We start from the raw sequence: 57,671 nt of genomic DNA, 5'->3' as shown, positions 1-57,671 counted from the left end.
AAGGCTCTGGTGCTTATGGTACATTTACTGTTACCCATGATATTACGCAATATACTAAGGCGAAAATATTTTCTGAAATAGGCAAGAAAACAGATCTGTTCGCGCGTTTTACTACCGTAGCAGGTGAGCGCGGCGCTGCCGATGCAGAGCGTGATATTAGAGGTTTTGCCTTAAAGTTTTACACTGAAGAAGGCAACTGGGATTTAGTGGGTAACAACACACCAGTATTCTTTTTACGTGATCCTCTGAAATTTCCTGACTTAAATCATGCGGTAAAGCGTGATCCTCGCACTAATATGCGAAGCGCTAAAAATAACTGGGATTTCTGGACTTCATTACCCGAAGCGTTACACCAAGTTACTATTGTTATGAGCGATCGGGGCATACCAGCTACTTATCGTCATATGCACGGCTTTGGCAGCCATACTTTTAGTTTTATCAATGATAATAACGAGCGCTACTGGGTTAAGTTTCATTTCAAATCACAGCAAGGAATTAAGAACTTATCTGATGCAGAAGCAGGACAAGTGATAGGCAATGACCGTGAAAGCCACCAACGTGATTTACTTGAAAGTATTAATAATAAAGACTTTCCTAAATGGACGTTAAAGGTACAAATTATGCCTGAAGCGGATGCGGCAACGGTTCCATATAACCCTTTTGATTTAACTAAAATATGGCCGCACAAAGATTACCCATTAATTGAAGTCGGAGAGTTTGAGTTAAATCGTAATCCAGAAAACTTTTTCGCAGAAGTAGAGCAGTCGGCGTTTAACCCTGCCAATGTAGTTCCTGGTATTAGTTTCTCACCCGATAAAATGCTGCAAGGGCGTTTATTTTCATACGGTGATGCTCAGCGTTATCGCTTAGGCGTTAACCATCAACATATTCCAGTGAATGCTGCGCGTTGTCCTGTTCATAGTTATCATCGTGACGGCGCTATGAGGGTCGATGGTAATTTTGGTGGTACTGTCGGTTATGAGCCAAATATTGAAGGCGAATGGGCAGAGCAACCTGAAGTTGCTGAACCAGCTTTAAATTTAGATGGAGCAGCTGCTCACTGGGATCACCGTGAAGATGACGATTACTTCTCACAACCTGGGGATTTATTTCGCTTAATGAGTGCAGAAAAACAAGCGATTCTTTTTGATAATACTGCGAGAAATTTAGATGGCGTACCTAAAGAAATTCAATTGCGTCACTTAAAGCACTGTTATAAAGCAGACCCTGCTTATGGCGAAGGTATTGCTAAATTACTGGGTATCGACGTTAGTGAATTTAGTTCTTAATAAGTTCGCTTAAGCTAGCTTTCTAGTTAGCAGTTAGATGACTTGAAATAAGGGCGCATATAGCGCCCTTATTTCAAGATAATTTATTATTGTTTTATCTAAAGCTTGGAATTATTGCAGGAATACCCGGTAGCAAGCCCACCGCAGCCATTACTCCTGTTAATACCACAAACATGATACCTGGTAGTATCCAACGGCTCATCTTACTTAACTCTGAACTACGCGTTTTACAACCAATCAAACCAAGGTTATCTAGTAACATCGTTAATGACCAACCAAAAGCGGGATTAACAAGCGCAGAAGAAAACACCACAATAGCTGCAGATTGAGTTGTTTTACCTTCTCGGGTCATTTCCATACCTGCTTCAAGTAACGGGATAAATACGCCAACTACTAAGGCAACACAAAGTACAGGTTGCCAAATAGCTAAATCCATTGGGTAACCCCAAATAGCGGCAATAATACAAAACAACGCAGTAAGTATTGCGCCAGCAGGAATAGGGCGTTTAGCGATAGCGGCGGGTACGATGTATGTGCCCCAAGATGAGGTGAAATTTGCTCCACCTAAAATAGAACCAAAAGTTTGGCGAATAGAGGCGCTGGTCATGGTATCGTCAATATTCATTTGTACTTTTTCAGTACGTGCAGGATAACTAATTTTTTGGAATACTTGGTGTCCTAAAAAGTCAGGAGACCACATTGCAACCGCTAAAATAGCAAAAGGTAATACCACAATAAAGCTTTCTAATGTTGGTAAACCTAACATCCAGCCAGTGTTTTCACCCCACCAATACATCGGGTTCATATTAGGTAAACCAGGACCTGTTTGGAACTCAAAAGGTGCGCCCATTGCAAAGGCAATTGTTCCCCCTAACAAACAACTTAACGGTACTGCTAGCCAGCGCTTTCGCCAATGTTCGAGTAAGGCGTATAAGATTATGGTGCAAAAAATAACGGCAAAGGCTATATAGCTCATTTCTATACTTTCAGCCCAAGCGAAGAGCTTTTTTACTTGAGAAATGGTGCCAACAAACCCAAGATATAATAGTAAGCCGCCACAAACTCCCTTGCTGGTGAGGTTTGCCAACATACTGCCGCCTTTACTTATCGCTAAAATTAAACCAAACGCACCTATGAGCAAACCAAAGGCCATTGGGTGGCCACCTGCAGCAACGACAATAGGGATAAGCGGAATTAATGGACCATGTGTACCAGCTAGGTTCGCGGTTGGTAAGATAAAGCCTGAAAAAATAATTATAAAAAAAGCGACAATGAGTAACTCATAACGGACATTTTCTAATATAAACGCTTCACCTAAACCTAGTGGTCCAGCAAAAGTTGCCGCAATAGCACCGACCATAACTACTTTACCAATGGTTGCTGCCATTGCAGGGATGGTGTCTTCTAGCTCAAAACGATAGTCTCTAAAAGGAAGATTAGGCCGCCAGCGTTTAGGCGCCATTATTTGTAATTCGTGCTCTAAGTATTCTTCACGTGAGTTAAAGGCTGAACTTGGTTTATGTTGTTGTTCGTAGCTCAACTCATTAGTTTGCTCATGAGCACTTTCTTGAAGCTTATCTTTTACTTCGTGTACAGGTTTAGAAGTATTGCCCATTTTTATTCCTATTATTCACCCACTACAAAGTGCGGTTTCATTTAAGTAACCGACATTTTATCTTAAGCCCTTAACGAGGGCTAACCACAAACGACAAGTTATACTAGGCAATTAGTCTAGGATTAAGCGCAATGGCGCTTAAAAAGTGAGCTTTTACTCTATTTTTGAAAATTACTTTGTTTTAGCGATATTTTCATAAAACATTCTCTGGTGTTACATCAAGTTTAGTTAATGCTATTATTAGCGAAGCTATAGTGACAATTATAAGCGGTAGTTATAGCTAAAAAATTGACGATAATATTGCTAACATAAACCTGAGCACATTATTAATCAGCCTTCATTACTAAAGAGAATACGCACTTGGCCACTCCTATTGATAACAAAACCCTGAATGACATTGAGCAATACAACATTGAAAATCGCTTTCAGTATTTTCTTAAAGAGGTAAACCAAAATAGTGAGCTGTGGATCCTTGCTGATGAACACGGTTGTATGATGTTAAATAGTGATGATGAAGACTGCGTTCCTGTGTGGCCCAATCAAGAATTTGCCCAAACTTGGGCAACAGGTGATTGGGAGTTATGTAGTGCACAAGCAATTAGCCTTGATGTTTGGTTAAAACGTTGGACTCAGGGATTAGAAGAAGATGAATTATCCGTAGTGGTTTTTCCTAATAGCAATGAAGAGGGGGTAATACTTTACCCGACTGAACTTGCTGATGAGTTAAATAAGAAAGCACAAAAATTAAAAAGAAATAACTAAAAAATTTATTAAAAAAGTACTTAAAAGCAACAGTAAAATAGCTCACAACGAATTCTGTGGCAAATTAGTGCTGTTTTTTTTGTTTTGTTTATGCTGGTACATACGCTGATCGGCGAGTGATAAACACTCTGACTGATTTAGTGTTTCAAAACTGGTGGCAATGCCAAAACTGAGGCTGGCCTGTTGCCAGCCACTTTGTTGTAGCTCAGTTTCACTTGCTAGTAGTAACTCCGATATTTGTATCAATAATGACTCCGTGTCTTGTGCGTTTTTTATCTTGACTACCCAAATAAATTCATCACCACCACAGCGGAAAATAGTGCCTAGCTCTGCTAAGTTTTTCTTCATAATTTGTGCTGCTGCAACCAAGTACTTATCTCCAGTATCATGGCCTAATCTATCGTTAATTTCTTTAAAGTTATCGAGATCAATAAAAGTTAAGCTGTAGTGTCCTTGTAATTTACCTAACATTTCATTTTGCGCAAAACGATTGCCTATTTGTGTTAATGGGTCAACGCGGGAGGTTTTGTAACTGCGGTTAAACTCTTTTTGTTTTATTTGCAGCCACTCTGCTAGCGCAAGAAGAATACACAAACAATCTAGTGCTAAAGCTATTTGCACAATTAATTCAGGGTAAATATACCAGTCAATATTATAGGCATGAGATAAAACATATACCGCTAACGTTAGTCCATATAAAAGGTTACCGATTAAGTAATACTTAGCGGTAAAGTCTCTTTTACGTAACATAAAAATACCAGTACTAATGGAAAGAGGTATCCAAATAGTAGCGATGATGTGCGAAATGAAATAGCTTAATGTGAACGGGACAAAAGGCATTAACAGCCCTATCACAACGCTAAAAATGGATAAGTAATTAAATAAGTTAGCTAATCTTGGGTGCTCTTGCTTACAGTTGAACAGCAACTTGGTGAATTGACTGGCTGCGGCAATAGCAAAAGGGAACAATATCATGCCGCTATACACTGGATTAAATGATGTTATTGGCAATAGATACCCTAAGCTCCCCGATGCAGCGAACCAACCTATGCCATGTAAGCCAATATAACCTGCACATGCTAAAGTGATAATATATTTAGTGTTCAGGTAGGTAAAAAGAGCTAATAAAGCTAACGTTATCATTACCGTGAATGCTATTGAGGTAATATTGTTTATCAAAACCTGCTTTTTATAAAAGTTAGCCTGATTATAAATATTGATCACTGCTGGGGTTGGAAACACTTTAGCTTGAATATAAATCCAAAGTGTACCGCTTTGTGAGTCTGCTAGCGGTAAAGAAAAAGTTTGTGAATGAGCCATCTTAGGGTTTTCAGTGCCAATGTGACCAAAATCTTCTAAGGGTATGACTTTACCTTGCTCGGTTTGCCAGTAAGCTTGACCAATATCTAAGTAATTGACATGAAGGTTCACAAACCATGTGTTATGGCTATTTGCTGTGTTTATTACTTTAATTGCTGTTATAAAAGCACCACGCCCCCCTTGTGATGATGATACAGGGGCAGCATTAGTAAATAAGTTTGTTAATTCAGTAAAACTCTCAGGAGCACTGCTGTCATTGACAGAGGACCAGAGGTTATGTTCGTTTAATGTAACTGTGTTGATACCATCTAAGTGTGCTGTAGAAGCAACATTGTTAGCATGAATGTAGTTAGAAAAAATGAATAGGGTAAAGAGTAATATGTTTTTTATCATCAAAAAGTAACTTGTTTAAAACACCAATAGCAAGCGAATGAAATAGGAAATAAATATTTATTTAATTATTATAGCCTTATAGTTAAAAAAAACTTTTTTTTAGTGAAGTAAAGAAAAAAACAATGATAAAGCTCTATACGGGGTGATCGAGTAGGTTAGTGAATGTGTTGTAATCTACAGTCATTACCTTGTTGGTGTCATGATAGATTAGCTCAATACGACTATCAGCTATGCTAGCAATATGGTTGCAGTTAAGCTCTTTATCCGCTTTATTAAAGGAGTAGCTCCCTTGTTCGGTAAGCACCATACCTTTTATGCGATTTACTGCTAATGTCGATAAAAATAAGAAGAATTTTTGGTGATTAAAAATATAGCGATTTGAAAAAATCCAGCCTTTACTAAAAAAACCTTCCCCTTGATTTGTTAACTCAATAAAACCATGCAACTTGATTTGCTGTTGTATCTTTTTCTCGGTATTAGCACTGACGTCTGTCGTCTTATCAATATAACTCTCCTCATTAATATTAACTCCAATGGTAACGTTGCTAAGTGGTGAGAAAGCACGCTTCGTATTGTTTAATAAATATTGTTGATGTTTACCTCCTGCTGCGTCTTTAACGGTTACCTTTTGTAGGTCGCCCAGTGCAATTTGCCCATGGCAGATTAAATTAAGAGGTTTATCGTTGAGTTTGCTCAATGCTATAAATGAAGTTAAGTTTTCCCTGTCTTGTTCACTGTAAAGCTCAGATTTGGTGCCAATAATAATATCAGCAATATTGAGCTGCTGGACGAAAGATGGGTGTGAGGTATAGCGCACATCGCTAAGGTTTCTTGCATCAATTAAGCATAGTATTGATTGTAATGAGATTAAGTCTTTATACTTACCGCTGGTTAGCACCTCAACCACTTCTTTTGGGTGGCCTAGCCCCGTAGGCTCTATAAGTAAGCGATCAGGTTTTGCTTTAGCGATGAGCTGATTAAGTGCAACTTGCATTGGTACCCCAGAAGCACAACACATGCAACCACCAGGTACTTGGCGAATAAATACGCCATTTTTTTCATTATTAGCTTTATTGTTTTTATCACTATTATTAGTTAATAGCTCAGCATCAATGCCTACCTCGCCAAACTCATTTACTAATACCGCCCAATTTTCATGCTCGGGTTTATTAGCCAGTAATTGTACGATAGCGGTGGTTTTTCCTACCCCTAAAAAACCGGTAATAAGGTTGGTAGGAATTGCTGATATTTTAGGAGTTAAATTTTTGAACATAACAGTCTTTAGTGATTCTGAATAAAGTAGAGTCATGGTGATAATACAATATTCATGAACTAAAGGGGGGACTCAGGCTTTTCTAGATGAATTATTTAGGTTAGTCGATATAGTAAAGAGAAAATCTAGCATTATCTGAGCAATCTAGCATTATCTGAGCAATGTTAAGTTAAAAGTAAATTATTTGTTACAAATTTATTTACTTTATGGTGTTATTGAAATTGCTAGTATAACTTTTTTGTAATATTTTCGAGTATTGCTTACTTTATAAGGATATAACATTGATAAATAAAACCTTACTTAAGAGCGTTATTTTAGCCTCTGCAATCACCTCTTTTATTACTTATGCGACACAAACTGACTCTTACCTTTGGCTTGAAGAAGTCGAAGGTGAAAAGGCACTTAATTGGGTTAAGGAGAAAAATAAGCGCTCTTTAGCGCATCTAAAGTCTCATGAGAGCTATCAAGGTGTTTATGATAATACGTTAGAAATAATGAATGATAAAGAGCACATCCCCTATGCAAGAGAGCGTGCAGGTTTTTATTATAATTTTTGGCGAGATGAAAACCATGTGCGCGGGATTTATCGACGAACTACGTTTGAAGAATATCAAAAAGCATCACCTAAGTGGGAAACCGTACTGGATATTGATGCGCTAGCTAAACAAGATAATGAGAACTGGGTTTACAAAGGTATGAATTGTCATAAACCTACCTATCAGCGGTGTTTAGTCTCTTTATCACGCGGTGGTGCAGATGCAACAGTGATTAAAGAGTTTGATGTCAAAACTAAATCATTTGTAAAAGGGGGCTTTAGTTTACCTGAAGCGAAAAGCAGCGTTTCTTGGCATAGTGAAAATAAGGTATTTGTCGGTACCGACTTTGGTGAAGGCTCAATGACGGACTCTGGTTATCCTGCTGTTGTAAAAGTATGGCAACGTGGGACAAAGCTTGAAACGGCCAAAACACTCTTTGAAACCGATAAAACATCAATAGCAGCAGGCGGCTCTACTGTTTACGATGGCGATACACCGCATCATATCATTTCTGAGGCTACCAGTTTCTATACTCGTAATGTGTTTGTCATCAATAATGGTAAATTAACTAAACTTAATATTCCTGAAGATGCTTCTGTTGTTGGTTTGAATAATAATAAAATATTTGTTCAGTTGAAGTCGTCTTGGGGGGATTTTGTACAAGCTGAGGTTATTTATACCGATATTGATTCTTTAATTGTTGGTAAAGCAACGTTTACCAGCTTTATAAAGCCCACTAAAACGATATCAATTGAAGGGTTAAGTTTTACTAAGTCAGCCATACTCGTTACTGTGATGGATGATGTAAAAAACAAATTATACCGTTATCGTCCAAGCAAGAACGATCAATGGCAAGTTGAACAGGTGAATTTCCCTGAAAATGGCTCTATTACGGTGTTTAACACTGATACTGCAAAAGATGACTTTTTTGTTAATTATACAGACTTTTTAACTCCATCAAGCTTGTATTTAGTTAATGGCAATGACCTTGTTATTAATAAGCTTAAAGGGGAGAAATCCCACTTTGATGCTGGCAATTTTGTTGCTAAACAACACTTTGCAACATCAAAAGATGGCACTAAAGTGCCTTACTTTATTGTGCACGATAAAAACATCAAGCTAAATGGCAAGAACCCGACATTATTATATGGTTATGGCGGTTTTGAAGTATCAATGCAGCCTTATTATTCTTCAGTTACAGGAAAGAATTGGTTAGAGAAAGGCGGTGTATATGTTATGGCTAACATTCGTGGTGGTGGTGAGTATGGTCCAAGTTGGCACCAAGCAGCACTAAAGCAAAATCGTCATAAAGCCTATGAAGACTTTGAAGCCATTGCAGAAGATTTAATAACGCGTAAAGTTACTTCACCTAAGCATTTAGGGATTCAAGGTGGCAGTAATGGTGGTTTACTTGTTGGTGCAGCCTTTACTCGTCGCCCAGATTTATATAATGCGGTAATTTGCCAAGTGCCATTACTGGATATGAAACGGTTTAATAAATTGCTTGCGGGCGCAAGTTGGATGGGGGAGTACGGAAATCCAGATAATGCTGATGAATGGGAATATATTAAAACCTATTCGCCTTATCATAACCTAAAGAGTAGCGTTAACTACCCGAAAGTATTCTTTACTACCTCAACAAGGGATGACCGTGTTCATCCTGGGCATGCGCGCAAAATGGTAGCCAAAATGGAAGATATGGGGCTTGATGTTTTATATTTTGAAAATATGGAAGGTGGTCATGCCGGCGCAGCAAATAATGAGCAACGCGCTATGGTGAGTAGTTTGAGCTATGCTTATTTGATGGATCGACTACAGTAAAGCTTTAATCACCGATATTAGTGATTGTAATAAAAAGGGAATAGTTTAATCACTACTCCCTTTTTTGTGGGTTAACCTCTAACTTTATCCTGTATTACGCATACCGGTAGCGATACCCGTCATACTTACCATGAGCAGCTGCTCACACAATGGGTGTTCAGGTTGTTTACGTAGGCGTTTCAATGCTTCAATTTGTAATAAGTGCAACGGTAGTAAATAAGGCTGTCTTAACTGGAACGAGGTGAGGTTCCACTGATCACTTTCTAAGGTTTCAGTTTGCCCTAACAGTTTAAGTACTGTTGCTTTATCTTTGGCTAATTGTGAGCGTAATTCATCACCCATGGCTTGTAGCTCTGGCTCCACTAAGTGTTGATCGTACATTTTAGAAATACGACTGTCTGATTTCAAATAGACCATTTCGGTTAGTGAAACACGGGCTCTAAAGTAAGGCCAATTTTCTAGCATATCTTGAATGGTATAACTTTGTTTTTGTCCTATTTCTTCAATCGCTTGTCCAAAACCAAGCCAACTTGGTACCACTAAGCGGTTTTGGCTCCAAGCAAAAATCCACGGAATAGCACGGAGTGATTCAATGCCGCCATCGGACTTACGTTTACTCGGGCGTGAGCCAAGTGGTAATGATGAGAGCTCTTGCTCAGGGGTTGCTTGTCTGAAGTAAGTAACAAAGTCTTCTTGATCACAAATATAGCTACGGTAAATGTCACAGCTACGTTTTGCCATGTCATCCATCAAACTTCGCCAAGAATCTTTCGGAGCCGGTTGCGGTTTGACTAAACTTTCAAGAATCGCGCTGGCATATAAATGTAAGCTACGTACTGCTAAGTTAGGTAAACCAAATTTAAAGCGAATAGTTTCGCCTTGCTCGGTGACTCGTAAACCACCTTCTAACGTACCTGGAGGTTGCGATGCAATCGCAGCATGTGCAGGGCCGCCACCACGGCCAATTGTGCCACCACGACCATGGAATAATTTTAAAGTGATTTTATGACGACGAGCGACAGCTACTAACGCTTCTTGGGCTTGATATTGTGCCCATGCTGCTGCCAATACGCCGGCATCTTTAGCTGAATCGCTATAACCTATCATGACATGTTGTGCGCCATGAGTGCGTTTAACGTAGTCTTTATCAGTCAATAACACATCAATAACTTGTGCGGCATTATTTAAATCATCTAAGGTTTCAAATAATGGTGCAATGGGCATATCCCATGTAATACCCGTGGCTTTCATTAACAAGTTAACGCTAAGTACATCACTTTGATTACTCGCCATTGATATGACATAAATACCAAGTACTTCTTTGGGTTGGGCAGCAATAAAACTAAAGGTGTCTAATACTTCTTGAGTTTGCTCTGACCATTGTACTTTAGGTAATAGTGGGCGAGAGTTATTTAGCTCAGTTTGTAAAAATTGACAACGTTGCTGCTCATCCCATGATAAATAATCACCTAAGCCTAAAGCCGATACAATTTCAGCGATTGCTTGATCGTGAAACTCACTATGCTGGCGAACATCAAGCTTAACTAGTGAAATACCAAAACAGTGAACTTTGCGAATAACATCTAACACTAAAGAGTTAGCAGCGCGTGTTAGCCCAGCATTAAGTAAACTATCACGACATAACAATAATGGCGCTAATAGTGCACTAGGGCTAGCAATAGCTCCCTCGGTATTATTGTTTTTAAGTAAAGTTATAGTCTGTTCAAGTTCAGCTATAGTTTGCTTTAATAAATGACGGTATGGACCAATACCTTGAACGTCGGCGGTAACTAAAACCTCATCTGCTTTGTCCATTGACAGTTCTAAATATAGGTTTTGAAAGTCAGTTAAATAAAGCTCAGCAGCCATTAAACGTGCTTGAATTACGGCCTGTTTACTTAAGTTGGCTGTTACAAAAGGGTTACCATCTCGGTCGCCAGCCATCCAACTTGCCATGGTAATTGGCGTAGCATCAAGTGGTAAAGATTGCCCAGATACTTGCTGACATAAAGTGTCGAGCTCACGTACAAATTTTGGTACCGCAACCCATAAACTATCGCTAATTGCGTTTAAACCCCAGCGTGATTCATCAAGTGGCGTGGGGCGTTGTTGTCTAATTTCATTGGTGCCCCAAGCTTGTTCAATTAACTCTTCAATACGCGGGTTTAAATCAGAGCCACTATCGGCAAGTTGCTCGGCAATTTCATGATATTTATGAATAAAAGTACGGCGATTTACTTCAGTAGGATGAGCGGTTAACACTAATTCAATATGTAATTGGTTAACTGCTTTTAAGAAGGTTTTAGCGTCTACATCACCAAGTTGCTCTTTTAACGACTCTAATGGGTGAGGTAAGTCAAGTTCAGCTAAACCTTGCTCACTCGCAGTATGCTGCTGCTCAGCCACATTGGCTAAATTCAAAAATTGGCTAAAAGCTCGAGCATAAATTAACAGCTTATCTTCGTCGCACGATTGAAAAAGACTTTTTAACTCATCAAGGGCATAAGCTTGGTTAGCCACGCCATCTTTCGCTAATAAGCGTACATGCTCAATGTTATCTAACCAACGTTGGTCAGTTTCATTGGCAATGGTTTGCCCTAAAGCTGAGCCTAGAGCTCTGATATTGTGTGAAATTGTTTCTAACATAATCTTTGCGTTAACCTTGTTTTAGCTTTTCACTTATCGCACATTAGGATGCAATATGGGAAAACATTACGGTGTATTGATGTTTTTATGCTAGAAGTTAAATTAAATAGAGTCTAATATATGTTTTTAATTTCAATTATAGATTTTAATCTATAGTTTGTGTTTTTGGTTTGATTTAGTAGCTATTTATGAGTGTAAAACAACCAACAATTAGGCAGTTACAATTAGTTCAGGCTTTAGCTCGCTATCAGAGTTTATCTGTTGTGGCTGAAAAGTTATTCATTTCACAGCCATCAGTTTCTATTCAATTAAAAAACTTAAGTGATTTACTCGGTTTACCTGTTTACCAAATGCGGGGACGAGTAGTTGAGCTAACCGATGCAGGTCAGGCGGTGTTACGTAGTGCCAATCAAATATTTCAGTCGCTCGATAATTTAAAAACTGATATAGATAATTTACAAGGAGTGGTAACAGGTACGTTAACTATTGCGGTTGTTACCACGGCACAATATTTTTTACCTTTGTTACTCGCGGCATTCACACAGCGTCATCCACAAGTTGAAGTAAAGTTAGAAATAGGTAACCGTGATACGGTACACGCTCGTCTTCGAGATAACAGCGACGACTTTTACCTGTTTAGTCAAATACCTACAGGGGTTGAAGTACTAGAAAGCCCATTTCTAACAAATGAGTTAGTTGTGGTAGCGCCAGAGCGTCATGAGCTTGCCCAGCAAGAAAATATTAGTTTAGCGCGATTAAGTCATTACCCATTTATTCTCAGGGAGGCTGGCTCTGGTACGCGAGAAGCGGCAATTAATTTATTTAATTTTCATGGCTTTAAGCTTAATGAAAAAATGACTATTGCAAGTAGTGAAGCCATTAAACAAGCGGTTTCGGCCGGGTTAGGGTTATCTATTTTAAGCCGTTATAGCGTTGATTTCGGTTTAGTACCCGGTATAAAAATACTGCCAGTAGAGCACTTTCCTATTAAAAATAAATGGCGCTTAGTACAGCGTAGTTCTCGAAAACCTAGCTTAACAGCAAAAGCATTTCAGCAGTTTATGTTAGACAATGGGGCAAAAATATTAGCAAAAGCGAAAAAAGATATTACGAGCACTAACTCTACTTTGCCTTTACTTTACTAATAAATAACGCTGACGCATTATGGAGAATTTAGCTTTATAGATGAATAATCTATGACAACTACATAATAAGTCTTAATATTCATTAGCGCACAACTTGTGCTTAACATAAATAAGGTTAATACTCCCCATAATCACGGCTATAAAAATTGTATTTTGAGGTCTTAAGATACTTACTATTTTTATTTTTCCAGTAACTTTATTTTATTTCAATTTTATTAATGTGCTATGAATGATCAGCAACAAACTCTTGCTTTAACCGAAGCGGTTAATGGTTTATTACAACAAAGCGGCTTACCTGCAACGCTCACTATAGAACAATGTGCTTCATTGTTGGCAATGAGTATGACTTCATTTCGTCGCAAACTGTCGTTAGAGGGCAGTAGTTTTAAGCTTATTCAGCAAAAGTATTTAAATGAGTTATGCGTACAAGCGCTGTTAACTCAAAATGCCAAAATAGAGTCACTGGCTATTCAATTAGGTTACTCTGAACGCGCTACTTTTGAGCGTGCTTTTCGACAAAAATTTGGTATTACCCCGTCACAATTTCGAGAGTTATCTTTAATTGGAGATAATAAGAATAATCCGCAAAACTTAGCAGGTATTGCGCAAAATATGCCGCCACTATCGGACTGTTGTCAACAGTTGTTAAAAGAGCGAGATAACCATAATTTAGATATCGACAAGGTTGTTGCTATTGTTGCCGAAGACCCCATTTTTTCTGGGCGTGTTATCGGTCTTGCGAGTAAAGCTATCTATGGGAAAACACCGCAAAGCCTTCATGAAGCGATTAGTCGGAATTTAGGTATTAATACCGTTATTAATTTAGCGGTTATGTATACGGTAAAAGATGCACTGAAAGCACATGTAACCCCCACCATTATTGAGCCGTATGTAGAAGCATTTTTAATTGCTCCTAAGTTTTTTCAGTTATTGCGTAAGTCGGTTGCTCCTGAGGTTAAATTCGATATTGCTTTAACCGAGCAAGTACTTGTTTTTGCGCTGTTGGGGATTTTATTGTTGAGTCATAAAGAGGCGGGTAATCACAAGTTTGTAATGCACTCACTTCAAGGAATGGATGACTTACACTCGCTTAATCAGCACATTAATACCTCAATGAATATTAGTATTTATTCAGCCTCGTCGTTAATGTTGTCGCTGTGGCATATTGATGCGAGTTTAATTAAGCAGTTAACCCATTTAGATAAAGTAAGCCAACAGCGCAGTAAAGGGACTAAAGAAGATGAAATGATTTTGTTTATGTTGTCGTGTTTATACCATATGGCAGCAGGTCATCAAGATTATAGTGCTTTATCGCAAAAAGCTGAGCTTTTAAATATTGTTGATTTTGATGATATTAAACGAACATTAATGGGGTAACTTACCGTGGGTAATATGTGACGGTGAACTTATTTAGTTGAGTTTTCTAGCTAAGTTGTCTAGTGAAGTTGCCTAGTGAAACTTTCTCGTAAAGTAGGGCGCTTTTTCAGCCACTCAATAAATTGAGGGGGGATTGGCTGAAAAAGCAAACATTATTGAATAATATAAATATAAGCTAGATTGAAGCCGGTAGACGATCCTGTCTTGTGGCTAATATTCTCAATAATAAGGTTATAAAAGCAGGTGTTATTATTTACCAGCTAATACTTTATTCTTTGTTCGTTTAGTGTGTCTACGTACAAGTAAACCAAAACCTAATAAACTTAATGCAAAAATAGATGGCTCAGGTATGTCACTTACCTTAGCGTTGCTAACTTGTACCAACGACACATTATCAATTAAACCACCAAACGAGTTTTTCATCCCAAAAGCGCCGAAACTAATGTCCATGGTTTCTGCTTGCGCAGTTAAAACCACTGACTGTTTTACCCAGCTTGGGGTAATGTTTTTAGTACCATCAACAATAAACTTTGCCGCCATGTTTTGATCAAAACTGGTGCCTGAGTCATACCAAAATACTTGTACGCCATTATCATTGATTGCGTTGGTGCGAGGCTTATAAAAAAACTCTAATAAATAATCAGCACCTACGGTTAATGAAGTTAATGATTGCGACATCACAGTATTTGCTGCGCTTTTCATATCTGAATCAAGCTCAACATGTGTTGCGCCATCTTGCGATTGAGTGACTACATTTTTTTGTAATTCAATGCCACTACCTGCAGTGGTTACCCAACCCGGTAAGGTGTAAAATACATCCCAAGCACTACCCATAGATTGATAAGACGCTAAGTTGGTATTATTTGCTGCACCGACCACCTGAGTATTATCATTAAATGCTAATTGCTCAAAACTGCCATTGGTAATTAATGAAGCATTTGCGGTAGTGCTTAATGTGAACAAAGAAGCTGATAATAGTATGCGACTGATGTTATTAACCATATTGAATAATCCCTTAACGTCTCGATTTAGACTTAGTATAGAGAAGCGAACTTGAGTAAAATATGGCAGAACTGTCCAATTGTAGATATTTTTAATGGCAATTAGGCGAGTTGATGCGGTAACGAGTTGATGCGGTAATAGTAAGCTTATTATCACGAGTTCAGGTTAATGCTATGCTTAGTCATATTTTTGCCACAATTAAGTAAAGCATTTAGCATTTTGTTAGTCTGCCTCTCTTTACTTATTCAAATAAGGCGGCACAGTGTTAGCAGCATATCATCAATTAAAGTTACCAATAACGTTTGACCCGTTCAAGGTACTAGTAGCTTCACTATGGCTGGTTAGTTTTGGCCTATTAGCTAAAGATAAAAATATTGAGCAGGAAAGTTGGCAGCGATATTTTGACGCTTACCAAGCAACAGGTACTGTAGTCATACTAGATAGCCGAACCGGCGTTAATAAGCGCTGGGTATATAATCCAAGTCGGGCGAAAAAAGCATACTCGCCAGCTTCTACATTTAAAATTCCACACAGTTTATTTGCCCTTGACGCAGGTCTTGTTAAAGATGAGTTTCAGGTATTTACATGGGATGGAGTAAAGCAAAGCTACTCACTACATAATCAAGATCAAAATTTACGTTCGGCGATGCGACACTCTGCAGTATGGGTTTATGATGCGTTTGCCAAACAATTGGGTTATGAAAAATCTTTGCGTTATTTGCAAAAATTGCAGTATGGCAATAGCGATCCACAGACGGAGCAAGGCAGCTATTGGATAGAGGGTAATTTGGCTATTTCAGCGCAGCAACAAATCGATTTTCTAGCGCAGTTACATAAAAATAAACTACCGTTTAAGATAGAGCATCAATTATTAGTAAAAGATTTATTAGTTAATGAAGCGGGTAGTTATCAAGGTAACGATTGGATTCTACGGGCAAAAACTGGCTGGCAAGGAAAGTACGGCTGGTGGGTGGGTTGGGTAGAATGGCCAGACGGCGCTGTTTATTTTGCTTTAAATATTGATACCCCAAACCGAGGCAAAGACTTATTTAAGCGTAAAGCGATTGTTAAAGATATTTTACGTGCGATTAATGCATTGCCTGAAGTGGCTATATGAATGACCAATGTAGCCGTGTATAAAATCAAATATGACAGTGAAAATATTTGGGTATAGACGTTAGGGGCTGTTGAACTTTCGCGGTTAAATTTTGTTCGAGATAAAAGCGTTTTAATCGCGGCGGACAGTGTGTTGCCTAGTCATTCTAAGCAAATACTGTTCAACAAAGAGTAAAACGCTTTTAGCCGAATCCTTCGGACAGCGTTTGTTGGTCATTTTTACTGCGTTATCGCCTTTTTAGGTAGAATAACTACATTACAAAGGCTCTGCCTTGTATAAATACCCAACAAAAAAGCTGCAAAAATAATCTCGAAAGATCAATAGCCCCTAGGATTTTTACTTATATTTTAGAGTTGTGACTGTTTTCAACAGCCTTTAGTCCGCCTTGGTTTTTTAATTGTTGAAAAGCATTCTCGACCCTACTTTTTAAACTAGGTGTAACCGATTTCTTACTAAGGGCAAAGTAAATAGGCGTGCTATGAAACTCTAATGGCTGAAACCAAACACCTTCAAAGTCTTCATCTGATGTTACGCCATTAATAATATTACGTTTAGCTTCTAAAAAGCCACTAATACGTCCGCGCTTTAAGAGCTTCAATTTAGTTTTATTATCAGTAACATGAATAAAGTGTTGCTGATGTTGTTTGTCAGCTAATAATCGCTCAATATCTTCGCCGTAATAGGCATTACGTTGGATCGCAATAGGTTTATTTAGTTGCGTAATATCTGATATTTGATTAAGTGAAAAATTAGCACTTTCATTGGTTGCCAGAACAATGACTTCATTGCGAATAGGGCCAATAAAGTAAAATAATTCCTCTCTAATCGGCGTTTTTGAAACATTGACCATTAAATCAATATCACCATCAGCTAGCATCACGAGTGCTCTTGCCCATGAGATTTCAACCACCGAAAATTGGCATTGTGCTTTAGTTAATAATACTTTGGTTAAGTCGATATCAACTCCAGACCACTTATTATTACTGTTTTTTTGAGACTCTGGGGCGTAATTTTCAAGTCGAACGGTTAGCTCACAGCTAAAGCTAGGTAAAGCAATAACGTACAAAAATATAATGATAAAACGTCGCATTAACTTGCCCACACTTCCTACTTTTTGAGTAAAGAATACCAATCGATTTATAGCGCTATTGGTATTGAATGAATGACAACCCTCTGTCCTTGATCGCTGCTAGCGGCGGATAATACGTTATTGATAAAAATTTTGCTTTAAAATAATTGTTATTTAATTGTAAGCCTAACCCAGCAAATTGCTTAGTTTATTTTTATCTGAAATATTTATCCTTTAGTTCAATTGATTACCAGTCTAAGCCTTTTTGCGCTTTTATACCGTCTTGAAAAGCATGCTTAGTTGGCTGAACTTCCGACACTGTATCAGCAAGCTCTATTAAGCGGCGATGACAAGCACGTCCGGTAATGAGCACATGCTGCATTGGCGGGCGATTAGTGAGTGCCTCAATAATTTCATCAAGGTTTATATAGCCGTATTTAACCATGTAGGTCATTTCATCAAGCAGTACAATATCAATATCAGGGTTAGCTAACATCGCTTTACTTTTTTGCCATGCGACTTTAGCCGCGGCAATATCTGTGGCTTTATCTTGTGTTTCCCAAGTAAAACCTGTGCCCATAACATGATGTTCTATCGGAAATTGCTTTAAAATATTCATCTCGCCACATTCCCATTTACTCCCCTTAATAAATTGGACAATACCGGGCTTTAAGCCGTGACCTAAAGCGCGTAATACCGTGCCAAAACCTGAGGTGCTTTTGCCCTTGCCATTACCGGTAATTACCACTAATACGCCACACTCTTTAGTTGCTTTAGCTACGCGCTTATCCACATTGGCTTTTATTTTTTGTTGACGAGCTTTATGCTTTTCTTCAGCGCTTTGCTGCTGGTGTAATTCGTTACTCATTAAAATGCCTTACTGTTTTTAGCTGTTTTAAAGTTATCTTCTATAGTTTGTCAGCCCATTAATGGTAAATGGGTCATTAGTTATGACTATTTAGCTATCTTATTTATTTAGATAAAACTCGTTTTTTATCAAACATCTTTAAAGCAATTTCGGCATTACTTGGTAAATACCAATGCATATAGGAAGCAATAATATTATTGTGCTGATAGACCGACTCAACTAAACGCTCGGTTGGGTGATGCTTACTAACGCTAACAGCTTTTAATGCAATATCGGCTGTTGAGTAGTGAAAGCTATGACCTCGGATTACCGTGTTTGCAATACCTTTAAATAAAGGAACTTCAACCGATTGTGAGCCAATTGCAGCAAGCTTTTGCTGCATTTTTGCTTTACCAGGTAGTAAACCAACCATAGTAAAGTTGTTATCATTTAAATCGACTAGCTCTTCAAGTAAGTAGAGCATACCACCACATTCAGCAACAATAGGTTTTTGTGCGTTTGAAAATTCACGCACTTCGGCAATAAAACTGGTATTACTGAGTAACTCATCGGCATAAAGCTCAGGATAGCCGCCGGGAATGTACAGCACATCACCAGCAGGTAAGTGCGCATCGTTTAGGGCTGAGCAATAAACAATATCTGCGCCTGCTTGTTCAAGAAAAGCAATGTTGGCCGCGTAAATAAAGCTAAAAGCTTTATCTTTAATAATGATAATACGCGTACCTGAAAGTGCTGTTGAGAATGCGGCTGAAAACTCTGTGCTATGTTGCTCAGCTGCTTGCTGCTTTGTTACTGGGAAAAACTCTACCGCTGTTGGTAAATCAACTAAATCGGTTTGTGCAATATGGCTGGCTGCTTTATCAAGTTGAGTGTCAATATCGGCTAATTCTTGCGCTTGAACTAAACCTAAGTGGCGCTCAGGCAAAGTAATTTCAGCATCTTTCGCAATGCGCCCAAAAAAGCGGAATTCCTCAGGTAAACAACTTTGCAAAATTTCAACATGACGCGGTGTATTTACGCGATTGGCTATTACCCCTGCAAAGGGTAAATCAGCACGAAGCTTTGCCAGCCCAAAAGTTACCGCAGCAAAGGTTTGCGCCATCGCCGATGCATCAATAACCCCTAAAACAGGAATGGAAAAATATTGTGCTAAGTCAGCGCTACTTGGCGTACCGTCAAATAAGCCCATCACCCCTTCAATCAAAATAAGATCTGAGTCAAGTGCTGCACGGTGTAATAACGCTTGGCAACCTTGCTCGCCAACTAGCCATAAATCGAGTTGGTAGACCAGCTCGCCACTTGCTTGGCGTAATATCATTGGATCAATAAAGTCAGGTCCGACTTTAAAAACACTAACTTTACGTCCTTGATTACGGTGATAACGTGCAAGTGCTGCCGTTATTGTGGTTTTACCTGAGCCAGAAGAAGGAGCAGAAACAATAAGTGCTGGACACACAGTGCCAGATCCAGCGGTGTTTTTCATTTTATGCTGAAAAGGTAAGTTTTCAGGAGATGTTGAGTTAGTCATTATTTAGCTTATTTTAGTGTTATAGGTGTTCAGATGGCTGCGTGGCAGCGCTCGTTTTATGACTAAAAAATTGACTAATAACATAATCAATTGCTATGGCTGAAGCGACATAGAAAATAGGTCTACTGATAGAGCTCACAAAATACTTATCAACACGGGCGGTATATTCTGCCCATGAAAGTGGATAAAAGTGACCTGATAAAGCATAGTAACTGCCATTTGAAATGAAAAAGGCAATCGCGCTTGCGGTAAATAAAGCAATTGAAATTTTGGCAATATTAAAAAGTGCCGATTGCTGATTCCAACTGGCTTTAGCATAAAATCCAATAGCAAACATGGCGGCATAACTAAAGGCTAAGGCAGGGTAGGAAGCAGTTAAACAATCACCAAATGAGCCACGCATATAAGACGAGCTTAAATCAATCACGATAGATAAAATATAGAAATACCAAAAGCTTTTTATACTGCGTAAATACATACCCGCGAGAAAGAAAACCGCAGTAGAAGCACTTGGTAAGTCATTAAATACAGTAAAATGGTTACCACGAGTGGCGAGCATTAAAAACGTTAACAGGGCAACAATGCTGGCGAGTATACTAATAGGGTATTTTTGAGTGGTTGATTTCATAACAGTTCCATTAAATAAATTAACGGCAGAGGAAATCAAAGAGAGTAAATAGCAGCAGCTAGCTTATTTAAGCCTTTTAGGCTACATAAGTAACATTTTTAGCAAGTTAAACCTTTACGCAGCGGCGGGTACTTACTTAGTCTATTTTTTACTATGCTCTGAATCACCGCCCACCGCAGTTGTCGAGTAAAATAGGCCGGTCTCCGGACTCCTGTTCATCGCATTGCAACACCTTCCCATACGTCATCAGCTTTTCGCTTATGGTTCATACAGTGGTTTTTGTTGCTGCTCACAGTTACCGTTGCGGGGGCAGTACTGGTATTTCACCAGTTTCACGTTTCATCTTTATTGGCTGACTTTTTTACAATGGGTAATTGCTGATAAGTCAGTTAATAGCTTAATAACTCATTCTAAAATGAAGTGTAAAATCAAAGCTAATCCTAAGACACCTAAATCACGGCAAATGGTACGCAATGCAGCACCTAAATACAATAAACAATGCTCGTTTGGGTATAACTAATTGCAATATCTCAGATTTGCATTGAAGCCATAGAGTGATTTGGTTATGCTGCGCGTCGCTTTTATGAGGTAGTTGATATAATGCAAACAGTTTTTTATTTAGCTCGTCACGGTGAAACAAAGTGGAATAAAGGTCATCGCTTTCAAGGCCAACTTGATAGTGAGTTAACTGAGCTAGGAAAAAAACAATCAAGCAATCTCGCTGAGCAAATAAAAGCTTATAACATTGACGCTATTATTAGTTCGCCCTTAGGTCGAGCCGTAGCGACGGCAAATTTATGTCAACAATTATTGCAGGTTGAAGTAAGTACTGAAAAGCTATTAATGGAGCGCGATTTAGGCGCATGGCAGGGGCAGTATTTATCTGATATTGCTCATCAAGCGCATTTTGAGGAAATATTACATGGCTTTACTTGCCGAGTACCGGTGGATGGCGAAAGTGCTGTGGCATGTGGTGACCGAATATATCAGGGGCTTTGTACTATTGCTGTGGCGCGTATGAATACTCAATTACTGGTTATTTTTCATGGTGAAGCATTACGCTGTTTGCTGTCTACACTAGGGCAACGTCTTAACGGTAATGCTTATGAGTTGTTTAAAAATGCCAGCGTTATCAAGTTAGTATATTGTCATCATCAGCAGCGGTTATTTCTGCCGTCAACTTAGGTTATTACGAGGAGTTTTTAGTGTCATTATTAAATGAAATAGTTTTACCTGATGCTTACTCTTTAATTGTTGGTTGTTCAGTAAGTATTACCTTATTACTGGCGTTGATATTTGATGCCTGCTTTGGTGAGGCGAAAAAATACCATTACCTCGTTGGCTTTGGTTATATTGCTCAATGGTTAGAGCAACGACTTAATCCTGATTTTATAGCAAAGCCAATCAAGCCAATCAAACCAATTAAATCAAACAATGACGACTCCGATGTTTTTGCTGAAGAAGATCTTGCCCTTACCTCGAATAGTTCTTTTAGTGCTTCGTCTAGTAAAGTGGCGACTGGTACTAATCAAGAGCCAAAATTTTCAATAAAGTCTGCACTATTAGGTGGCTGTGCTTGGTTGCTTATGGTTTTACCTATTCCACTGTTTTATTGGTTTTTTCTAAATGACTTTATTTGGTATTGGCAACTATTGCTTGATGCGGTTGTGCTGTATTTAGCGATAGGCTTACACAGCCTACACCAGCATGCGATGCAAGTTTACCAGCCGCTAAAAAATAATAACTTAGTACAAGCACGACATTTTACCGGTTATTTAGTTAGTAGAGATACTACAGCGTTATCGCCGCAAGCGATGTCGCGCGCAACGGTTGAGTCAATGTTAGAAAATGGTCATGACTCGGTAATCGCATCACTTTTTTATTATGTTATCGGCGGCGCTCCATTAGTGATATTACATCGTTTTGCTAATACCTTAGATGCCATGTGGGGTTATAAAAGTGCCCGATTTTTCTCCTTTGGTTATGTTAGTGCTCGTCTTGATGATTTATTAGGGTTTGCTTCTGCGAAAGTTTGCACTTTGCTCTATGCAATACAAGGTAGTATTTATGGTCGCTTTAAGTGCAGTGTGAGTAATGCTTTTAAGCAAGGTAATCAATATAAAAGCCATAATGGTGGTTGGGTGATGGCTGCAGGCGCTACTGTAATGAACGTGCTTTTAGGTGGTAGTGCTAGTTATCATGGCAAAACTATCAGCAGCGTATCCTTAGGTGTGGGAGAGCAGGTGAGCCTTGACGATATTATGCGTAGTGTTAAGCTCGTTAAAGTGGCTGCGCTGTTGTTGTTATTGAGCGTTTTTAGTGGGCAATTAGTGGCTATGTTATTGATATCACATTAAAAGAGAAGTAATGCTAATAGCAATACCTATTACCTGTACCAACACCTGTACTAATACCTGTACTAATAACACTAGCAGCAATAAAGGCAGAAGGCGTTAATTCACGATATTACTTTTAGTTAACACTAGTGTAGTACTGAGCTAATACTAAGTTAACTTTGAACTCGTTTTGAACTCATTTTTCAGTAAAAATCATTATGACTCTTATCCATGGCGGACAATTACATCAGGTAGCCGCACAATATAAAATTCCTGTTAATAATTGGTTAGACTTATCAACAGGCATTGCACCGCTAAGCTATGCTATCCCTGATATTCCGCTAGCGTTGTGGCAACAACTACCACAAAAAAACGCCGATTTACTTGCCGCGGCGCAAGGGTATTATCAATGCTCTCAGCCATTATTAGTAACTAACGGTAGTCAGTCTATTATTAAAGCATTACCTCTGTTATGGGCGCAGAAAAACAGCCAAGTAATTGGGAAACTTGCTAGTAGGGTTTATGTACCAGAGCGAGGTTATAAAGAGCACGGTCAAGCATGGCAAGATGCGGGACACTTGTTGTGCTTTTATCAAGATGAATTACCTGAAATTACAGAGCTTACCCCTTACTGTGTGTTGGTAGTCATTAACCCTAATAATCCAACGGGTAAGCTTTTTAGCAGAGAAACACTACAAGCATACCAGCAAGCGATAGCGCGATTACATGGTTTGTTAGTGATTGATGAAGCGTTTATGGACGTTATTGAAAAGCCTAATTCAATGGGCGGTTTAGTTACTCATTCACACACTTTAGTATTGCGCTCATTTGGTAAGTTTTTTGGTTTAGCAGGTATTCGCCTTGGTTTTTTAATTGCTAATGATGAATGGCGTAAAGTGTTTTCAAACTACTTAGGACCATGGCAAGTGAATGGTCCAGCGCAGTTTATTGCGCAAGTGGCGTTACTAGATACCGATTGGCAAGCAGAGCAAAAACAAACACTCTCTACATTAAAAGCAACACAAGTGGCGCTTTTACAGCGATGTTGGGGGGATGACCTTATTGCCACTATGCATGGTTGTAATTTATTTATTACGGTTACTTTTCATGTTGAAAATGTTGATTTGAAGCAGGGGAAGAGTCACTTTATCGCCCAGCAGCTTTATCACTTGTTATGCTTGCAAGGGGTTTATGTCCGTTTAGCTGACGAAAACGATACCTTGCGCTTTGGTATCGCCTTAACTAAAGATTTACCTAAACTTGAGCAAGCACTGCTTAACGCTAAAAATCAGCTAGTTGCACTAACTAACCTGAGCTCGGCTTAACAAATGTTTCTCTAGCAGCTACTTTTCCTAACTTCTTCGTTAAATTTACTTGCAATAGGCCAGCTATTGACGCGAAATTTGCCTTGCTTATCATATGAAAAGAAGAAAAACTATCAAGCTAGAGGTTTATAAAAGTAATTTTTGCTGATATTTCAATTTGTTAAATATCTCTTAAACCGAGTTCAGGTTAACTACTAAGTGCTAATTTTTATTCAGCTGTACTTTTTATTAGGCATTAGAGCTAGCTATCAGAACTTTCGGCTCGTTTAATCGCCGACGGTACAATTAATTTATGCATCGGCGCTACGAAAAACATATACAATTTTCCCATAAAATTATGTACATGAACTACGGTTGAAATGGAAACTAAATGAGCTTTTTCTCTGTGGGTATACAGCGAAATCTTTACATCTAGATGTTTATCCGAGTCGATTAATATGGCTTCACTATCACTTAAAAAAAGCAAAGTGAATATTCCCACTTTATCGCCCACTTTATATTCACTAATTAACTTTTTAGTATCTATGTCACCTAAGTGACCAATATTTTTCAAGCCAAATATTGAGACAACCTTATTGCGAGTTGCCATTAAAAAGGTAACCCAAGCAGGTGTTTTACTTGCATGGTCTAACCAAACTTGCAAAGCAACTCTATCTCCTTTGTTTGAACAAAAAGCGTATGAGTCAGCATAGTAAGCACCTTTTAGGCTTTTGAATATCTCACTATGAATTGGGACATTTACCTTGTTAATTGTAAACACAATAATTGAATACTCCGTTAATTTTTGAAGCCCTAATAAGAACTATCAATGGTGATATAAAATTGCGGTGAACAACTACAACCGAGCTGTTTTGTTCGTTTGAGTCATTTGTGCTTTCTTTTCGGATAGTAAATATAGCCCCAACCCAATAAACCAAACAATTTGTGATACACCAAATATTTCCGTAAAAGTATCGTTAGGATAAATAGTGGCAATACCTGCCATACCGACAAAACACCCAAGAAAATTGATAAAACGAGGCAAGCAATTGCCTTTCATAGCTGCAATGCTAACTAATAAAACCCATAGACCACCAACAACCTCATTTCCTCCGCCTAAACTTTCAGTAATGACTGAAATGGTTGTCCATAGCTCGAGAGCTTTCTCCGGGCTTTTATTCGCTAGCTCAATCGCATGAGCAAGCCCAATATTTGAAAGCATACCACTGGCAATGACAAGCCCAACCCAAATAACACCAAATAACGACCCAATGAATATTGTTGGGGTATTTGTGTGCTTAATTCTTTCATGTAAGCCAACAACCAGTAGGGCGAGAAAAACGCCAAATACTACATACATTAATAAACAGACTAATGAAAATGTAAGTTGTACTTCTGCGAGGTAAGTCATTTTTTCTACTGGGCTACCATTTATGGGGTAGGTGAAAAATGTCCCAAAGTATATAAAAGCTATTATATATATTAGTCCTTCAGCAATAGCGGCAACTCCGGCTAATTTTTGTAGGTGTGTCATTTGATAAAGCTCCATTTTTTAATGCTAACGCTTTTTTGTTATTCTTTGCCGTTTCTAAAGTTAGGCTATTGGTTACGTTGCCTAATTATAAATTGTTTAATCTCCTCTCTACCAGACCAAGCACGCCAAAATGCTGTAAGCATTATCAGAGAAGCTACTGTTAGCATTAGCCACTCTTTGTGAACAAAATGCGTCCCAATAGCGCCGAGCATGAACCCGCCCAAGCATAGTGCAGAGAGTGATGATAGCCTTGTAATTAGTAGCCCTAATGCGCCAAAAACTTCAATTATACCCGTTAAGTACATAAACTCGATTGGGTAACCCCAACGTACAAATGCTTCAATCTCGAATGGTAGCGATAATAATTTCGCACCACCTGAAGCAAAAAATATTAGTGCAAGAATATAGCTCGATATACGTGCGACCATTTATAGCCCTATCACCTTATTATGGATAATTTTCTGTAATGATTACCCCATAAAATTAATTCATCATAACTTAATATTTCATAAATTAAATGAATTAGAAAGGCTAAAACCTTAGAGAGTATTGATAATTGGATGATTTTTAAATAAATCAGTAATATCTAACTTAGAAAGTGATGATTAAGTTTATATTTTTCATGTGGTTAATCTACTACCCTAAGTTTTTTGTGTTAATGCTTATAGGGACTTACCTGTGAACATTAGGCTTTTCTATTTAACTACTAAGAATGGCTGTTTTGACGTCGTGTCCCGTCCTAAATATGTAAACACATTTCAGGACGAGATACAGCCATTAAAAAAGCCAAAAGGCATAGTACCTTTTGGCTTTTTCATTGTTATTTTACCGAGTAAAGTTACCTAGCTCCTTAAAAGTTCTGGTAGGTAACTCCTAAGTAAAAGGCTTGCTCTTGGGTATTATAGCCATTAGCTGTTTGGTATTCTTCGTCAAATAAGTTAGTAACGCGCGCGTTCAGTTTTAATTCCGGCATAATTGCGTAATTAAAACCTAAGTTAACGACTTGGTAAGCATCTAACTTAACATCGCCGCGATCGGTTCGTTTACCAACATATTGGTATTCAGCGTAAATATCTGCGTTAGCAATAGACGTTGAAAATTTATAGCTGGCTTTGTTTTTTGCGCGTCGAATAAGTTGTTTATGGGTTTTTTGATCTTCAGCGTCAGTATATGAAGCATTAAAATCGTGATTGCCGCCAAAACCTAAATAACTCGCGACAAATTCAGCGCCGCTAATTTCTACTTCTTCAAAGTTTTCTGGGCCTGCGCTTGTCCATGCAATTAAGTCGTCAACGTCAGTATGATAAAAGTGAATACTGGTATCTACTGTTGCTAGTGTTGTTTCAAAAAATAATTCAATACTGTCTGAATATTCAGACCTTAATTCTGGATTACCGCTATAAGGGTAATATAGATCATTGAATGTTGGCGCTTTAAAACCCGTACCATAATTAAGTACTACACGGCTGTTTGTGCTGAAATTATAACCTGCACCTAAGTTGTAACTTACTTCAGAGTCTACTTCTTCTACATCGTCGTAACGCAGTGTTGCTTCATATGAGAAGTTATTATTGGTTAATAAACCGTGGGCGAACATACCGGTTGTATCTCGCTTAGTTTGCTCATAGCTGGTTTCGCTTCCCGATACATCATCTTGGTAATGATCAATACCCACGTTTAATTGTACATCTTCAGAAAATTGGCTGTGATTCACTAATGAAAACTGGTTACGTCGAGTCTCAAAGCTGCCTTTTAATACGCCATCTTTTAAGCTGTCAGCGGCATCTTCATTTTGCCCGACCATAGCAACGGTGTTATTTATAACATTGCCAATGTTAGTTTCGTAGTTTGCACGTACTAACCAAGCGTAGTTGTTTACATCTGATTGGTTTTGATAACCGCCGTCGTATTCCGTTTCACCTTGATCTGCGGTAAATAGCCAATCGAGAGTTAAGTTAGTATTTACATTTTGCTGGCCGCGCACTGCAATTGAGGTGAACTCGTAACCATCGTCATCGGTTTCAGTATTATCTTGAACATCAAAACCATCACTTTCTTCATGATTAACGGTAATACTAGTTTGGCCGTCGCCATGAGCAATACCTACGCCTGCTTGGTATTTACGGTAGTTATCGCTACCAATACTTGCACCAGCAAAAAAGTCGCCACCATCAAGTTTACGGGTAAATATTTGAATAACGCCACCAATGGCATCACTGCCCCATAATGCGGCGCGTGGGCCTTGAACAATTTCAATGCGTTCTATAAGTGCAGGTGAAAGTGTATTGAGGTTAGTGCCACCTGATGTTGCTGAGCTAATACGTACGCCATCAATCAATACTAATGTGTGATCTGAGCTAGTACCGCGCATAAATACGCTAGCACTTTGGCCTTTGCCACCATTTGATGCAATATCAATACTCGGTACGGTAGAAAGTAAATCTATAACGGATACTGGGTTGATGCGCTCAATAGCTTGACGGTCAATCACAATTTGACTAGTTAACGCATCATTAATATTTAATGCTGAGCGAGTAGCCGTTACGGTAATCACTTCAATATTTTCTTCTAATACATCGTTAGTTACTGCATTATTCTCGTTGGCATAAGCCGATACCATAAAAGTACTAGAAACAGCGGCGGTAATGGCTAACGATAAAAAAGATTTAGTTGGGGTATTTTTGTGCTTATTATTCATAGGACCTCGTGAATGATGCCCTCCGCATCATGGTGGTTGCCGTGACAGGCACGGTGTAGTTAAGTTGGCTTGAGTGATCGGACTGACACAAGTTAATGTGATTACCGTTGCGGGGGCAGTGAAGAATTCTCATCTTCTTCCCTCAAACTAACTATAGTAAGTGACTTTTATTTAATGTTTTGGGTAAATAAAGCCACTGAAAGTATTTGGAATTATGATTTTCATGGCGGCCGTAAAGTCCGTTTATAACCATCAAAGCTGCTTATCAGTATTGATGAAAATGGTGACCTGAGAAAATTCAGCGCGTATTCTAGCGCATTTAAACTGAGAAATCATAATAATAGCGTTTTACTTGGATGGGCTGTTGTTAATATGTTAGTTAATGTCGCCCTTAATACCTCATTGAACTTAGTGAGCAACAATCAAAATAATTGTACTGTCGGTATTGCTAGGTTATTGAAAAGTTATGTCAGGAAATGCTATTAGTTAATACCTCAAGTTGCCTTACTTCACTTAGTAAAATTAGCTGGGTTTGCGTGTTGTGATTCATGGCTAGATATTCTTGTTCTTCAATCACGTTAATGACTGTTGCTATACCATAGTAAATGTTATTGCTTTTGGTCGTAACCTTTATGGGGCTACGACGCATGCAAATAATTTTAAAATAGTTATGAGCGTCACAACTTATATTCTTTTTTATCGTGTTACTCCCCTCTATTATTGAACCTTTGCAAAGGTATACACTCATTTATAAGCGAAGAATACTGTGCCCATGGAGGACAATATTTTCTTGTACTTCAGGGGGAGCCATTTCACTATGGCAAAAATTACAACGACTTTGTTCAATGTTGTTTGTGCTTACCCCTAAACTATCAAGGTAGCGCTTAGCGTACTGTGCAACGTGGTTGACATTGTCATCATCTACCAAAACATCAAAATGGATATATTGACCCGTGGTGGTATGTACATGAGTATCGTAAACATGAATTTTCATTTTTTGCTCCTAAAAATAAAGAATTATTGGCTTTTTCCGGGTAAGCTTAAATCACCCGAGGCAACATCAAATACATTACTAACGCATAACAGCGGTGCATGTACTTGTTGGTTTATTCTTAAACCCGCAGTAACCCCGTCAAACGAAAAGCTTTCTGGAAAACCTAATGCCGATAATGGTACTCGCACTAATACCTCTGATTGTTGTAAGGTGAAGTCAAAACCTGGACTGTCAATAAATAGCGGTAAGTTAGGCCAAGTAGCAGGTAGTTTTGGCGAGCTGCCTTTTGCAATGTCTTTCACTTTTAAAGCACCGTCACCACAAGCATTATCAGGCACTAATACTACCCAGTGGCTATGCCAATTGTCTCCATCATTGGTTTTATTACCATCGCCATCTTCATCATATAAAGGTGTGTCATCAAAGTCAGGATGCACAGTTAACGCTAAAGCTAAAATCCCCTGATCTGCTTCAAAACCTACTGCCGAGCTATTGAGTGATGTTGGCCAGACGTAACTGTATACCTGTGCCCCAGCAAGTTGACCATTTTTTGTTGGCTTTTTATTGCCTGCTTCTCCGGTAACTGCTTGCTGAAACAGTAAATGGCTACCTTGGGTTACAATTTTGGTATGCACAATATCAAACTCAGTAGCAATAGTTGTTGATGCCGGTGCTTGGATGTGTCCGTGATGCTTGTTATGGGCATAGCTAAAAGGTGTTAGTAATACAGTACTTAAAATTGTACTTAATGTTGTTAGCTTTATTCGGTGTGAAGTGTTCATGATTAATCCTTTAGTTTGTTTAAAATAGTTTAATAAATATGGTTTCGCATCGAAACTATATTTATTAAAGCATGGTAAAACTTAACTTGTCAAACATGTTTTGACTCGATACTATAAATAAATGAATGATGAACTATTTAATATAATTGAACGTTTAGCTAATTTATTACGCCAAGAAACGAGACTCGAAGGGCAAAGCTTAGGGCTACAGCCTATACAGCAAGAAGCTTTGTATTATTTATCAACGTGTAACCGCTATTCTGATACCACATTAGCGGTTACTGAGTTTTTAGGGTTAACTAAAGGCACAGTTTCACAATCGTTAAAAATTTTAGAGAGCAAAGCTTTAATTAGTAAGGTAAAAGATGAAAATGATAAGCGTATTACCCACTTAAAGGTGACCCAAATAGGTCGCGATTTTTTGATGAAAACTTGTCCGCCGCAGAAATTTACGGATGCAATATCTGGCTTATCACCAGACGATCAATGTGATACCAAAGCATTACTGCGAAAAGTATTGAGTAATTACCAAAAATCAACAGGGCGAGTTGCTTTTGGTGTTTGTCGACGTTGTCAATATAACCAGCAAATAGGTGACGGAATATTATGTGGCTTAACCAAAGAGAAGTTGACTAACCATGATGTCACCTTAATTTGTCGAGAGTTTTTAGCTTAAAAGTTGGGGTGTGTTGTTAGCCTTTTAAGTTATATCAAGTGAACCTACTAAAGAGGATTTAATGACTAAACCAATAGTTTTTGCTTCGCAATTAGACCAACAACAGCAAACCTTATGGTTAACGCATTTGCAACGGCACTTACCTGACGAAAAAATAGTGCTGATAGAGCAGTTAACCGATGAGCAGGTAGAGAATGTTGATATTGCTATTGTAGCTAATCCGAAAGCGACTGAGTTAATACGTTTAGCGCAGTTGCCTAACCTTGCTTGGGTACAAAGCCTGTGGGCTGGCGTTGAAAAGTTAGCTACAGAATCAAGCTTACAAACTATACCTATAGTGCGTTTAGTGGATGACACACTAGCAAAAATTATGGCAGAAGCGGTGTTAGCTTGGACGCTGTATTTACATCGCAATATGCCTGAGTATTTACAACAGCAAGCCAAAAAACAGTGGTTGCAACTTCCTTATAAAGCGCCAACCGAGCAACGTATTACGGTTTTAGGAACAGGGGAGTTAGGCATGGCAGCTATAAATAGCCTAGTGCGCGCTAATTTTACCGTGAGTGCTTGGAGTAGAAAGCCTAAGTCAATTGCCAACATCAAACATTTTACGGATCAAGAAGGCTTACAGGCGGTATTGCCGCAAACTGATATTTTAATTAGCTTGCTCCCCTTAACCTCACAAACAGCAAACTTATTAAGTAACAACACGCTAAGCTTATTACCGCAAGGTGCAAAGTTAATTAACTTTTCTCGAGGCGGCATAGTTAATAGCGATGATTTACTCGCGTTATTAAATAACGGTCATTTAACACACGCAGTATTAGATGTGTTTGCTGTTGAGCCGCTACCTGCTAATAGCTTATTGTGGAGTCATGAAAAAATAACAATTTTACCGCACATTTCTGCGCCAACTCAAATGGCTAGTGCCGCGCTAGTTGTTGCAAATAATATTAAGCAATATCGACTAGAGGGCATTATACCGACAGCGGTCGATAAAACATGTGGTTATTAGTCAACTGAGTTAATAGAAAATTGAGTTAATATAGAAAATTGAGTTAAATTAATACAACCCTTTATAAGTTACTGAAAGTATGTGATATTAAGTCACCTATTTAAATCGTTTGGTTTTAGTCAATGGGGGGACAACGCAAGCCCCATGTAGCCTGAGCCTATAGCAGTAACGGATAAAAAATATCATGGAATTTAGACAAGCAAAAAAAACCAAACCACTTTTGGGAATAAGCTCATTTATTATTGTGCTCGGCTTTCCGTTATTAAGCATGTTATATAATCAAACAGAGCTTGGCTTTTTAGAAGTGTTTGAGTGGGGAACCATATTCGGTTGGTTTTGTATTGGTACAGGCTTAGCTATCGCCAGTTTATTGAAAGAAAAATCGCAAGGCTTTTATATACTCTTACCTATAATTACTCTTGCTCTGTCGGTGATATTAATGACTTTTCAATTAGACGCTTAAAACATCACATTAATGCTCGAATACTCTAAATCTAACCCAATCTATTTCAATCCAATCTAATAAAGATAGAAAAGATAGAAAAGATAGAAAACACAGATACGAGATTACGAGCATGAAAATGCTATGAAATATAGCAATAAACAAGTATTTAGCAGCAAAGTGCCCGCAAGTAGCTTAGCCCAAACAGCTATCTCAACGCAAAGTAGCTAAAATCAAGGCAGTTAACAGTAAGGTAATTAAAAAGAGAGAGGGTTGTAATGCTTGGTAAAAAATTTTTTATACTGGCAGGTGCGTTAAGCGCTATGGCCGCTTTATTACACCTTGCTTGTATTTATTTTGGTGCGCCTTGGTATCGTTTTTTAGGGGCGGGCGAGCAAATGGCGCTAATGGCTGAACAAGGGAGTATAGAGCCAACAATAATCACCAGCTTCATTGCTATTGTACTGACTATTTGGTCACTTTATGCTTTTTCAGCGGCAGGCATTATTCGCCGTTTAGTGTTGTTGCGCGTTGTATTAATGTTTATTACTGCCGTTTACTTGCTCCGTGGTGTTGCTGGTTTTTTCTTCATGAGTAGTCCTATGGGGCGTAGTGCTGAATTTTGGCTTTACAGCTCGCTTATTTGCCTTAGCGTTGGACTTGTTCATTTAGCCGCGCTACTAAAAAGCAAGCCGTAAGCTTAATCAATAGTACAGTTAAAGCCGCCAAGGTTAATCCTTTTGGCGGCTTTTTATTTGAACAAAGCAAGTATTTAGTTGTATTACTCGCAAGGTGTATCACTCATACTTTGCTGAAAAAAACGTCAAAAAAGTAAAGATTAGATGGGGTCGAACACGATATTGCTGTATAATGCGCGACTTTAATTCTGCTGGTCTAATAATAATAACGGTTATAACCGCTTTATTGGGCTGTCACCATCAACGCGTATCAGTTAATCATGAGTGATTTTAGACACTTATAGTAGGTTAACTTAACGCTGCTCGTTAGCAAAAATAGGAACTTCCTTTGATCTCTACATCGAACATTACAATGCAATTTGGCGCAGAGCCGTTATTTGAAAACATCTCAGCTAAATTTGGCAATGGTAACCGCTACGGTTTAATTGGCGCTAATGGTTGTGGAAAATCAACATTTATGAAGATCCTTAGCGGCGATTTAGCACCATCATCAGGTAATGTTTCAGTCACACCCGGCAATAAAGTGAGCACCTTAGGTCAAGACCAATTTGCTTTTGAAGAACATAGCGTTATTGATACCGTGATTATGGGTGATATGGCGCTTTGGCAAGTAAAGCAAGAGCGTGATGCTATATATGCACAAGCTGAAATGAGCGAAGCTGACGGTATGCGCGCTGGTGACTTAGAAAGCCAATTTGCTGAAATGGATGGTTACACTGCTGAATCTCGCGCTGGTGAAATACTACTCGAGGCAGGTATTGAAGAGTCGTTTCATTTTGGCTCAATGCAACAAGTTGCCCCAGGTTGGAAATTACGTGTGCTATTAGCGCAAGCGTTATTTGCTAATCCAGATATTTTATTACTCGATGAGCCTACCAACAACTTAGACATTCATACCATTAGTTGGTTAGAAACCGAGTTAAATAAACGCAAATGCACCATGATAATTATTTCTCATGATAGACACTTCTTAAACTCTGTTTGTACGCATATGGCTGATATTGATTACGGTGAATTACGTATTTACCCAGGTAATTATGAGTTTTTCTTAGCGCAATCGGCTTTATTACGTGAGCAATTATTGTCGGGCAATGAGAAAAAGTCGGCTGAAATTGCTGAGCTACAAGACTTTGTAAACCGTTTTGGTGCTAATGCCTCAAAAGCGAAACAAGCCAGTTCTCGTGCTAAAAAAATGGATAAAATTAAGCTTGATGATGTTAAATCTTCAAGTCGTATTACCCCTAAAATTGCTTTCGCTCCGGGTAAAAAAATGCACAGACAAGCGCTAGAGCTTGAAAACTTAGGTCACGGCTTTGATGGTGAAGTGCTTTTTGAAAAAGGTGACTTATTATTAGAAGCAGGTGCTAAGCTTGCTATTATTGGTGAAAACGGCGTGGGTAAAACTACCTTTTTACGTTGTTTAATGAATGAGTTAACGCAAAATACAGGTATAGTTAAATGGTCTGAAAATGCCTCAGTCGGCTACTGTCCGCAAGACAGCGGGTCATTTTTTGATAATGACTTAACCTTGATGGACTGGATGTCACAATGGCGTAGACCGTGTCATAACGACTTAAGTGTGCGTGGCATGTTAGGTCGTTTATTATTTACTGACGACGATGCCAATAAAAAAGCCCGTAACTGCTCGGGTGGTGAAAAGAACCGCTTATTATTTGGTATGTTAATGATGGCTGATATTAACGTATTAATTATGGATGAACCGACTAACCATATGGATATTGAAGCCATTGATGCGCTTAATAACGCTCTTAAGGACTTTGAAGGCACACTAATTTTTGTCAGTCATGACCGTGAGTTTGTATCAAGCTTAGCCACACGTATTATTGATATTAAAGATAAAAAGCTAGTTGATTTCCAAGGTACTTTAGATGAATACCTTGATAGTCAAATGCAAGCACAAAAACGAGCATAGTTAGTGGCGGAAAGTTAAGCCAGCACTAGTACTAGCACTAAACTTTATCTGATTGTCTTTATATGGTGATATTTATTGATATAGAGACTTTTAGCGTGAGATAAATTGTTATAGTAAGTTGTTATTATAATCCTCAATGAATAAGCTGTTTTGCATATTTATTGGGGATTTTTTTGTCACTATTTTTTTGCCGTAATTACTTATGATTTTTAACGTCAGCAATCACCACGTAATGATCTTAAGCTAAATTAAGCGATGAACTAGGCGATGAACTAGGCGTTATTATTTGTGATGATTTATTGTTAGCGCTTCAGTGTTAGCGCTTTGATATTATTATCGTTACTCGTGTTTTAAGTGCCACTTCTAAATGATTTTTTAATATTAGGGGCAGTTATTAAATTTTTAACCCGAGTGCAAGTTTATTCGTATTTAATGAAAAGGGATATTTTATGTTTATTGGTGAAGCTTCAAAGCTCTCTGGCGCTACACAAAGAGCGATAAGACTTTATGAGTCAATAAAGCTTTTGAAGGTCGCAAGATCAGGGAGCTATCGGGTTTATAGCAAAGAAAACGTTGAAACAATTAAAGTGATTAAAGAGGCGCAAAGCTTAGGAGTGACTCTTGCTGAGCTATTGACCTTACTTAATGAGCAACAAGATTTTGACTGGTATTTAATGCGAGATTTTTTAAATGAAAAATATCGTATGGCAGAAGAAGAAATCGCACGTTTAGAAAAACAAAAAAGCCATATTAGACTTTGTCAAAGCTCAATTGACCAATGCTTAAAAGCGCTTGACTCTGACCTATAGGACAGAGTTTACACTGCCTTTTTTATGAAACAAGGTGGTTAAACCAATGAAAAAAATACTCGTCATCAATGCTAACCCTAAATCTATAAGTTTTTGTAAATCGATAGCAGAGCGCTATGCTAAAACAGCAGGGAGCAAGCATGCGTTAAAACAAATTGACCTCAATGCGATGAACTTCGAAATAAATTTGCAAGAAGGATACGATAAGGAGCTCGCGTTAGAGCCTGACTTAGTTGCTTTTCAAGAAATGTTACTTTGGGCTGAGCATATCGTAATTATTAGCCCTGTTTGGTGGGGGAGTATGCCTGCAAAGTTTAAAGGAGTTATTGACAGAACGTTTTTACCTGATTTTGCTTTTAAATATCAGGCAGGAAAATCAATCCCTGAAAAGTTATTAAAAGGGCGTACATCAGAGCTCATTATTACGTTAGACACGCCAACCTTTTGGTATAAGTATGTTCAAGGCAATCCAATATACAAAAACTTAAAACGTACTATTTTGGACTTTTCAGGGATCAAAAACACCTCGGCAACTTATTTTGGCCCAGTGATCAGCGCGAGTGAACAAGTTCGTAAAACTTGGTTAACTAAAGTAGAAAAAATGGCTAATAACCTATAGCGCTAGTATTGTTATTTCATTGAGTTTATTTTACCTGAACCCGGTTTAAAAGATATTTAAAAAATTGAAATATCAGTAAAAATTATTTTTCTTAATCGCTATCTTGATAGTTTTTATTTTTTCATATGATAAGCAGGAAAATTTCGCGTCAATAGCTGGCCTATTGCAAGTGAATTTAACGAAGAAGTTAGGAAAAGTAGCGGCTAGAGAAACATTTGTTAAGCCGAACTCTGGTTATTTAGTATAAAGTTTCATTATTAAACCTCTTAAACCTCTTAAACCTATTAACCCGAGTAGGTTATTATCGTGTAAGTTAAGCTCGAAAGTAGCGACTTTGTCATGTAGTATTCTGTATCAAAAGGCGGTAACGTATTAAAATATCGAATAAATTACCAGCTCAAACCTTCTACTTAAAATAATTAGGTTAATGACAACTTGTCATAAGTACCACGCTTTTTATTGAAAAATAAATCGCGTTATATCAACTGTGTTTAGGATTAATAGGTTTTATCAATGAAAAATGTTTTTTTATTCGGTGAGTGCATGATTGAATTAATGTCAATTTCGCAGGAAAAAACGCGAAATATCATGAGTCAATCATTTGCTGGCGATGTTTTTAATACCGCCGTTTATTTAAAGCGAACATTTTCAGATATTAATACGCATTTAGTTACCGCGGTAGGTACAGACCCATTTAGTTTAGCGATGATTAGCTATTTTGAGAGTGAAGATATTGGCTCGAGTTTAGTCTTTAAATCAGCAAATAAAATTGCCGGTTTATACTCAATTCAACTCGATGCTCAAGGTGAACGTAGTTTTACGTACTGGCGAGAAAACTCAGCTGCTCGTCAAATTATGGAGCATATTGATGATGAAGCGATTAATTACCTCGCTAAAGGTGATATGTTTTTCTTTTCTGGTATTTCTTTAGCAGTTATTAAACCTGAGGCGAGAGCAGAATTTTGGCTACTTATTGACAGGTTAAGACTTGCTGGCGTACAAATAGTGTTTGATCCTAATTATCGTCCACGCTTATGGAGTAGTCCCCAAGAAGCGCAACAACAGTTTGAGTTAGCGTTAAGTAAATCAGACTTATCATTGCCTGGGGTTGATGACTTCGAGCAATTGTTTGGTATGACATCCATTGAAGAAGTGAGTGATTACTGTAAACCTTTTGCTATTAATGAGCTCATTATAAAAAATGGTGCGCAAACTATTTTAACGATAGTTGATGGAGATGTAGCTGAGTTTGTAATTACGCCAATAGAAAACGTGGTTGATACTACCTCTGCAGGGGATTCATTTAACGGCGTTTACCTTGGCGCGCGTATACAAGGTTACTCTGTTAAAGGCGCCATCGCTTTAGCCTCTCAAGCTGCGGGGTTTGTTATTCAACATAAGGGAGCGATTGTTGACAAACAAGCGTATCAAGCGTTTATTGGGGCATTAACTTAGCTTAACAATACTGGTCGATAAACGTTACTTGAGAAGTCATAGCTGATAAGTGGCAGCGTTGAACTAGTTAATGAGCTTTTATTATACCTATAATATAATATAAGATAACTTTGATACGGTTGACGTTAAGGCTAGAGATTATGAAAGATGGAGTCCATATAAGCCCCCTAATCATAAGGACATTTATGAAACATATTTTATTAACCCTTAGTATATTGATGCTAAGCGCTTGTGGCGGAAGCAGTGGTGGAAGCGACTCAGGTGATGGTGAGTTAATCGCTGATGAAGGGCTTTTTACTATACAAAATGTCAGGTTTGATGCAAAAGACTATTATGAGGGAGAGCAGGTTACTGTTACCGAAGGTACTAGTTTTGAAGTTCAATGGGTATCACCGACTTCGGCATCTTACAAAATAGACTTATATTTATCGGTTAATGATCAAGGGCATACTGACAACAATAAAGTAGTAGAGCTTAGATGTGGTAGCGCGTCTTTCTCACTTTGTCCCAATGCCACAGGTGAAGTTCAATGTGAAATTAATAACAATGAGTTATCTTGCTCTATTGACGATGACTTTCTAGGTAGTGAGGCTTTTCAGGAAAAAGATTTATCAAGTTTACAGTTTATTTTAAAAGGTTGTGATGCCCTTAGTCATTGTGATGTAAAAACTTTTAATTTGTCGGTACAAAAGGCGACCTCGAGTTCGCAATAACTTAACCTGAGCTTTTTTCGAAAGTTATATTTATATCTTGAGTCGAGTGAGTCGAAATGAGAATAACTCATAACTCACTCGAGCACAGGTTAGCTTATCTTATAACGAGCCTTTAATTAAAACCCTTCTAAAACCAGTTTGCCACGCGACTGTTGCGATTCTAAAATTTGGTGCGCTTTAATGATATTTTCAGGGCTTATTTTTCCTAAGTGTTGTCCTAGGGTAGTTTGTAAAACACCTTCATCAATCAATGCACTAATTTCATTTAAAAGTCGATGTTGGGCTATCATATCGTCGGTTTGAAACAGAGAGCGGGTAAACATTAACTCCCAATGAATTGAAATGCTTTTACGTTTAAAAAGTAAAATATCAAAGTGTTTAGGGTCGTCTATTAGTGCGTATTTACCTTGCGGTTTGATGATCTGCGCTACTTCTTCTAAGTAGTCATCAGAATTAGTTAAACTGATCACATAATCAAATTCAGCCAGTTGTTCATCACTAACTTGCTTGCTCAGCGAAGCACTATGATCAAGAACTTTATCAACCCCTAAGTCTTTTAACCACTTAACACTTTCTGCTCTTGAGGCGGTGCCAACTACGGTTAATGCGGTAAGTTGTTTGGCTAATTGCACTAAAATAGAGCCTACACCACCGGCCGCGCCAATAATGAGTAGTGATTTGTTTTCTTCTTCTGCACCTTGTTTAATATCAAGGCGATCAAACAGTAATTCCCATGCGGTAATTGAGGTTAACGGTAATGCTGCCGCTTGTGCGTCTGATAAGGTTTTAGGCGCGTGACCCACAATACGTTCGTCTACTAATTGATATTGTGCATTACTGCCATCTCGGGTTAAGTCACCAGCATAAAACACGCGATCGCCTACATTAAATAAGCTAACCTCTTCGCCAACAGATTTTACGGTGCCAACACCGTCCCAACCTAAAATTTTAAAGTCATTTGTCGGCAACGCAGACTTTCTGACTTTGGTATCAACAGGGTTAACTGAAATAGCACTAACTTCAATTAATAAGTCATGCCCAGAAGCGGTTGGAGTAGGGAGCTCAATAGCGACTAAAGCATCGTTATTAAGAACTTCTGAAGGCTGTTTGTAACCAATTGCTTTCATCTTTATCTCACTTTTAATAAAAGTACATCGGTAGAGCATAAGCCATGCTAAACGAAAAAACTAACTAAAAAACTATATTAACTCGCTTGCGTAACGTTATTATACGGTTTGAATAAAAGTAACTAAGCACATTTAATAAAATGTATTACTCTGTTAACTTAACCATTAATAGATTATTTAATCGCTTCTTTACTAAACTGTTATTTATTAAAGCATTGTTTATTAGATTATTGTTTATTAAATTATTGTTTATTAAATGATTGCTTACTGAATTTTAATTGAGATTGCCGTGAATATACCTGACATTCCTAATAACCATGCTTTGGCTATGCTATTAATCACTGTTATTGCATTGTACTTTTTCCGCCGCGATGACATTCCACTTGAAACGTCGTCTTTATCAGTGCTGGTTTTACTGTGTTTAGTTTTCACAATATTCCCTTTTGAAGTGAATGCTCAGATGTTAGAGCCATCGTCACTGTTTTTTGGTTTTGGCCATGAGGCGTTGGTGACTGTTTGTGCTTTAATGATTATTGGTCACGCTTTAGTTCGAACGGGCGCTTTAGTGCCCGTGGGACGAAATTTAGCAAAACTGTGGAAAATTAGTCCTGCACTCTCATTACTCATAACTTTAATTATTGCTGGAACGCTAAGTGCCTTTGTTAACAATACGCCGATTGTCGTTTTGTTATTACCTATTTTGGCAAACGTGGCCTTAAGAACCAAAACCGACACCTCACCCATGTTATTGCCTATGGGGCTCGCGACGTTAGTTGGCGGTATGACAACCACTATTGGTACTTCGACTAACTTACTGGTTGTTAGTGTTGCGAGTGATATGGGCTTACCACGCATTGGCATGTTTGATTTTAGTTTACCTGCGGTGATTGCAGCGACGGTTGCTATTGCCTATTTATGGATTGTTGCACCTAAGTTATTACCTAAGCGCTCGCCGTCACTTGCTGATACTTCACCACGATTATTTAGCGCTTATTTAAATATTAATGAAGACAGTATTTCAAATGGTAAAACAGTGGCAGAAGTACTGAAACTCACTGATGATCAAATGACAATTCAGTCAATTCAACGCAGCCCTCATTATCGTAATGTAAGACCTTTTCCTGATACTGTTTTACGTGAAGGCGATCGCTTACATGTAAAAGATTACCCTGATCAACTGAAAGAATTTGAGTCGGTAATACAGGCAACTATGTTCTCAGGTGCTCATAAAGTAGATGAAAACCATCCACTTAATGCCGAAAAACAAATGCTGGCAGAAATAGTTGTAATTCAAGCATCAGGTTTAGTGGGTCGTACATTAAGAGATGTACAATTTGCTAAGCGTTATGGTATTTCAGTCGTGGCGCTGCACCGAGATGGTAAAGCGATGGAGATAGGGCGTAGTAGTATTGGTAATATGATTATTCACACCGGTGATGTTTTACTAGTACAGGGTGAAGCAGAGCAAATTGATGAATTAAAAGAAAATCGCGGCTTTTTAATTATTGATGGCGCGGCTGATTTACCTTACTCGAAAAAAGCGCCAATTGCCCTTGGCGTACTCTTTGGTGTAGTAACGGTTGCCGCACTGGGTATTTTACCAATAGCGATCAGCTCTATTTGCGGTATTGTGGTGTTATTAGCAACTAAGTGCTTAAGCTGGGAAGATATTTCATCAGCGCTAAGTAGTCAGGTTATTCTTATTGTGGTGGCTTCACTTGCTTTAGGCTCCGCGATGATGCAAACCGGGGGCGCAGAATATATTGCCCAAATGTTTGTCGCTTTAGCCTTTGATTTACCGCCTGCGGGAATTCTATCAGCCTTAATGTTAATGCTAGCGGTATTAACCAATATAGTCTCAAACAATGCCGCGGCGGTTATTGGTACGCCCATTGCCATTTCAGTGGCAACACAATTAAATGTACCCGTTGAACCTTTTATTTTAGCGGTATTATTTGGCGCTAACTTAAGTTATGCAACGCCTATGGCTTATAAAACCAATATTTTGGTTATGAATGCCGGTGGTTATCAGTTTTCTGACTTTGTCCGCGTTGGTTTACCGCTGGTAATATTAATGTGGATAACGTTGTCATGCTTATTAACGTGGTTGTATTTATAGCACCAGAGTTTTTTGAGGCTTATTTATAAAAGCCAGCGACGTTTGATTTATTTGCACAAAAAAAGCTAACGCTTGAGGTAACAGATTAAATATATGTTACAGAGCGTTAGCTTTATAATGTTAGTTATGAGCTTAACAATTATTCAGAATTTGGTTTTAAATAGGCAATATCGTCATCAATATCATCAATACCAAAGTCATAACCACCATCAAAGTCATCATGTAATTCATTAGTTACATTCACTGATAACTCTAATACTTCGGGCAAATAAATCGCGACTGTTTTAGGTGAGGCGATTACTTTTTTAAGCTCTGAAAATTCAAATAATGTCACTTCTTCAAGGTACATTTTTGCAGTTAACGGTAAGCTACTAATGAGCGTTTTAGTACAGCTGCTTAATTGCGCTGCTATTTGCTCTGCCGGCGTTGTACTTAAATAAGTGACTAATTGGTTATACAGGTCACTATTAAAAACATTACGGTCAGAATTTATGAGTAATAAACCTAGCGCAGAGTTTAAAAACTTTTGTAGCTCAAAGAGTAAAACGTCTTCATCATGCTCAGGTATTACTGTGTTAGCGCTATACTTAGCGGATACTTGCTTATGTACTTCTAATAGCTTAATGCTTTTATAGGCATTTTTTACCAGCGTAGTATGCTTTAACATAATGTCAGCGGTATCATTGACACCCAACGCATAAGTACTGATAGGTATCTCTTTAAAATACTCAGGGGCGATGCTTTTCAGCTCAGCGTATTTTGCCCAGCCGGCACGAAAACAAAAGACAATGCCTTGATTTTTAATAATTTCAATGGCTTTGTCAGAGTCGTTGTTACACTGGCTTAACAAACCTAAATTGATCATACCTAACACAATTTCACAGGCTTTTTTAATTTGGTCTGCGTAAATTATAGATAAGTAGTCTGAAGCAATACGTAGCGACATATCAGAGAGTTGTTGTTGAGTTTTATGCATAAACTCTGCTGAGAAATCACCATTTGTAACACCGTCTTTCAATACTAAAAGTATAAAAGGGTTTTGCCTTAACTCTGCTATTTTCATTTACTGTCCTATAGTAATGCAGGTTGTTAATTTATACATAATAACCTGCAATTAGCGCCTTATTCGTTGATTTATCGGTAAAACCTAGTAATTAACCTAAGCATTTTACCTACAGCGGCGCAAACATGTCATCGGTGTCCATCTCTACAGAGGTAACACGTTGCTTGTTGGCATTTTGTTTTAAAATGGCTTCAATGTTAGCTAAAGTACCATTACTGCTTACCGTTAATACTTCACGGTAGGCTTCTTCATCAAGGTTTTTTATTTTTAATAACAGCTCTTCAATACTGCCTGAAAGCTGTTCTTCGTCGTATTCCATTTCAGAGAAATCATGACCAATAAAAGGTAGTGATAAATAGAGTAAACCAAAATCATCTTCAACAATGGCTTTGAGTAACTCACGTTGCTTTTCGTCATCTTCATAAGATAAGAATATTTGCGATAGTAAGCTGTGTGCTTCTGTTTGCGCACAAAATACACTGTCTTCATCCATATTTTGCCAATAAGATGGTTCAACATTTAATAGTTGTTTAATTGACTCAGCGTCCATAAGCCAAGTAGCAATGGAAGGAATAGTGGCATCGTGCTCACGAATAATTTTAGCAACGGTTAAAATATCCATTTCAGACAACACAGCAAGCATGGTTTCATCGCCTTGCTCCGCAGCTATCGCTTCTAATGAGGTACCTGCGCGTCTACCGCTGTGTTGAGCGTCTTCAATAATATCTGAAGCAAGAATTAGTGCATTTTTAGTCAATTGATATTCCTCAAATGGTATTGTTTTTACTATTAATTTTAGCTTTAGCTTTGTTATTAGTATTGTTCGTCATAATCGTCACTATAAGTGTCGTATTCACTCTCGTCTTCATCTTTTAATGATGCTAATGGTGTCGCATCATAACTATTATAAAAGTGATTTAGCAATACGGCCGTTTTTAGTGCTTGCTCAGAGTGATTCATTAATTCAGTGATTGTTGCTCTGGCATTAGCGTGTACACCCACGAAAGGCTTAACATCAGACCAATTAGGCTCTTGATTTAAGTCTAATTTTGCCAGCTCTTTTGAGTTAATGCGAATACTCGGATTAATTGCCATGGCTAATTGGTCAATTAGGCCGGTAAATATTGAGCTATCTTGGCTGAGTTGACTCGCGAGTACTTTTAAGTAATTACTTAGTAGATCAGGGTTTTCAGGATCAGTTAACGATTCCATGTTTTCTAAATAAAGAAAAAAATCTTCACTGAGGTAGTCGGGAATTGTGGTTTCATTTTGCATGGTGTAATTCCTACAATAGGGCATTATGCCAAAAGGAATCAGATATTTCTCTTGGGTCGGTAATAACAGTGTAGTTGCTCTTAATGTAAAGTGAGCGCTTTTTAGGATCCGAAATAACGTCGTAAGCTTTTTGAATTAATTGAAATTTTTCTTTTGCTTCAACACTGTCATTTCTATCAGGGTGGTATTTGTTTGCCAACTTGCGGTAGGCTTTTTTTATTTCGACGGTCGTTGATGTTCTGGTAACACCTAACAATTCAAAATGATCCATAGAAGGTAAGTACTCATTATATGGGGAAGTTAATAGAAGCTAATATAGCTTATTTACACAATCGCGTTATTTTACCTTTGCTTAGTGCTTTTGAACATCATTATCTTCAGAGAGTACTTTCTTTGGAAGTACTTTCGTTGGAGGTATGTAGTGAGCGTAACTAAGCTACACTCGGTACTATCATTTCTAACAATAATTTTTGCTGCCTTTAAATAGTCAAATTCAAACTGGCTTCGACAGGCCAATCAGGCCTATAGTTATTGGTAGATGTACCTTTTCTGTTATACTGAGCCACTTTATTTGACCTCCACTTTCATCAAAAATTTTCCATTAATTATAATTAGCTATATTTGAGCTGATTGCACGCTTGAGGCTACACACTGAATGTCATTTTCTACACTAGGATTGTCTGCTCCTATTTTAAAAGCAGTTGAAGCGCTTGGTTATAAAACGCCAACAGCGATCCAAAAAAAAGCGATACCGGTTGTACTTTCAGGGAAAGACTTATTAGCGGCCGCTGAAACGGGTACCGGTAAAACAGCAAGTTTTGTGTTGCCATTACTTGAAAAGCTTTATGCTGCCCATGCCAGTCAAGGGCATAAAATTCGCGGAAAACGCATTCGTGCATTAATTTTGGTACCAACGCGAGAATTAGCGGTACAAGTCGAGGCGAGTATTAAAAGCTATGGTCAGCAGTTAACGATTAGCTCTATGGCAATGTACGGTGGTATTGACTCTCAGCCACAAAAACAAGCTTTAATTTTGGGGGTTGATGTGGTTGTGGCAACGCCAGGTCGCTTATTAGATATGGCGCATCAGCGAGCATTACATTTTGATGAACTTGAAACTTTAATTCTTGATGAAGCTGACAGAATGCTTGATATGGGGTTTATTGACGATATTAATAAAATTTTAGAGCGCCTACCTAAAACACGTCAAAATTTACTCTTTTCAGCTACCTTGTCAGAGGATGTTAGGGCTCTCGCCAAACGGGCTATATATCAGCCCGTTGAAATTAGCATCGCAAAAAATAGCCCCTCAAAACCTAATATTGAACAATGGCTGATCACCGTTGATAAAACCAATAAGTCAGCATTACTCAGTTATTTGATTAAAGAGCAGCAATGGCAGCAGGCACTTATTTTTATTGAAACTAAGCATGGTGCTGCAAAGTTGGTGAGCCAGTTAGAAAAACGCGGAATTGCTGCAGAGTCGATTCACAGTGGTAGAACTCAAGCGATACGAGAGCAAGTATTAGCAGATTTTAAAGCAGGTAAAATTAAATTTTTAGTTGCCACGGGTATTGCTGCGCGAGGTATTGATATTGGTGATTTAAGCCGTGTGGTTAACTATGACTTACCCGATCAGGTTGATGATTATATTCACCGTATTGGCCGAACAGGTAGAGCGGGCGCAAGTGGTGAAGCCATTTCTTTTGTGGCTAAAGATAACTTTAGAAACTTATGTGCTATTGAAAGTAGATTAGGGCACGTCATTACACGTAAAGAATTTGCAGAGTTTCCGGTGAAAAAAGTAGTTCCTGTGTCAATTCTAAATTACGTACCGAAAAATAAGCGCTAGAAAGGACAGACTCTATAAATAAAAAGCCGTTAGTCATTAAAGACTAACGGCTTTTTTGTAACCGGTATTAAGCGCTAATACCAGTATGTAAAGCTAATCTCGTTATACAAGCATAATTACATAAGTATCGTTATATAAGTATCGTTATATAAGTATCTATAACAATACAGCTTACGCTTGAATAAGATGTACATCGCGTTGCGGGAACGGAATAGCAATTGCGTTTTTATCAAGCGCTTTTTTCATTGCCTCGTTCACGCCAAAGTATACATCCCAGTAATGTTCAGGTTTACAATGAGGTCTTACTACAAAGTTAACAGAGCTATCAGCCATTTCAGTTACGCCAACAAATGGAGCAGGGGTTTGCATTACTTTGTCGTTATTTACTAACACATCCATTAATACGGCTTTAGTTTGATCAATATCAGCGCCATAAGAAACGCCAATGGTTAAATCAACACGAATTTTACCTTCAGCGGTGTAGTTAACAATAGAGCCGTTAGATACAGCGCCATTAGGAATAATAATGCGTTTAGATTGAGGCGATAATAAAATAGTATTAAAAATTTGTACTTCTTTTACCACACCTAAATGGCCTTGTGACTCAATCAAATCACCCACTTTGTAAGGTTTGAATATCATTACTAATACACCACCAGCAAAGTTAGCTAAACTACCTTGTAAGGCTAAACCAATGGCTAAACCGGCGGCACCTAAAACAGCAATAAATGACGTAGTTGCTATACCTATCATTGAAGCAACAGAAATAAATAATAATACTTTTAATAACCAAGAAACTAAGCTGCTCATAAAGGGTATTAATGTAGGGTCAACTTTTGACTTCTTCATTGATACTTTTACTAGCTTACTAACACCACTAATTATCCATAAACCGATAAGTAAAGTAAAAATAGCGAGTGCTAGCTTAGGAGCGTAGGTTAACCCTAGCTCATATGCTTTCATTGATAGTGCTTCAACTTGTGAAACAGAGTTGTCGATAGTGCTCATTGAATATCCTTGTGGCAATGATTAAAGTCTCGGTTATTTTATCCGTATTACAAAAAATTACAAATATTTAGCAATCTCTTTATAAATATTCTAATAACGTAATGTGCCAAGGTCGGTTATACTTGCAGTATCTTTATTTACGTAAAGCATCAGACTATTTTCTCCAGTGCTAAGTTAACGTAAATACAACGTTTTTTGGGCTTTATGTTAGCTCTAATTTTAGGTATACAAATGATAAATAATGATATTCTTCGTCGCATTGCTACTATTTTTAATTTCGATAATGCAAAAATTAAAGCGATTTGTACGCTAACAGGTTGCCATATTTCTGAACACGAGATGAATCACTTTTTTATAGAAAAAAATGATTCTGCATACGTTACTGTAACAGATGAGCAATTAGCGGCTTTTTTAAATGGTTTAATTATTGAAAAACGAGGACAGCAAGACGGTCCTGCACGGCCTAATGAGTTAACACTCAACAATAACGCTATTTTTAATAAAGTTAAAATAGCACTGGCATTAAAAGCTGATGACGTTATTGCTACGCTTGAATTGGCAGAGTTAAGTTTAGGTAAATATGAGCTTAGTGCTTTTTTCAGAAATGCTAACCACAAACATTACCGTGATTGCCCTGATGATGTACTATCAGCATTTTTAAAGGGATTGAAGATTCAGCACTGTAAATAAATAGTGTTGAGTTTTGTCATTAAACTGTCATGAGCAGTTAAAAAAACATTCATATTATTCGCTTAAATTATTGGCTTCGATAGTCAAGTAACCCGTACATAAACGGGCTTAAATAGTTAAATAATGCAAAAAGCGAGTATTGATATGAATGATGAAAACTGGGCAGAGTTTGATGATATGTATAGTGAAAACCTTGATGAACTATCAGCACACGATCGAAAAAGCAAAGGGAAAGCTGTTCGTAAACGTAAATGGCGCGAAATTGAAAACATTAAAGAGCAGCGTCGTTCACGCCGTGAAATGGAAGAGTATGAGCAATACTCTTATTAAGTTTTTGCTTAAATAACCTGAGCTCAGGTTTAATAGATAAATTATTAAAGCGTTTTGCGATTATCGCCTTAAAGCCAGTCATGACGACTGGCTTTTTTGTTTTGTAGTGCTGTAATTCTTCTTTGAGTTTGTCAAATGTTGCCTACTGTTTTTCTCGGTAAGTAATTGCATAACTTTAAGTAGGTGATTTAGCCAGAACTGGAGTACAACTGCAATAGTTCGCTTAATTACGCTTTTTTGTCCTATTTTACATTAGTGAATGTGGTTTACCCACTCAAAGTGCTATTCCAAACTATTGCCTCAGAGCAGAAAGGCATATGTACTAATATTTACTATATCGTTATAGTAAACTCTTTGTTAATACTAAGGAAAGTAAAATGAACCTAAATAAATGGCTCTTTATTGCTGCTATATTATGCTTCGTTAATCCCGCTCAAGGAGTGGTATTACAACAAGACCAGTTTACCTATAATAATGTGGATCAATGGCAACGTATTATATCTTTGTCCGCTGGTGGTTTCGTACTTAAAAATAACACGACGATAATGACATTTGAATCATGGGAAATGAGAGAGTTATTAGCAGATCATGAAGAGTATATAAAAAGCTTAGAGCAAGAAGAAGCGTTATACAGTGTTGAAGACTTTATTCATTGCTCTTTGAATTACCAGTGTGTTGATAACTTTTTAAAATCATTCTCTTCTCATCAATTAGTAAAAAATGTGAAGCCTTTAATTGATGTCTGTATAGACGTAACAATTCATTGTGTAATTTTTAATACACCTATTAACAATTACACATTTGAAGCTTATGTGTATACCGCTTCTAACAACGACTACTTTATTCGTATATTAACAAATATTACCTCGCAATCAGAACTATCCGAGCATTTAAACGCTATAAAGTTGGATTGAAATATAAAGTAATCATAAGGAAATGATAGAAATGACATCAGATGATATTAAAGCTGCAAAGACTGTTATTTTTTGCTTTTTATGGACGTCAGCTTAGCATAAATGACCCAAGTGAAGAAACCGTGAATATATTAGCCACAATGATTAGTGAAGCGGCTAAGTGTAGTCGTACTATAACAAAATTACTTAATTCACTTTCATCAATAACAGGTTCAGGGGCTGCAATTAGGATTGTTCGTAGCGCTGCGAAGCTTGCTAAGTCAGATAAGAATGCTTTTAAGATGTGTAATTCTATAACTAAGTATCATTATCGAGCCCCTTTAGAAATATCAATGCTTGGAAAGAAGAAGAGATAACTGCGGCTTACATAAATAAATCGAATACCATAAAAATGCCCATCAGAGTTATCTGATGGGCATTTTTATTTGGCTAAATAACCAGATCTCAAGGTAATAAATTACATCATTTACTTGTGGAAATAGTTATTTATACAAAACTACCAAATACGTACACGTTCATCTTCAGGTAAATATAAAGCATCACCTGGTTTTACATCAAACGCTTTGTACCATGCATCGTGGTTACGTGGTGCTTGTGCACGGAAACGACCTGGGGCGTGTGTACCGCCGCGTAATTGGTTTAACATGCTCTTTTCAGTACGTTTTTCTTTCCATACTTGCGCCCATGCTAAGAAGAAGCGTTGATCGCCAGTTACGCCATCAATTACAGGTGCCTCTTTACCATTTAAGCTAAGTTTATAAGCATGGTAAGCCATGGCTAAACCACCCACATCGCCAATATTTTCGCCTAAGCTATTACGGCCATTAACAAAGTTATCTGGAATCGGTTCGTATTTATTGTACTGTGCAACAAGTTGGTCGGCTTTTGCATCAAACGCCGCTCGGTCTTCATCTGTCCACCAGTTACGTTGAATACCGTTTGCATCAGATTTTGAACCCTGATCATCAAAACCGTGACCCATTTCATGTCCAATTACTGCACCAATAGCACCGTAGTTAACTGCTGCATCAGCATTTGGATCGAAAAATGGAGGTTGTAATATTGCTGCAGGGAACACGATTTCATTAAACGAACTGTTGTAATAAGCGTTTACACGTTGTGGTGTCATGCCCCAGCGGTTACGGTCAGTTTTTTGTAATTCTTTAGCAACACTATCAGCGTTAAAGAATTGACGAAGGTTAGTAATATTACTAACTAAGTCAGTTTTTGAAATAGTTAAACCGTCGTACTTTTGCCATACATCTGGGTAACCAATTTTTGGGTTGAACGCGGCAAGTTTGGCGTGTGCATTAACTTTAGTTTCTTCGCCCATCCAGTCTAAGCCATCAATGCGTTGGCCAAGTGCTGTACGTAAGTTTTCAACTAGCTCAGCCATTTGTTTTTTAGAGCTTTCAGGGAAGTAACGACCCACATAAACTTGTCCAATAGCAAAGCCCAATGATTCAGTACCCGACATTTCTGAAATAGCACGTTTCCAACGAGGGCGAGGCTCTTGCTGACCGCTTAACTCTTTACCGTAAAATGCAAAGCTTGTTGCATAAATATCTTCAGAAAGTAAGTCGGCATTACCTGAAATAGTGTGGAAAGTTAAGTAATTCTGCCAAACGTTTAGCTCTTCTTGATTAACTAACGTAATCATCGCCTTAATTGGTTCAGGTTGAGAGATATTTAATTGTGGAACTTTATAACCTGTTTGTTCAAAGTATAAATCCCAGTTAAAGCCCGGGTACTCTTTGGTTAAATCAGCACGTTTAATTTGGTTTAAGGTTAAATCGCGATTACGACGTTTCTCACGTGGCCAGTGACCTTGAGCAATTTTAGTTTCAAGTGCTAAAACAGCTTCGGCACGTGCAGTGCTATTTTCAATACCAGCTAAGTCAAGCATTTGTGCAATATGAGCCACATAAGCGGTACGTGTTTTTACAAAGCGTTCACTTTCTTCTAAATAATATGAACGATCAGGTAAACCTAAACCGCCAGCACCCATCGACATTTCATATTTGTTTGGGTCTAAACGGTTAAACCACATACCACCACCAATGGGTGATTTAGAGCTAGTTAACCAAGCCGCGCCAAATACTTTGGTTAAATCATCGGTATTTTTAATGGCAGCTATTTGATCAAGCGTGCTTTGAATCGGAGATAAACCTAGTTTGTTTAACGTTTCTGTATCCATATAAGCGTTATAAAAGTCCGCAATAAGTTGCTCTTGTGCATTTAAATCACTACGGCTAACAATATCATCAATAATTTCTTTAACTTGCTCTTCACTGCGCTCAGCTAAACCAGTAAAAGCACCAAAACGGGTTTTATCGGCAGGCATAACGTAGTTGTCGTACCATGTGCCGCTAGCGTACATAAAGAAGTCATCACCTGGCTTTATTGCTTCGTTACGGGCCGTTAAGTCAACACCAAAGCTACCTAACTCAGCGGCTGTTGCTGTTACTTCTGTTTTAGCTGATTTTTTTTCGTCAGTAGCTGTTGTTGATGTACCGCAAGCGCCTAAAAAGGTAGTCGCTAATGCGATAGCTATTAAGGATTTTTTCATGAAATTATTCCTTTATTTTATTAATATTATGGTTTTTTGAGTACATTCAAAGGCGCTTTTATAGTTGATAATTATTTAGATTGGCCGTCAGAAAGTACTTGATTTTGAAATAAACAAGTACATATTCTAGTAACAAGCCAAAAAGTCAACAGTAGATACGACCAGTGGGGTTATTTACTCGTTAAGATAAGTGTGTTGTTGGTTGGTTTATGTTTGTAGGGAGTTGAGCTAAAAAGTTACAGCGAACAATTTGTTGTATACATTGTGCGCTGTAACTTGGATTATAAATTACTTAGCAGGAAAGTAGGTCTCAGCGCCAGGGCCAACAGGCATACCGAGTACAAATACCCAAACGAAGAATAAAACAGTCCAGCCGAGTAAAAACACCATAGAATAAGGCAACATCGTTGCTATTAACGTACCAATACCTAAGTCTTTCTTATACTTAACCGCGACCGCGAGAATTAAACCAAAGTAACTCATCATTGGGGTTATTAAGTTAGTAACTGAGTCACCAATTCGATAAGCGGCTTGAATTACTTCAGGAGCATAGCCCATTAGCATTAACATAGGAACGAAAATAGGAGCGGTTACTGCCCACTGTGCAGATGCACTACCTAACATTAAGTTAATAAAGCCACACATTAATATGAATAGAATGAATAACTCAGGGCCGGTTAAACCCAGCGCCTGTAAAAAGGTTGCGCCTTTAACTGCCATTACCGTGCCTAAGTTTGTCCACTTAAAAAAGGCAACAAATTGCGCTGCAAAAAAGACTAATACAATATACATACCCATAGTATTCATGCTGGCAGACATAGCATTAATCACATCACGATCAGTTTTCATCGTGCCCGCAACACGCCCGTATACATAACCAGGAATAGCAAAAGTAATAAAAATAAAAGCGACAATGCCTTTTAAGAAAGGTGAACCTTTCATTTCACCTGTTTCAGGGTGTAATAAAATACCGCCAAATTGAGGGATAACCGTGAGTGCTAATAAGCCACACACTAAAGCAAAAGTGATCCCCGCGGCTTTTAATGCTTTGATCTCTAATGGTGATATTTTTTCAATTTTTTGTTCTGCTAAATCAATAGAAGCTTCATTAACGTCATATTTTCCTAAACGTGGCTCTACAATTTTTTCAGTAACCACAGCACCTAAAATTGCGATTAAGAAGGTACTAATAAACATAAAGTAATAGTTGGCTTCTGGGCCTACTTGGTAAGTTGGGTCAATCATTTGCGCAGCAGGCGTGGTAATACCGGCTAATAAAGGATCAATAGTCCCCAGTAATAAGTTAGCGCTGTAGCCACCTGAAACACCAGCAAAAGCTGCTGCAAGACCTGCTAAAGGATGGCGACCAAGTGAGTGGAATATCATCGCTGCAAGTGGAATTAATACTACATAACCTAGCTCAGAAGCTGTATTTGAAACAATACCAGCAAAAACTACGGTTACTGTTACCATACGAGGTGAGGCGTCCATAACCAACGCACGCATTGCGGTTGACAAAAGCCCTGAGCGCTCAGCAACAGCAACACCTAATAGCGCTACTAATACAGTACCTAAAGGCGCAAAACCGGTAAAGTTAGTGACTAGACCCGCCACAATACGTTGTAGACCTTCGGCATTAAATAAGGATATAACTTCAATAATGCCATCAGCTTCTCTACCAGGAGCCCCCATAGGACGGGGGTCGGCAACGCTCATTTCAAAAAATCCAGCAATACCACTGATGGCAATAACCGCTAAACAAAAACAAGCAAATAAAGTGATAGGGTGAGGTAATAAGTTACCTAACCATTCAACGCCAGCTAAAAAGCGATTAAATAGGCCGGACTTTTTAGGCTCTTTTTTTGACTCATTTAATTGCCCCTGAGTGCTGGAGCCAAGATTTTCTGATGACATAGATTGTTCCTTACGCATGCCGCTATAAATTGCGGCTTATTATTGTAGCTTGAATAAAAAACCGCAGAGTTTACCTGAATTAGCGGCAATATTCTCGTTTTTTAGTTAAGCAAAAGGTACACTGCGATGAAATACGGGTGTTGTCAGGTAACCGTTGGTGATTATTTTATTTAATTATTTTGATAAAGTGTTGCCCCGTTAAAGGTTTTATATGAACAATAAAACAGTATTTAATTGATTTTTAAGTTTTTTTAATGTTTTTTACTTTTTTCAGTTAAGTGAATGGCAATTCTTTCACCAGAATATATAAAGCCAATTTATACCAGAATGTAACTTTTATCGGCAGTGCAGATACAAATTGATACATTCCCTTAATGTGTGTTACGTCTATTCTTGCTGCCCTTGGATAGTATTACGGTTAACAAAAAGCAAACCACAAGGGATTACATGAAAAATACAACCAAAACTATTCTTGTTAGCTTAGCTACAGCTAGCCTAGTCACCACGAGTGCTTTTTTTAGCTCGCCATTGTTTGCCGTACAAAGCGTCGAGCAGAACACCGCACAGAGTAATGCACAAAAGAAACCAGCGACTAAAGAGCCAAAAGAAGAAACAACTCAAACAAAAAAACAATTAGCAGAATCGGCAGATACAGAAAGTACTGAAAACCCTAGTGAAGACTTTATTAGCGTTAAAGCTGATCCTAGCGATAAAAGTAGCATTAATATTTGTCTTGGTGATTGCTCTGATGATGAACAGTTTGATATTAAAATTAGCTGTAAGAACTTGAAAAAATCAACAAAGGCTGATGACCATAATAAGCTTGAAGCGACAAGTGATAATGAAGAAGGCCTAGAAAGCAACCCCAACTTAAAGAATGACTATGACTGTGAAGATGAAGATATAGATTTTCGTTTTGAGAATAGACGTGACGGTATGCAGTTTGATGTGAGTGCCATTAGCAGCGTTGGTGATAACTATACCTTAATTAACAATGATAGTAGTGACGCGGAGTTTGACGTTGCTATAAGCTACCGTATTCAGTTACTAGGAATGTTTATTGAGTCACCCGGTATTAGCACACGTCGCATTCACGGTATGTACTCTATGCCTGCATGGGGGCTAAATTTCTACAACAGCGATGATTGGTCGTTCGATTTATTTTATCAATACTCAACACGTGGCATTGAAGGTTTAGAAGGCATTCAAGCAAGAAATAAAGATGAACGTGCTGGTTTGCGTGTTACAGGTTTTTTCGAGCATAGCCAATTCCAAGCCATATACTCGCCAGTAAGTCGCAACGATGACGGTAGTGACGGTATTGAAGCGTCGTTATCATATAGTCACAATTGGCAGTTTAGAAACTGGAACTATTATGCCAACCTAGGTATGCAATATCGCTCAGAAGAAGTAACGCCTTACAATTACGCAGGTTATGGCAATATCAGCACTATAGATGATAACTTATCGTTTAGTGATGGCATTAATTACTCGGCTGAAGTTGGTGTCGAATACCCATTAACAACCGACTGGGTGTTTGGCGGTTTTGTCGGCTATAACGCATTATCAGAACGTTCAGCGTTAATGCGCCAAGACAATATCAACGACGGCTATCGCGCTGGCGTTTTACTCACGTATGTTTTTTAGGAGTGATTTGATGACACCCATTAAAAAAACAACTGAGGTTATTAACGTTAATCGTTTAGCGCTCATACGTCGTGTACAATATCAGCTGAAAAATATATTTTTGATGATGTTATTAGTGCCACTAAGCTTCGTTACTTATGCCAGTGATATTAAAGCATTAATGAATATTAGTCCTGAGCAATGTGTGGCAATGTCGCAAGGACAGTCTTGTTACGTTGCAGTAGAGCTAACATGGCAAGTTGATGTACCAGGTGATTATTGTTTGTATAGCTCAGCACAAGAAAATTCTTTACGCTGTTGGAGCAATGCTAGCGAAGGGCAGTTTACTCAAGCATTCAATACAAAAGTTAACTTAACCTTTCACTTGAAGCAGCAAAATGCCACACAACCTTTAGTTACATCTGTTGTTAAAATGGCTTGGGTGCATAAAAAGAAAGGACAGCCGAGAACATCGTGGCGGCTGTTTTAAGTCATATTATTTTATATTTTGAGTTCTGATTTCATCATTAAGAGGGGCTTGAGTTTAATATCTCAAGTTCAAGTTAAATAGGATTGGTAGTACATGGTAACAAGTATGGCAGCACATATATTATTGGTTGAAGATGATATAGAGCTAGCACAGTGGATAGCTGATTATTTAATTGCGCGTGAATTTGAGGTTACCACTTGTCACCGTGGTGATGAGGCAGTTTCACTGATTGAATCACTTAATCCTGACATTGTCTTGCTTGACGGTATGCTACCAGGCATGGATGGGCTTGATATATGTAAGGCGGTTCGTCATACCTTTACCAATCCTATTATTATGATCACCGCTCGCGATGAAGAAATTGACGAAGTGTTAGGGCTTGAAATGGGTGCTGATGATTATATAACTAAACCCGTTAGAGCACGGGTATTATTGGCGCGTATACGGGGATTTCTTCGCCGTAAAGAAGTCAGTAAACACAATAATAGCCAGTCTGATGAAACTAGCGAAACCTTAGTTGAAAAAGAAACCAGCACAATATTAACCTTTAGTGGTTTAACTATAAATGAGCAAACTCGTAGCGTAATGCATGATGGTAATTTAATAAAAATATCGTCGAATGAATTTGATGTTTTATGGTTTATTGCACAACGTGCCGGACAAGTCGTATCGCGTGAAGCGTTAGTAACGCACTTACGAGGCTTTGACTATGATGGCTTTGATCGCTCTATTGATTTACGTATTTCACGGTTACGCAAAAAGCTTAATGATGATCCAGCAGAGCCTTATCGTATAAAAACTATTTGGGGTAAAGGTTACCTCTTTGCTAATGATGGTTGGTAAAGAAAAGACTAACTTTATTTGGTTTAGCTAACGACATAATATCAACTGCAATATTATTAGGGGCTGTTGATCTCTCGAGATTATTTTTGCAGATTTTTGTTGGGTATTTATACAAGGCAGAGCCTTTGTAATGTAGTTATTCTACCTAAAAAGGTGATGACGTAGTAAAAATGACCAACAAACGCTGTCCGAAGGATTCGGCTAAAAGCGTTTTATTCTTTGTTGAACAGTCTTTGCTTAGAATGACTAGGCAACACACTGTCCGCCGCGATTAAAACGCTTTTATCTCGAACAAAATTTAACCGCGAAAGGTCAACAGCCCCCAGTTTGCAATTGAAAGGAATAACATGGGTAGACTAGCACTGTCATTATTAAGTGTTGTATTAATCGCAACCATAGGTTTAGGTTGGATGTTTGATAGTATTTACAACCAATATCAAGCGTCATTTACAACAATATCATCTTCAGATAAAACACAACCAATTGATAATATTAGCACTATTGAACGGTTAGGTGAAAATTTAGCAATAACGGTTAACCAGTTAACTGATAAAGCAACATTTATTCAAAAGTGGCCAAAGAAAAATGGCTTCACGCTGAGTTTATTACCTTTAAAAGCGTTACCTTTACCTGAGGTATTACTTAGTGAGCTTAAAGCAGGGCAACCTTTATTGCTGGAAACCGATGAATATATAGCGCTGCATTTCTACTTGAGTAGCTCCAATGAGCTGCTAGTGCTAAAAACTATTCCTATGGCAGAGCCGAAAAACAGCACGTATATATCAATATTACTGACCAGTTTATTTTATTTAGCGGTGCTGTTATTAATGTTTTTATGGCTTTACCCGCTAGCAAAGCGTCTATTTTATTTACGTCAAGCAGCAAAATCTTTTGGGGAAGGGGATTTAACGCAACGTATTAATGTTGGTTCGGTGTCTTATATTCGAGATTTAGAATTAGAGTTTAACCGTATGGCTCAGCGTATTGAAGATTTAGTTGCCGATATTAAGTTGCTCAGTGGCGCCGTTTCTCATGACTTACGTACACCACTTGCCCGAATTCGCTTTGGTATAGATACTATTGCTGAGGAAGATGATCCGATATTGCGACGACGCTTCGAGCAACGTATTAGCGACAATGTTGATGAAATGGTCGACTTAGTTGAAACCTTGCTTAACTATGCTCGCCTTGATCAAACGCTACTCACTTTAGATAAAACGCAAATAGACTTTTCTGCACTGGTTGCTCGGTGTATCAGTAATAAAAGTCAAGACAACGTGCGGTTGCATTACCAACCACCAACAACGCCAATTATGGTTTATGGCGATTTATCGTATTTAATGATCCTCGTTGCTAATTTATTGCAAAACGCTTATCAGCATTGCCAAGGAAAAATTGATGTCACTATTAAAGAAAGCAATACTCATGTTGAATTAACTATTACGGATGATGGC

At 38.1% G+C, this 57,671-nt stretch carries 52 protein-coding genes, 2 pseudogenes and 1 riboswitch (2 of these 55 running past the window's edge); of the genes and pseudogenes, 29 read left to right on the top strand and 25 right to left on the bottom strand.

Translation table 11 applies throughout. The annotated features are described in order from the left end of the window. Nucleotides 1-1,289: the 3' portion of a catalase KatE2 gene (gene katE2 / locus ABD005_RS09270; protein WP_343817147.1), read on the top strand. The gene continues 163 nt to the left of window position 1, outside the view; 1,289 of the gene's 1,452 nt are visible here — the last part of the coding sequence; the start codon falls outside the window, past its left edge; it ends in the stop codon at nt 1,287-1,289. 94 nt (nt 1,290-1,383) lie between these two features. On the opposite strand, the gene ABD005_RS09265 is transcribed toward katE2, so the two are convergent. After that, nucleotides 1,384-2,904 carry a DUF3360 family protein gene (locus ABD005_RS09265; protein ID WP_343817145.1) on the bottom strand — a complete coding sequence of 507 codons (1,521 nt, stop codon included), beginning with the start codon at nt 2,902-2,904 and terminating at the stop codon, nt 1,384-1,386. A 360-nt stretch (nt 2,905-3,264) separates the two neighbouring features. Between ABD005_RS09265 and ABD005_RS09260 the strand changes: the two genes are divergently transcribed. Next, nucleotides 3,265-3,666 (top strand): DUF2750 domain-containing protein, encoded by a 402-nt coding sequence (locus ABD005_RS09260; RefSeq protein WP_215979795.1) that lies wholly within the window; start codon nt 3,265-3,267, stop codon nt 3,664-3,666. Nucleotides 3,667-3,708: 42 nt separating this feature from the next. Here the strand turns inward: ABD005_RS09260 and ABD005_RS09255 are convergent, their stop codons facing one another. After that, complete coding sequence (locus ABD005_RS09255) at nt 3,709-5,379, bottom strand: sensor domain-containing diguanylate cyclase (RefSeq protein ID WP_343817142.1); 1,671 nt, start codon at nt 5,377-5,379, stop codon at nt 3,709-3,711. Nucleotides 5,380-5,512: 133 nt separating this feature from the next. Further along, nucleotides 5,513-6,652, bottom strand: coding sequence for a CobW family GTP-binding protein (locus ABD005_RS09250; protein WP_343817140.1), 1,140 nt, complete (start codon nt 6,650-6,652; stop codon nt 5,513-5,515). Nucleotides 6,653-6,963: 311 nt separating this feature from the next. Between ABD005_RS09250 and ABD005_RS09245 the strand changes: the two genes are divergently transcribed. Beyond that, nucleotides 6,964-9,009: a prolyl oligopeptidase family serine peptidase gene (locus ABD005_RS09245; protein WP_425544895.1), complete on the top strand. Its 2,046-nt coding sequence runs from the start codon at nt 6,964-6,966 to the stop codon at nt 9,007-9,009. 84 nt (nt 9,010-9,093) lie between these two features. On the opposite strand, the gene ppc is transcribed toward ABD005_RS09245, so the two are convergent. Next, nucleotides 9,094-11,655, bottom strand: a complete 2,562-nt coding sequence (gene ppc, locus ABD005_RS09240; RefSeq protein WP_343817138.1) for a phosphoenolpyruvate carboxylase — start codon at nt 11,653-11,655, stop codon at nt 9,094-9,096. A 188-nt stretch (nt 11,656-11,843) separates the two neighbouring features. On the opposite strand from ppc, the gene ABD005_RS09235 reads away from it, so the two are divergent. Together ABD005_RS09235 and ABD005_RS09230 are read left to right on the top strand one after the other, a co-directional pair. Then, nucleotides 11,844-12,800 (top strand): LysR substrate-binding domain-containing protein, encoded by a 957-nt coding sequence (locus tag ABD005_RS09235; protein ID WP_343817136.1) that lies wholly within the window; start codon nt 11,844-11,846, stop codon nt 12,798-12,800. A gap of 225 nt (nt 12,801-13,025) precedes the next feature. Beyond that, nucleotides 13,026-14,177: a helix-turn-helix domain-containing protein gene (locus tag ABD005_RS09230; protein WP_343817134.1), complete on the top strand. Its 1,152-nt coding sequence runs from the start codon at nt 13,026-13,028 to the stop codon at nt 14,175-14,177. A gap of 249 nt (nt 14,178-14,426) precedes the next feature. Here the strand turns inward: ABD005_RS09230 and ABD005_RS09225 are convergent, their stop codons facing one another. Next, nucleotides 14,427-15,179: a hypothetical protein gene (locus tag ABD005_RS09225; protein ID WP_343817132.1), complete on the bottom strand. Its 753-nt coding sequence runs from the start codon at nt 15,177-15,179 to the stop codon at nt 14,427-14,429. A 295-nt stretch (nt 15,180-15,474) separates the two neighbouring features. Here ABD005_RS09225 and blaOXA point away from each other — a divergent pair, with 295 nt between their 5' ends. Both blaOXA and ABD005_RS09215 read left to right on the top strand, forming a co-directional pair. Continuing rightward, nucleotides 15,475-16,296: a class D beta-lactamase gene (gene blaOXA / locus ABD005_RS09220; protein ID WP_343817189.1), complete on the top strand. Its 822-nt coding sequence runs from the start codon at nt 15,475-15,477 to the stop codon at nt 16,294-16,296. Between the two features lie 127 nt (nt 16,297-16,423). After that, nucleotides 16,424-16,655 (top strand): annotated as a pseudogene (locus ABD005_RS09215) (hypothetical protein). Here the strand turns inward: ABD005_RS09215 and ABD005_RS09210 are convergent. The 4 genes from ABD005_RS09210 to ABD005_RS09195 form a co-directional block, all read right to left on the bottom strand. Next, nucleotides 16,637-17,386 carry a substrate-binding periplasmic protein gene (locus ABD005_RS09210; RefSeq protein ID WP_343817130.1) on the bottom strand — a complete coding sequence of 250 codons (750 nt, stop codon included), beginning with the start codon at nt 17,384-17,386 and terminating at the stop codon, nt 16,637-16,639. The pseudogene ABD005_RS09215 and the gene ABD005_RS09210 overlap by 19 nt on opposite strands. Nucleotides 17,387-17,612: 226 nt before the next feature. Then, nucleotides 17,613-18,239: a cob(I)yrinic acid a,c-diamide adenosyltransferase gene (gene cobO, locus ABD005_RS09205; RefSeq protein ID WP_425544894.1), complete on the bottom strand. Its 627-nt coding sequence runs from the start codon at nt 18,237-18,239 to the stop codon at nt 17,613-17,615. 97 nt (nt 18,240-18,336) lie between these two features. Beyond that, the gene (locus ABD005_RS09200) at nt 18,337-19,761 is read right to left on the bottom strand and encodes a cobyrinic acid a,c-diamide synthase CobB (protein WP_343817126.1); all 1,425 of its coding nucleotides are present in this window, start codon (nt 19,759-19,761) and stop codon (nt 18,337-18,339) included. Nucleotides 19,762-19,780: 19 nt separating this feature from the next. Then, a complete protein-coding gene (locus ABD005_RS09195; RefSeq protein WP_215978494.1) occupies nt 19,781-20,389 on the bottom strand; it encodes a hypothetical protein in 609 nt (202 codons plus the stop codon). 177 nt (nt 20,390-20,566) lie between these two features. Further along, nucleotides 20,567-20,764, bottom strand: a riboswitch (cobalamin riboswitch). A 225-nt stretch (nt 20,765-20,989) separates the two neighbouring features. On the opposite strand from ABD005_RS09195, the gene ABD005_RS09190 reads away from it, so the two are divergent. From ABD005_RS09190 to ABD005_RS09180, 3 genes are all read left to right on the top strand, one after another. Continuing rightward, nucleotides 20,990-21,574, top strand: a complete 585-nt coding sequence (locus ABD005_RS09190) for a histidine phosphatase family protein (protein ID WP_343817123.1) — start codon at nt 20,990-20,992, stop codon at nt 21,572-21,574. Then, on the top strand, nt 21,535-22,746 hold the full coding sequence (locus tag ABD005_RS09185; protein ID WP_343817121.1) for a cobalamin biosynthesis protein CobD/CbiB: 1,212 nt from the start codon (nt 21,535-21,537) through the stop codon (nt 22,744-22,746). Before ABD005_RS09190 ends, ABD005_RS09185 begins: the two co-directional genes overlap by 40 nt. Nucleotides 22,747-22,943: 197 nt before the next feature. After that, nucleotides 22,944-24,050 (top strand): threonine-phosphate decarboxylase, encoded by a 1,107-nt coding sequence (locus ABD005_RS09180; protein ID WP_343817119.1) that lies wholly within the window; start codon nt 22,944-22,946, stop codon nt 24,048-24,050. A 241-nt stretch (nt 24,051-24,291) separates the two neighbouring features. On the opposite strand, the gene ABD005_RS09175 is transcribed toward ABD005_RS09180, so the two are convergent. From ABD005_RS09175 to ABD005_RS09145, 7 genes are all read right to left on the bottom strand, one after another. Continuing rightward, complete coding sequence (locus tag ABD005_RS09175) at nt 24,292-24,810, bottom strand: DUF2867 domain-containing protein (RefSeq protein ID WP_343817117.1); 519 nt, start codon at nt 24,808-24,810, stop codon at nt 24,292-24,294. A 75-nt stretch (nt 24,811-24,885) separates the two neighbouring features. Continuing rightward, a complete protein-coding gene (locus ABD005_RS09170; RefSeq protein ID WP_343817115.1) occupies nt 24,886-25,563 on the bottom strand; it encodes a hypothetical protein in 678 nt (225 codons plus the stop codon). 65 nt (nt 25,564-25,628) lie between these two features. Further along, nucleotides 25,629-25,991 (bottom strand): DoxX family protein, encoded by a 363-nt coding sequence (locus ABD005_RS09165; RefSeq protein WP_215979095.1) that lies wholly within the window; start codon nt 25,989-25,991, stop codon nt 25,629-25,631. Between the two features lie 422 nt (nt 25,992-26,413). Beyond that, nucleotides 26,414-28,261, bottom strand: a complete 1,848-nt coding sequence (locus ABD005_RS09160; RefSeq protein WP_343817112.1) for a TonB-dependent receptor domain-containing protein — start codon at nt 28,259-28,261, stop codon at nt 26,414-26,416. 469 nt (nt 28,262-28,730) lie between these two features. Beyond that, the gene (locus ABD005_RS09155; protein ID WP_343817110.1) at nt 28,731-29,009 is read right to left on the bottom strand and encodes a Rho-binding antiterminator; all 279 of its coding nucleotides are present in this window, start codon (nt 29,007-29,009) and stop codon (nt 28,731-28,733) included. Beyond that, a complete protein-coding gene (locus tag ABD005_RS09150; protein ID WP_343817108.1) occupies nt 29,010-29,255 on the bottom strand; it encodes a DUF2024 family protein in 246 nt (81 codons plus the stop codon). It abuts the gene before it with no gap. 23 nt (nt 29,256-29,278) lie between these two features. Beyond that, nucleotides 29,279-30,037 carry a hypothetical protein gene (locus tag ABD005_RS09145; protein ID WP_343817106.1) on the bottom strand — a complete coding sequence of 253 codons (759 nt, stop codon included), beginning with the start codon at nt 30,035-30,037 and terminating at the stop codon, nt 29,279-29,281. 121 nt (nt 30,038-30,158) lie between these two features. On the opposite strand from ABD005_RS09145, the gene ABD005_RS09140 reads away from it, so the two are divergent. The 9 genes from ABD005_RS09140 to ABD005_RS09100 all read left to right on the top strand — a co-directional run bounded on the left by ABD005_RS09140 (nt 30,159) and on the right by ABD005_RS09100 (nt 38,397). Beyond that, complete coding sequence (locus ABD005_RS09140; protein ID WP_343817104.1) at nt 30,159-30,713, top strand: MarR family winged helix-turn-helix transcriptional regulator; 555 nt, start codon at nt 30,159-30,161, stop codon at nt 30,711-30,713. A gap of 61 nt (nt 30,714-30,774) precedes the next feature. Next, complete coding sequence (locus ABD005_RS09135) at nt 30,775-31,728, top strand: 2-hydroxyacid dehydrogenase (protein WP_343817102.1); 954 nt, start codon at nt 30,775-30,777, stop codon at nt 31,726-31,728. A gap of 184 nt (nt 31,729-31,912) precedes the next feature. Beyond that, nucleotides 31,913-32,191, top strand: coding sequence for a hypothetical protein (locus ABD005_RS09130; RefSeq protein WP_343817100.1), 279 nt, complete (start codon nt 31,913-31,915; stop codon nt 32,189-32,191). Between the two features lie 257 nt (nt 32,192-32,448). Continuing rightward, nucleotides 32,449-32,868, top strand: a complete 420-nt coding sequence (locus ABD005_RS09125; RefSeq protein WP_343817098.1) for a hypothetical protein — start codon at nt 32,449-32,451, stop codon at nt 32,866-32,868. 328 nt (nt 32,869-33,196) lie between these two features. Next, a complete protein-coding gene (locus tag ABD005_RS09120; RefSeq protein WP_215979101.1) occupies nt 33,197-34,801 on the top strand; it encodes an ABC-F family ATPase in 1,605 nt (534 codons plus the stop codon). 449 nt (nt 34,802-35,250) lie between these two features. After that, nucleotides 35,251-35,610, top strand: coding sequence for a MerR family transcriptional regulator (locus ABD005_RS09115; protein ID WP_343817094.1), 360 nt, complete (start codon nt 35,251-35,253; stop codon nt 35,608-35,610). A gap of 46 nt (nt 35,611-35,656) precedes the next feature. Continuing rightward, entirely contained in the window at nt 35,657-36,229 is a 573-nt protein-coding gene (locus ABD005_RS09110; RefSeq protein WP_343817092.1) for an NAD(P)H-dependent oxidoreductase, read from the top strand. A 513-nt stretch (nt 36,230-36,742) separates the two neighbouring features. Then, on the top strand, nt 36,743-37,684 hold the full coding sequence (locus ABD005_RS09105) for a sugar kinase (RefSeq protein WP_343817090.1): 942 nt from the start codon (nt 36,743-36,745) through the stop codon (nt 37,682-37,684). 185 nt (nt 37,685-37,869) lie between these two features. Further along, nucleotides 37,870-38,397 (top strand): hypothetical protein, encoded by a 528-nt coding sequence (locus tag ABD005_RS09100; protein ID WP_343817088.1) that lies wholly within the window; start codon nt 37,870-37,872, stop codon nt 38,395-38,397. Nucleotides 38,398-38,513: 116 nt separating this feature from the next. Here ABD005_RS09100 and ABD005_RS09095 read toward each other — a convergent pair whose 3' ends face one another. Beyond that, nucleotides 38,514-39,524 (bottom strand): zinc-binding alcohol dehydrogenase family protein, encoded by a 1,011-nt coding sequence (locus ABD005_RS09095; protein WP_343817086.1) that lies wholly within the window; start codon nt 39,522-39,524, stop codon nt 38,514-38,516. A gap of 289 nt (nt 39,525-39,813) precedes the next feature. Here ABD005_RS09095 and ABD005_RS09090 point away from each other — a divergent pair, with 289 nt between their 5' ends. Then, nucleotides 39,814-41,643 (top strand): SLC13 family permease, encoded by a 1,830-nt coding sequence (locus ABD005_RS09090; RefSeq protein ID WP_343817085.1) that lies wholly within the window; start codon nt 39,814-39,816, stop codon nt 41,641-41,643. Nucleotides 41,644-41,782: 139 nt separating this feature from the next. Here ABD005_RS09090 and ABD005_RS09085 read toward each other — a convergent pair whose 3' ends face one another. The 4 genes from ABD005_RS09085 to ABD005_RS09070 form a co-directional block, all read right to left on the bottom strand. Continuing rightward, a complete protein-coding gene (locus tag ABD005_RS09085; protein WP_343817084.1) occupies nt 41,783-42,706 on the bottom strand; it encodes a hypothetical protein in 924 nt (307 codons plus the stop codon). A 109-nt stretch (nt 42,707-42,815) separates the two neighbouring features. After that, a complete protein-coding gene (locus ABD005_RS09080; RefSeq protein WP_215979118.1) occupies nt 42,816-43,463 on the bottom strand; it encodes a hypothetical protein in 648 nt (215 codons plus the stop codon). Nucleotides 43,464-43,519: 56 nt separating this feature from the next. Next, the gene (locus ABD005_RS09075) at nt 43,520-43,981 is read right to left on the bottom strand and encodes a hypothetical protein (protein WP_343817081.1); all 462 of its coding nucleotides are present in this window, start codon (nt 43,979-43,981) and stop codon (nt 43,520-43,522) included. Nucleotides 43,982-43,991: 10 nt separating this feature from the next. Continuing rightward, entirely contained in the window at nt 43,992-44,252 is a 261-nt protein-coding gene (locus ABD005_RS09070; protein ID WP_215981083.1) for a DnaJ domain-containing protein, read from the bottom strand. 384 nt (nt 44,253-44,636) lie between these two features. On the opposite strand from ABD005_RS09070, the gene ABD005_RS09065 reads away from it, so the two are divergent. After that, nucleotides 44,637-45,833, top strand: a complete 1,197-nt coding sequence (locus ABD005_RS09065) for a DEAD/DEAH box helicase (RefSeq protein WP_343817078.1) — start codon at nt 44,637-44,639, stop codon at nt 45,831-45,833. A gap of 171 nt (nt 45,834-46,004) precedes the next feature. Here ABD005_RS09065 and ABD005_RS09060 read toward each other — a convergent pair whose 3' ends face one another. Beyond that, the gene (locus tag ABD005_RS09060; RefSeq protein ID WP_215981085.1) at nt 46,005-46,841 is read right to left on the bottom strand and encodes a mechanosensitive ion channel family protein; all 837 of its coding nucleotides are present in this window, start codon (nt 46,839-46,841) and stop codon (nt 46,005-46,007) included. A gap of 231 nt (nt 46,842-47,072) precedes the next feature. Between ABD005_RS09060 and ABD005_RS09055 the strand changes: the two genes are divergently transcribed. The 4 genes from ABD005_RS09055 to ABD005_RS09040 all read left to right on the top strand — a co-directional run bounded on the left by ABD005_RS09055 (nt 47,073) and on the right by ABD005_RS09040 (nt 49,131). Then, a complete protein-coding gene (locus ABD005_RS09055; RefSeq protein WP_215981086.1) occupies nt 47,073-47,531 on the top strand; it encodes a YehS family protein in 459 nt (152 codons plus the stop codon). Nucleotides 47,532-47,654: 123 nt separating this feature from the next. After that, entirely contained in the window at nt 47,655-47,861 is a 207-nt protein-coding gene (locus ABD005_RS09050) for a DUF3545 family protein (protein WP_343817075.1), read from the top strand. 377 nt (nt 47,862-48,238) lie between these two features. After that, nucleotides 48,239-48,775 carry a hypothetical protein gene (locus tag ABD005_RS09045; RefSeq protein WP_343817073.1) on the top strand — a complete coding sequence of 179 codons (537 nt, stop codon included), beginning with the start codon at nt 48,239-48,241 and terminating at the stop codon, nt 48,773-48,775. Nucleotides 48,776-48,816: 41 nt separating this feature from the next. Continuing rightward, a complete protein-coding gene (locus ABD005_RS09040) occupies nt 48,817-49,131 on the top strand; it encodes a hypothetical protein (RefSeq protein WP_343817071.1) in 315 nt (104 codons plus the stop codon). Nucleotides 49,132-49,271: 140 nt separating this feature from the next. Here ABD005_RS09040 and ABD005_RS09035 read toward each other — a convergent pair whose 3' ends face one another. Both ABD005_RS09035 and ABD005_RS09030 read right to left on the bottom strand, forming a co-directional pair. Then, complete coding sequence (locus ABD005_RS09035) at nt 49,272-51,344, bottom strand: M13 family metallopeptidase (RefSeq protein ID WP_343817070.1); 2,073 nt, start codon at nt 51,342-51,344, stop codon at nt 49,272-49,274. Nucleotides 51,345-51,632: 288 nt separating this feature from the next. Beyond that, nucleotides 51,633-53,258, bottom strand: coding sequence for an AbgT family transporter (locus tag ABD005_RS09030; protein ID WP_343817069.1), 1,626 nt, complete (start codon nt 53,256-53,258; stop codon nt 51,633-51,635). A 447-nt stretch (nt 53,259-53,705) separates the two neighbouring features. Here ABD005_RS09030 and ABD005_RS09025 point away from each other — a divergent pair, with 447 nt between their 5' ends. From ABD005_RS09025 to ABD005_RS09015, 3 genes are all read left to right on the top strand, one after another. Then, nucleotides 53,706-54,905, top strand: a complete 1,200-nt coding sequence (locus tag ABD005_RS09025; RefSeq protein WP_343817068.1) for a MipA/OmpV family protein — start codon at nt 53,706-53,708, stop codon at nt 54,903-54,905. 10 nt (nt 54,906-54,915) lie between these two features. After that, a complete protein-coding gene (locus ABD005_RS09020) occupies nt 54,916-55,374 on the top strand; it encodes a DUF3019 domain-containing protein (RefSeq protein ID WP_343817067.1) in 459 nt (152 codons plus the stop codon). 105 nt (nt 55,375-55,479) lie between these two features. Beyond that, a complete protein-coding gene (locus tag ABD005_RS09015) occupies nt 55,480-56,217 on the top strand; it encodes a response regulator (protein WP_343817066.1) in 738 nt (245 codons plus the stop codon). Here ABD005_RS09015 and ABD005_RS09010 read toward each other — a convergent pair. After that, nucleotides 56,201-56,476 (bottom strand): annotated as a pseudogene (locus ABD005_RS09010) (hypothetical protein). The gene ABD005_RS09015 and the pseudogene ABD005_RS09010 sit on opposite strands and share 17 nt — an antisense overlap. A gap of 88 nt (nt 56,477-56,564) precedes the next feature. On the opposite strand from ABD005_RS09010, the gene ABD005_RS09005 reads away from it, so the two are divergent. Next, nucleotides 56,565-57,671 carry the 5' portion of a sensor histidine kinase gene (locus ABD005_RS09005; RefSeq protein WP_343817064.1) on the top strand. Its footprint extends 201 nt past the window's final position, so only the first 1,107 of its 1,308 coding nucleotides appear in the window; it begins with the start codon at nt 56,565-56,567; the stop codon falls past the right edge of the window.

This window comes from Colwellia asteriadis, assembly GCF_039523295.1.
Lineage (GTDB): Bacteria > Pseudomonadota > Gammaproteobacteria > Enterobacterales > Alteromonadaceae > Colwellia > Colwellia asteriadis.
Note: the sequence above shows the minus strand (reverse complement) of the source record. Positions and strands in the feature narration are given on the sequence as shown.

Excerpts from the sequence above, each read along its gene's own strand:
- ABD005_RS09265 (WP_343817145.1), bottom strand. The coding sequence starts at position 2,904 with ATGGGCAATACTTCTAAACCTGTACACGAAGTAAAAGATAAGCTTCAA.
- ABD005_RS09255 (WP_343817142.1), bottom strand. The coding sequence starts at position 5,379 with ATGATAAAAAACATATTACTCTTTACCCTATTCATTTTTTCTAACTAC.
- ABD005_RS09250 (WP_343817140.1), bottom strand. The coding sequence starts at position 6,652 with ATGTTCAAAAATTTAACTCCTAAAATATCAGCAATTCCTACCAACCTT.
- ppc (WP_343817138.1), bottom strand. The coding sequence starts at position 11,655 with ATGTTAGAAACAATTTCACACAATATCAGAGCTCTAGGCTCAGCTTTA.
- ABD005_RS09235 (WP_343817136.1), top strand. The coding sequence starts at position 11,844 with ATGAGTGTAAAACAACCAACAATTAGGCAGTTACAATTAGTTCAGGCT.
- ABD005_RS09230 (WP_343817134.1), top strand. The coding sequence starts at position 13,026 with ATGAATGATCAGCAACAAACTCTTGCTTTAACCGAAGCGGTTAATGGT.
- ABD005_RS09225 (WP_343817132.1), bottom strand. The coding sequence starts at position 15,179 with ATGGTTAATAACATCAGTCGCATACTATTATCAGCTTCTTTGTTCACA.
- ABD005_RS09210 (WP_343817130.1), bottom strand. The coding sequence starts at position 17,386 with ATGCGACGTTTTATCATTATATTTTTGTACGTTATTGCTTTACCTAGC.
- ABD005_RS09200 (WP_343817126.1), bottom strand. The coding sequence starts at position 19,761 with ATGACTAACTCAACATCTCCTGAAAACTTACCTTTTCAGCATAAAATG.
- ABD005_RS09195 (WP_215978494.1), bottom strand. The coding sequence starts at position 20,389 with ATGAAATCAACCACTCAAAAATACCCTATTAGTATACTCGCCAGCATT.
- ABD005_RS09190 (WP_343817123.1), top strand. The coding sequence starts at position 20,990 with ATGCAAACAGTTTTTTATTTAGCTCGTCACGGTGAAACAAAGTGGAAT.
- ABD005_RS09180 (WP_343817119.1), top strand. The coding sequence starts at position 22,944 with ATGACTCTTATCCATGGCGGACAATTACATCAGGTAGCCGCACAATAT.
- ABD005_RS09170 (WP_343817115.1), bottom strand. The coding sequence starts at position 25,563 with ATGACACACCTACAAAAATTAGCCGGAGTTGCCGCTATTGCTGAAGGA.
- ABD005_RS09165 (WP_215979095.1), bottom strand. The coding sequence starts at position 25,991 with ATGGTCGCACGTATATCGAGCTATATTCTTGCACTAATATTTTTTGCT.
- ABD005_RS09160 (WP_343817112.1), bottom strand. The coding sequence starts at position 28,261 with ATGAATAATAAGCACAAAAATACCCCAACTAAATCTTTTTTATCGTTA.
- ABD005_RS09155 (WP_343817110.1), bottom strand. The coding sequence starts at position 29,009 with ATGAGTGTATACCTTTGCAAAGGTTCAATAATAGAGGGGAGTAACACG.
- ABD005_RS09150 (WP_343817108.1), bottom strand. The coding sequence starts at position 29,255 with ATGAAAATTCATGTTTACGATACTCATGTACATACCACCACGGGTCAA.
- ABD005_RS09145 (WP_343817106.1), bottom strand. The coding sequence starts at position 30,037 with ATGAACACTTCACACCGAATAAAGCTAACAACATTAAGTACAATTTTA.
- ABD005_RS09140 (WP_343817104.1), top strand. The coding sequence starts at position 30,159 with ATGAATGATGAACTATTTAATATAATTGAACGTTTAGCTAATTTATTA.
- ABD005_RS09135 (WP_343817102.1), top strand. The coding sequence starts at position 30,775 with ATGACTAAACCAATAGTTTTTGCTTCGCAATTAGACCAACAACAGCAA.
- ABD005_RS09130 (WP_343817100.1), top strand. The coding sequence starts at position 31,913 with ATGGAATTTAGACAAGCAAAAAAAACCAAACCACTTTTGGGAATAAGC.
- ABD005_RS09125 (WP_343817098.1), top strand. The coding sequence starts at position 32,449 with ATGCTTGGTAAAAAATTTTTTATACTGGCAGGTGCGTTAAGCGCTATG.
- ABD005_RS09115 (WP_343817094.1), top strand. The coding sequence starts at position 35,251 with ATGTTTATTGGTGAAGCTTCAAAGCTCTCTGGCGCTACACAAAGAGCG.
- ABD005_RS09110 (WP_343817092.1), top strand. The coding sequence starts at position 35,657 with ATGAAAAAAATACTCGTCATCAATGCTAACCCTAAATCTATAAGTTTT.
- ABD005_RS09105 (WP_343817090.1), top strand. The coding sequence starts at position 36,743 with ATGAAAAATGTTTTTTTATTCGGTGAGTGCATGATTGAATTAATGTCA.
- ABD005_RS09100 (WP_343817088.1), top strand. The coding sequence starts at position 37,870 with ATGAAACATATTTTATTAACCCTTAGTATATTGATGCTAAGCGCTTGT.
- ABD005_RS09095 (WP_343817086.1), bottom strand. The coding sequence starts at position 39,524 with ATGAAAGCAATTGGTTACAAACAGCCTTCAGAAGTTCTTAATAACGAT.
- ABD005_RS09085 (WP_343817084.1), bottom strand. The coding sequence starts at position 42,706 with ATGAAAATAGCAGAGTTAAGGCAAAACCCTTTTATACTTTTAGTATTG.
- ABD005_RS09075 (WP_343817081.1), bottom strand. The coding sequence starts at position 43,981 with ATGCAAAATGAAACCACAATTCCCGACTACCTCAGTGAAGATTTTTTT.
- ABD005_RS09070 (WP_215981083.1), bottom strand. The coding sequence starts at position 44,252 with ATGGATCATTTTGAATTGTTAGGTGTTACCAGAACATCAACGACCGTC.
- ABD005_RS09065 (WP_343817078.1), top strand. The coding sequence starts at position 44,637 with ATGTCATTTTCTACACTAGGATTGTCTGCTCCTATTTTAAAAGCAGTT.
- ABD005_RS09060 (WP_215981085.1), bottom strand. The coding sequence starts at position 46,841 with ATGAGCACTATCGACAACTCTGTTTCACAAGTTGAAGCACTATCAATG.
- ABD005_RS09055 (WP_215981086.1), top strand. The coding sequence starts at position 47,073 with ATGATAAATAATGATATTCTTCGTCGCATTGCTACTATTTTTAATTTC.
- ABD005_RS09050 (WP_343817075.1), top strand. The coding sequence starts at position 47,655 with ATGCAAAAAGCGAGTATTGATATGAATGATGAAAACTGGGCAGAGTTT.
- ABD005_RS09045 (WP_343817073.1), top strand. The coding sequence starts at position 48,239 with ATGAACCTAAATAAATGGCTCTTTATTGCTGCTATATTATGCTTCGTT.
- ABD005_RS09040 (WP_343817071.1), top strand. The coding sequence starts at position 48,817 with ATGATATTAAAGCTGCAAAGACTGTTATTTTTTGCTTTTTATGGACGT.
- ABD005_RS09035 (WP_343817070.1), bottom strand. The coding sequence starts at position 51,344 with ATGAAAAAATCCTTAATAGCTATCGCATTAGCGACTACCTTTTTAGGC.
- ABD005_RS09030 (WP_343817069.1), bottom strand. The coding sequence starts at position 53,258 with ATGTCATCAGAAAATCTTGGCTCCAGCACTCAGGGGCAATTAAATGAG.
- ABD005_RS09025 (WP_343817068.1), top strand. The coding sequence starts at position 53,706 with ATGAAAAATACAACCAAAACTATTCTTGTTAGCTTAGCTACAGCTAGC.
- ABD005_RS09020 (WP_343817067.1), top strand. The coding sequence starts at position 54,916 with ATGACACCCATTAAAAAAACAACTGAGGTTATTAACGTTAATCGTTTA.
- ABD005_RS09015 (WP_343817066.1), top strand. The coding sequence starts at position 55,480 with ATGGCAGCACATATATTATTGGTTGAAGATGATATAGAGCTAGCACAG.